The sequence below is a fragment of the Microbacterium trichothecenolyticum genome (assembly GCF_000956465.1).
GTDB classification, from domain to species: Bacteria; Actinomycetota; Actinomycetes; order Actinomycetales; family Microbacteriaceae; genus Microbacterium; species Microbacterium trichothecenolyticum.
This window is the reverse complement of sequence record NZ_JYJA01000026.1, coordinates 1-56,878: the sequence shown is the minus strand read 5'-3', so window position 1 is coordinate 56,878 and position 56,878 is coordinate 1. Positions and strand designations below refer to the sequence as shown.

Here is a 56,878-nt window from a genome sequence, read left to right as displayed (position 1 = left end):
AGGCGACCTCCTTCGTGTTGATCGCGAGCATCGTCGGCACGATGAGCACCAGCGCGAGCGACGTCATGACGATGTACATGCGGCGGCGGCCGAACTTGTCGCCGAGCCAGCCCACGAACGGGATGGTCCCGAAACCGATGAGCGACGAGACGATGACGATCTCGGGGCCGACACCCTTCTGCACCGCGAGGGTGATCGTGATGAACGAGATCAGGTACGTCTGGATGAGACCCGAGTTGCCGGCCTGCCCGAAACGCAGGAAGAACGAGACGAGCGTCGCCTTGATCGGCTTGCGCTTCAGCGACTCGAGCGTGCGGATGTCGTTGGTCTGCGTCGCAAGGTCGACCATCTCGTCGCGCGACAGCGCCTGACCGTCGACGACGTCGGTGCGCTCCTCGAAGACCGGGCTCTCCTTGAGGTTCAGTCGCACCCAGACGGCGAACACCATGATCACGGCGGAGGCGATGAACGGGATGCGCCAGCCCCAGGCCAGGACGTCCTCTTCGACCATCACGGCCAGCAGGATCGCCCAGATCGCGGAGGCGAAGAGCGTCCCGCAGTTGGTGCCGAGCGCGACGAGCGACGCGATGATGCCGCGGCGCTTGGCCGGCGCGTACTCGGCGAGCATGACGCCCGCACCCGAGATCTCCGCGCCGGCGCCGAAGCCCTGGGCGAGGCGCAGCAGCACCAGCATGATCGGGGCGATGAGGCCGGCCTGCTCGTAGGTGGGAAGGAAGCCGATGAGCGTGGTCGCCAGGCCCATGAGCAGGATCGTGTAGAAGAGCACCTTGCGGCGGCCGATCTTGTCGCCCATGCGCCCGAAGTACCACGCGCCGAGCGGCCGGGCGAGGTAGCCGACGCCGTAGGTGGCCATGGCGAGCACGACGGCCATGCCGGGCTCCTCGCCGGCGAAGAACAACTGGCTGAAAACCAGGGCTGCGGCCAGCGAGTACAGCTGGAAGTCCATGAACTCCAGCGCGGTGCCGAGCCAGCCGGAGACGGCGGCGCGGACGAGGTCGCCCGTCGAGCGGGTGACGGTGGGCGGCGGCGCGGGTGCGTCGACGCCGGGGACCTGGGGGGTGCTCATGAGTACTCCTTCGTAGATGAGTGAGCGGTGAGGGGGTGAGAAGTCAGAGTTCGAGCAGGACCTTCGCCGAGGCGGACGAGTCGCGCGCGACCGTGAACGCCTCGACGGCGCGGGATGCCTCGATCGTGTGCGAGACGACGGCATCGAGTGCGTCGGATTCGGCGAGCATCGCCACGGCGTCGTCGATCTCGGTCGAGAAGCGGAACGCCCCGCGCAGGGTGAGCTCCTTCGCGAGCATCGGCGCCAGGTTCACGCCGATCTCGGCGTTCGCGAGCATTCCGACCTGCACGATCGTCCCGGTGCGGCGCGCGGCACGCACCGACTGCGTCAGCGAGACGGCGACGCCGGAGCACTCGAACACGACGTCGTACGATTCGTCGGCGATCGTGTCGCGGCCGACGAGCACCAGCTCGCTCGCCCCGAGGGCTGCGGCGCGGGCGAGCGGCTCGGTGCGCACGTCGCTCGCGCCGACGACCGCGGCACCGGCGTGCGCGGCCGCGGCGACGACGAGAAGCCCGATCGGCCCCGCGCCGATGACGAGCACGCGCTTGCCGGTGATGTCGCCGGCGAGGTTCACGGCGTGCAGCGCCACCGCGAGGGGTTCGGCGAGCGCCGCCCGCTCGAGCGGGAGCGTCTCGGGGAGCACGCGGATCATGTGCTCTTCGACGACGAGGTACTCCGCGGCACCGCCCTGACGATGCGGCGTGGTCGCGGCGCTGCCGAAGTAGTCGCCGCCGGGCCGCAGGTGCGGGTGGTCCTCGAGTCCCGGGACCGGCGCGCCGTAGCGGGCGGGATGCACGGTGACCGGGGTACCGGGCTCCAGTCGCCCGGACGGGTCGAGGTCGACCACGGCCGACAGCTCGTGGCCCGGGGTGAGCGGCTCCGTGATCGCGTACTCACCGTTGACGCCGTGGAAGTAGTAGTGCAGGTCGGACCCGCAGATGCCGACGAACCGGACGCGCAGGCGCACCTCGCCCTCACCGGGCTCGGGAAGCGGGCGGTCTTCCCAGCGGATGTCTTCCTTGCCGTGGATCGCGAGCGCCTTCATGGCGCCTCCTTCCTGCTGGTGTGCCGCGGTCATGCCGAGACCTCGTGACGGATGCCGGGTGCTTCGGCCCGCGCGGCGGCCACGCTGTCGGCCACCGCCGCCTCCACGCCGCCGCCTGTGATCGTGTCGATGAGCTCGCCGACCCGGGTGATGAATGCCGGACGACCCGCGAGCTCCTCGCCGAACAGCTGCAGCCCCGAGATCGCGGCGTCGGCGATGCCCGCGCCGTTGCGCGCGCCCGCAGCGGCCTCGGCGAGACGCGGGCGCGCGGCATCCGTCATCGCATCGGCGAACCGACCCGGCTGGAAGCCCGGAAGCGGGGCGAGGCACGACAGGTACGACGCGACCGTGAGCGCGATCAGGTGCGGCATCGCGCCGTTGTCGAGGGCCAGCACTGCGGGCTCGGGAATGCGCTGGCGCAGCTTCACCGATCCATCGGTGCCGACCTGCGTCGTGCGGTGGCCGAGCGCGGTGTTGCCCCAGCGCTCGAACAGCTCGCGCCGGTACTCGTCGAAGTCGACGCCCGACGGCATCTCGATCGACGGCGCGTACTCGTCCGCGAGGACGATCCGGGCGGCGGCGTCGATGTCCGCGAGGCCGATCGCCTCGGGGATGGTCTCGACCCCGCGGAGCGCGCCGAGGTAGGCGATGAGCGAGTGGGTGCCGTTGAGCAGCCGCACCTTCATCTGTTCGTACCGGCCGACCTCCTCGGTGAACACGGCTCCCCCGGCCTCCCACGCCGGGCGGCCGGCGCGGAAGTCGTCCTCGATCGCCCACATCGTGAAGGGTTCCGCGGGGACGGGGATGTCATCGCGCGCGCCCAGCAGCTCGGACGCGCGGGCCCGCAGCTCGGGAGTCGTGGACGGCACGATGCGGTCGACCATGCTCGACGGGAACGACACGCGCTCGTCGAGGAACGCCAGCGCCTCGGCACCTTCGGCTCCCGGGAGGCTCTGCAGGAACTCGCGCACGAGCCGGCGGGTGTGCGATCCGTTCGCCGCCAGGTTGTCGCAGCTGAGCACCGTGAGAGGAGCACCGGATGCCGCGGCCCGACGCTGGATGCCGCGTGCGAGCTGACCGATCGTCGAGGCCGGGCTGCCGCCTTGCAGGTCGGCCGCGATGACCGGGGAGGCGACGTCGAGGTGGCCGGTCGCGGGCGAGTAGCTGTAGCCGTTCTCGGTCACGGTGAGGGTGACGATGCGGATCGCCGGATCGGCGATGGCGCGCACGACCCGGTCCGGCTCATCCGCGGCGACGAACGCGTCGGTGTGGACGGCGGGAACGGCGAGTCGGGTTCCCGCCGGCGAGATCTCGGCGACGGAGTAGAGCATGTCCTGCGCGCGCATCGCGTCGACGACCGAGCGGGATCGCGACGCGACTCCCACGATCCCCCAGTCATCGCCGCTTCCTGCGGCGAGCGCAGCAGCGGTGTAGACGGCCTGGTGCGCGCGGTGGAAGCTGCCGAGACCGAGGTGGAGGATTCCCGCCGAGCGCGGCGCGTCGGCAACGGCGACCGTCGTGGCGACGCTCCGGCCGAGCCGGGCGGCGGTCATGCCGTCGCTCCTGCGTGTGCGCTCGTCCGTCGAGTCGAGGGATCCTCGGTGATCGTCATGGAAAAGAGTGTGCAGGGTTTGTACAATGTTTGTCAAGGCGTTGCATCACATCGGCATGAGCCATGATGGGAACGCTGGCTGGGCTCGAGATCGGAACGCGGGATGACGGCGACATTGACCGACGTGGCTCGGCGCGCGGGGGTTTCTGTCGCGACGGCCTCGCGCGCATTCGGGGAGCCCGACCGCCTCGCGGTCGCGACGCGGGAACGTGTGCTCCGCGCCGCGAGCGACCTCGGGTACGCGACTCCGCAGGCCGCGACGACCACGCGCACGATCGGCGTCATCGTCCCCGACGTGGCGAACCCCGTGTACGCCACCCTCCTCAAGGCGATCGAGGGTCAGGCCTGGCACGGCCGCCATCGGATCGTGCTCTTCGACGCGGACGAGGACCTCCGGCGCGAGCGGGAGCAGATCGAGCGCGCGCGCAAGCTCGACGGCATGCTGCTGTGCTCCCCGCGCCTGCCCGACGAAGACGTGCTGGCCCTCGTCGGCGAGACGCCGTACGTCGTGATCAACCGGCTGCTCGAGGGCGCTCCGTGCGTGCTGATGGACGCCGAGCACGGGCCCCGGCAGGCGGTGGAACATCTGGCCGCACTCGGCCACCGGCACATCGCCTACGCCGCCGGGCCTCTCGGCTCGTGGGCAGACAGCCGCCGATCGGACACGGTCGCGCGGGCGTGCGAGAGCTTCGGCATCCGTCTCACCCGGCTCAGCCACCACGCCGCATCCATCCAGGGCGGACGCGCTGCGGCGGCACCTGCGGCCGCGAGCGGCGCCACCGCGGTGATCGCGTACAACGACCTCGTGGCGCTCGGAGTCGAAGCAGGCATGTCGGACCTCGGCCGGTCGTGCCCCGACGACATCAGCATCGTCGGCATCGACGACATCGAGATGGCAGGTGCCGTGACGCCGGGACTGACCACGGTGCGGATGCCGATCGGCAGAAGCGGGGCCCTCGCCGTCGACCTCCTCCTGCAGACGATGGCCGGCACCCCGCCGGAGGAGGCGGTGGTTCTCAACTCGCAGCTGATCGTTCGCGGCTCGACGGCAGCCCCGGCCGCGTGAGGCCGGCCTCCGCGGGAGCGTAGCGCATCCGTCGTGATCCACCGCTGCCACCGCCTGGCCCGCTGACCTCCCGCCCCGCGCCGCACAGAATCGGAGCGTCGGTGCGACGCGCCGACCCGGCCCATCCGTCACCGGCGTGTCGCCGAAAGACTCCGATCCTGTGCCCCCCGACAGCGGCGGCCAGACGTCGCCGTGCGCGATCGCCCGACCACGCCGAGCACACGCGAGAGGGCAGGTTCCCGCACGCCGTGGCGTGCAGGAGCCTGCCCTCTCGCGATACCCGCGAGCCGGGGACGGATGCTGCGCCCCGGCGCCGGCGTCAGGCCGGCTGCTTCTCGTCCAGCACGTAGCCCGTCTCGCCGTGCTCGGCGAGGTCGAGGCCGGCGACCTCGTCCTCGCTCTTGACGCGGAACCCGAGGGTCTTGTCGATCGCGAAGCCGATGACGAGGGTGAGGATCAGCGAGTAGCCCAGCACCGCGAACGCGGCGATCGCCTGGACGATGAGCTGCGTGCCGTCACCGCCCATGAAGAGACCTGTGCCGGTGGCGAAGAAGCCGAGGTATAGCGTGCCGATGAGGCCACCGACGAGGTGGATGCCCACCACGTCGAGCGAGTCGTCGAAGCCCCACTTGTACTTGAGCTCGATCGCCAGGGCGCAGAGCGCGCCGGCGACGAGGCCGAGCACGATCGCCCAGATCGGCGTGAGCGCGGCGCACGCGGGGGTGATCGCGACGAGACCCGCGACGGCGCCCGACGCGGCGCCGACCGACGTCGGCTTGCCGTCCTTGAGCTTCTCGACGACGAGCCAGGCCAGGAGTGCTGCGGCCGTCGCGGCGATCGTGTTGACGTAGACGAGGGCGGCGGTGCCGTCGGCGGCGAGCTCCGAACCGCCGTTGAAGCCGAACCAGCCGAACCACAGCAGACCTGCGCCGAGGAGCACGAACGGCGGGTTGTGGGGCACGTGGACGCCCTTCTTGAACCCGACGCGCTTGCCGAGCACGAGCGCGAGGGCGAGCGCCGCCGCACCGGCGTTGATGTGCACCGCGGTGCCACCGGCGAAGTCGATCACGCCGACCCCGAAGACCTCCTGGAGTCCATACGTGATCCAGCCGCCGTAGGCGAAGCTGCCGTCCTCGGCGAGACCGAAGTTGAACACCCAGCTGGCGACCGGGAAGTACACGACCGTCGCCCACACGCCGGCGAACAGCATCCATGATCCGAACTTCGCGCGGTCGGCGATCGCTCCGGAGATCAGGGCGACGGTGATGATCGCGAACGTCGCCTGGAAGGCGACGAACGCCATGGGCGGGTAGGCCGCGCCCTCGGGCACCTCGATGAGGCTCTCGAGCCCGACTGCCGACCAGTCGATCGCCCACGGCGCGACGAGTCCGTCAGAGCCGGGGAAGGCGATCGCGTAGCCGTAGATCACCCACAAGACGCCGATGAGCCCGGCCGCGCCGAACGTCATCATCATCATGCTGATGACGCTCTTCGCTTTGACGAGACCTCCGTAGAAGAAGGCCAGACCGGGCGCCATCAGCAGCACGAGTGCTGCCGACAGCAGGATGAATGTGGTGTTTCCCTGATCCATGACGCGAGCCTCTCTGCAGGCGGCCGCGGGAGGGACCGCCGGGTTGCGGTGCACCTGTGATCTGCGCCTGCCGGCAGACCACTGCCGTGCAACCCATTTTCACCACGCGCAACTCAGCGGCGATTTCTACCTCATGAACCTTGCGTGACATCGAGCGAGGCCGGTTTTACGTGCCGGAAACATCGATGACACCTGCAGTGCGCGGGCTAGTTGTTACTCTCAATCAACAAACTTCACCAACAGTCAACTCGACCCGAGGAGAACCGCCATGACCCTTCCCGCCTTCGCCGGGGGTGACGTCGTCACCCTCCCCGCCGCACCGCAGTCGCTGCGCGCTCGCGCGCTGGCGGACGATGTCCGCTTCATCCTCGCCGTGTTCGTCGACCTGAACGGCAAGCCCTGCGCCAAGCTCGTCCCCGTCTCCGCCGCCGACGAGCTCGAGGGCGGCGAGCTCGGCTTCGCGGGCTTCGCCGCGGGTCTCATCGGCCAGCGCCCGCACGACGCCGACCTCATCGCGGTCCCCGACCTCGACTCGTACGCGCCGATCCCGTTCGTGCGCGAGGGGCTCGCGATCGTGCACTGCGACCCGTACGTCGACGGCGAACCGTGGCCGTACGCGCCGCGGGTGATCCTCAAGCGTGCGCTCGCACGACTGGCCGAGCGGGGCCTGTCGGCCAAGGTCGGCGCCGAGGTCGAGTACTTCCTCGTCGACCGCTCCGAAGACGGCACGCTGACGGCGGCCGACTCCAAGGACGAGGGCCTGCGCTCCTGCTACGACGCCCGCGGCGTCACCCGCATGTACGACCACCTCGCTGCCGTCAGCGACGCGATGAACGCGCTCGGCTGGGGCAACTACGCCAACGACCATGAAGACGCGCCGGGCCAGTTCGAGCAGAACTTCAGATACGACGAGGCCCTCGTGACGGCCGACCGCGTCATCACGCTGCGCTACCTCATCGGCATGCTCGCCGAGCAGCGCGGCATGACCGCGACGTTCATGCCGAAGCCGTTCAGCGACCGCGCCGGCAACGGACTGCACTTCCACCTGTCGCTGTGGAACGACGACGACGCACCGGTGTTCCCCTCCCCGGCGGACGAGCGCGGCCTCGGGCTCTCGGAAGTGGCGTACTCCTTCGTCGCGGGCATGCTCGACCACGCACCGGGGCTGCAGCTGTTCCTCGCGCCGAGCGTCAACTCCTACAAGCGCCGGGGTGCGACGACGAGCGCGTCGGGCGCGACCTGGTCGCCCAAGCACGCGACCTACGGCGGAAACGACCGCACGCACTTCATCCGCGTGCCCGATGCGAACCGCATCGAACTGCGCGCTGCTGACGGCTCGGCCAACCCGTACCTCGCGCTGGCGGCCGTGGTGCACGCCGGTCTCGACGGCATCGAGCGCGCGGCCGACCCCGGCGACCCGTGCGGACCGGGCGAGTTCCGCGAGAACTCGGCCGTGCTCCCCCGCACCCTCCTCCACGCCGTGCAGTCGCTCCGCGACGACGCCGTGCTGCGCGAAGCGATCGACGAGGGCGGCCACGGGGTCGGCGACTACTTCGCCGACGCCAAGGAGGACGAATTCCTCGGCTGGCACAACACCGTCACCGAGTGGGAGCTCGACCGCTACCTCACGGCGTACTGAGCGCCGCGGCATCCGTTACGAACGAAAGGAACCACCCATGTGCGGAATCGCTGCACTGCAGATTCGCAACCCCGCGCTGCGCGGCGAGCTCGGCGGCCTCATGCACGGCATGCTGTGCGAGATCGTCGAGCGGGGGCCCGACTCGGCGGGCCTCGCCCTGTACGGCTCGGATCGGCTGACTCCCGAAGGATCGTCGGCGATCACCGTGATCACGGATGCCGACCCCGCCGCCCTCGCGGCGGACCTCCGCGCGAGCCTGCCGGACGGAGCGGAGCCGACGGTGGTGGCGTACGCCGAGTCCGTGCTCGTGAATGCCGGGGCCCCGGCATCCGTGTTGGAGGCAGCCGTGCGCGCCGCACTTCCCGGGGAGAGCATCATCGGGCGCGGCTCGAACGTGGCGGTGCTGAAGGGCGTCGGCCACCCCGTCGAGCTCGCCGACGTGTACCGGCTCACCGAGATCAGCGGCACCCAGGCGCTGTCGCACACCCGCATGGCCACAGAGTCGGCGGTCACCGCCGTGGGCGCGCACCCGTTCACCGTCGCCGAGGACCTCTGCCTCGTGCACAACGGCTCGTTCAGCAACCACGCCTCGATCCGCCGCCGGCTGCGCGCCGAGGGCGTCGAGTTCGACAGCGAGAACGACTCCGAGGTCGCGGCCCGCTTCATCGCCTGGCGTATGGGCCAGGGCGACGACCTCGAGACCGCTCTCAAGGCACTGCAGGGCGTGTTCGACGGGTTCTACACGCTGGTCGTCACCACCGCCGACAGCATGGCGGTCGTCCGCGACCCCATCGCCTGCAAGCCGGCGATCATCGCCGAGACCGACGACTGGATCGCGATGGCGTCGGAGTACCGCGCCCTCGCGGGCCTGCCGGGCATCGAGGATGCCCGCATCTTCGAGCCGTCGCCCGGCGTCGTCTACACCTGGGCGCTCGCGCCCGTCCTGGAAGGAGCAGCCCGATGACCCTCATCGCCCCCGCCGTCGCCACGACCACGATCGACCTCGCCGACTCGAGCGTGCGCGAGCTGAACCAGCTGCTGCATGACGCCGCCGACGGCACCTCGTGGGTCGTCGAATCCCCGGTCGGCAGCCACAACATCGCCGTCGGCATCAGCGCCGACATCGACGTGACCGTCGAGGGCAACGTCGGCTACTACTTCGCCGGCATGCACCAGACCGGGACCGCGACCGTGCACGGCAGCGCCGGCGTCGGACTCGCCGAGAACATCATGTCGGGCGTCGTGCACGTCACCGGGGATGCCTCGCAGTCGACCGCTGCGACCGGGCACGGCGGTCTCGTGATCGTCGACGGCAACACCGGCGCCCGCTGCGGCATCTCGATGAAGGGCGTCGACATCGTCGTGGGAGGCAGCATCGGCCACGCGTCCGCCTTCATGGCGCAGGCCGGCCGACTCGTCGTGTGCGGCGACGCCGGCGAGGCGCTCGGCGACTCGATCTACGAGGCGCGCATCTACGTGCGCGGCGAGGTCGCCTCCCTCGGCGCCGACTGCGTCGAGAAGCAGGTGCGGCCCGAGCACCTCGCCGAGCTGGCCGAGCTGCTCGAACGTGCCGGGCGCAGCGAGCGCCCCGAGGAGTTCCGCCGCTACGGCTCGGCGCGAAACCTCTACCACTTCAAGGTCGACAACGCCGGCTCGTACTGACCCATCGCCACACCTGGAGCACCCACCATGAACCAAGATCTCGCCGCGCTCGGCCTCCGCGAATCCGCGACCTTCGACCGTGCCACCATCGCCGACATCCAGCGCGCCGCCGACACCGGCATCTACGACATCCGCGGGTGGGGCGCGAAGCGCGCACTCCCCCACTTCGACGACCTGCTGTTCCTCGGGGCGAGCATGTCCCGCTACCCCCTCGAGGGCTACCGCGAGAAGTGCGCGACCGATGTGACCCTCGGCGCCCGCAACGCGCTCGAGCCGATCCACCTCGACATCCCGGTGACGATCGCCGGCATGAGCTTCGGCGCCCTTTCGGCCAACGCGAAGGAGGCCCTCGGCCGGGGCGCGAGCGAGGCCGGCACCTCGACGACCACCGGCGACGGCGGCATGACGCCCGAGGAGCGCGGCCAGTCCAAGACGCTCGTCTACCAGTACCTGCCGTCGCGCTACGGCATGAACCCCGACGACCTCCGCAAGGCCGACGCGATCGAGATCGTGCTCGGCCAGGGCGCGAAGCCCGGCGGCGGCGGAATGCTGCTCGGCCAGAAGATCACCGAGCGGGTGGCCGGCATGCGCACGCTCCCGGTCGGGATCGACCAGCGCTCCGCGAGCCGCCACCCCGACTGGACCGGGCCCGACGACCTCACCATCAAGATCGCCGAGATCCGCGAGATCACCGACTGGCGCAAGCCCATCTACGTCAAGATCGGCGCCTCGCGGCCCTACTACGACACCGCCCTCGCGGTGAAGGCGGGCGCCGACGTCGTCGTGCTCGACGGCATGCAGGGCGGCACCGCCGCGACGCAGCAGGTGTTCATCGAGCACGTCGGCATCCCGACGCTCGCGGCGATCGGACCCGCCGTCCAGGCGCTGCAGGAGCTCGGCGTGCACCGCACCGGCGTCCAGCTGATCGTGTCGGGCGGTATCCGCACGGGTGCCGACGTGGCGAAGGCGCTGGCGCTGGGAGCGGATGCCGTCGCCATCGGCACCGCCGCGCTGATCGCCCTCGGCGACAACGACCCCCGCTACGCCGACGAGTACGCGAAGCTCGGCTCGGCCGCGGGCTTCTACGACGACTTCCAGGACGGACGCGATCCCGCCGGCATCTCCACGCAGGATCCGGAGCTGTCGTCGCGTCTCGACCCGGTCGCGGCCGGCCGGCGGCTGGCGAACTACCTCCGCGTGCTCACGCTCGAGGCGCAGACGATCGCTCGCGCGTGCGGCAAGTCGCACGTGCGCAACCTCGAGCCCGAGGACCTGGTCGCGCTGACCGTCGAGTCGGCAGCGATGGCAGGGGTGCCCCTGGCCGGCACGTCCTGGATCCCCGGACGCAGCTGACGCCATGTCCCCCGACCTGGGCGCACTGGCTGGTCTTGCCGGCTTGGCCGACCTGGATGTCGTCACCCCCGCCGACGCCTCGCCGGAGTCGTGGGCGAACGGCCTCGGCGTCACGCGGGTGCTCGCGAAGCGCCTCGCGTGGCGGCTGAGCATCGCGGAGCTGCGGGGACGGATGCCGTTCTCGGCGTTCCCCGGCGTCGACCGCGTGCTCATACCACTGAGTGCGCCGACGGTCACCCTGGTGGTCGACGGCGTCGAGCGACGGGTGACGCGGGAACGCGGCATCCGTTTCCGTGGTGAAGCCCGCGTCGTGGCGACCGCGGATCGCGGCGGCGTCTCGGTCGTGAACCTCATGGTCAAGCGCGGGCTCGCTGCACCCGCGTACCGCGTCGAACTGCACCGCGGCACGGTGCTCGTCGATCCGGCGGCGACCCTCACCGTGCTGCTGGCGGGAGCGGCGACGGTCGACGACCTTCCGCTCCCGCCCGGCAGTGCGCTGCTGCAGAGCCCGCGCGAGCGCCGCATCCGCTGCGAGTCCGCGCTCATCGCGCGATTCGATCTCACCCCGTCCGGCGACGAGCCGCACACCTGAAAGGCCTTGAATGTCCACTCACCCGATCGCGATCATCGGCGCCGGCCTGGCGGGCGCCGCCACGGCGTGGCAGCTCGCCCGTCGCGGGCATGAGGTCGTCATCCTCGAGCGCAGCGTTCCCGCCGGCGAATGGGGCAGCTCCCACGGCTCGGCGCGCATCCTGCGGTACACGTACCCGGACCCGTTCTACACGGGGCTCATGATCGAGGCACGGCGCGGCTGGGACGAGCTCGAAGACCTCCGCGGCGAGCGCCTCATCACCCCGACCGGCTCGCTGGACTACGGCGCGACGCGTGATCCGGCGGCGCTCGCGGCGGTGCTCGCGGACGCGGACATCCCGCATGAGCTGCTCACCGCTGCCGGGGCCTCGGCGCGCTGGACGGGGTTGGCGTTCGACGGTCCGGTGCTGTGGCACGAGAGCGCGGGCGTCATCGACGCCGAGGAGGCGGTGAGAGCGATGGTCGGTCTCGCGGTCGCCGCAGGGGCCGAACTGCGGCAGGACTGGGCCGCCGCCCGCGTGCTCCCCCACGGCGACGACTACCTCGTCGAGTCGGAGGCGGGCGACGTCGTCATGGCGTCGCAGGTCGTCGTGGCGGCAGGCGGCTGGCTGCCGGCACTGCTCGGCGGTCTGGGCCTGCCGCAGGAGGCGCTCGACGCGTTCCCGAGGCTCGAGGTGCGGCAGGAGCAGGCGCTGCACTTCCCCCACCGCGACCCGGAGGCGGCGTGGCCGACCTTCATCAACAAGCGCGCCGACATCCAGGTATACGGACTGCCGGGCGGACGCGACGCCGACTTCCGCGGGCAGAAGGTCGCCGAGTACAACGGCGGCCGCGTCATCGGCTCGGCGCTCGAGCACGACCGCATCGTCGATCCGGCGCGGCGCGAGAGGCTCGTCTCGTACGTCGCCGAGGCGCTGCCCGGCCTCGTGCCCGAGCCGTACGCCGAGACGACGTGCCTGTTCACGAACGCACCGGCCGACGAGTTCATCATCGACCGCGTCGGCGGCGTGACCATCCTCTCGCCCTGCTCCGGCCACGGCGCCAAGTTCGCGCCGCTGCTCGGTGAGCTCGCCGCGCGCCTCGTCACGGGCTCCGACTCGGGGGTCGCGCGGTTCCGCCCGCTCGCCGCCCTGGCCGGCGCATGAGCGCGCCCGCGGTCCCCACCCCGGACTCCCCCGATGCTCCGCAGTCGCTTTCGGCGCGTGCCCTGAGGGCCCGAGCGCCAAAGGTGACTGCGGAGCAGCGATATGGCGCCGCGGGCGGGCGCGGGAGCGTCGCGGGGATGCTGCGCGAGATCGCGGCCGTCGGCGCGGATCCGGCGCGGGGCGGCTTCAGTCGTGCCGGATACTCGGATGCCGACCGCGAGCTCCGCGAGTGGTTCACCGGCCACGCGGAGGCCCGGGGACTCGACGTCGAGCGCGACTGCAACGGCACGATGTGGGGGTGGTGGAACCCGGGCGGCAGCACCGCAGACGCCGTGATCACGGGCAGCCATCTCGACTCGGTACCCGGCGGGGGCGGTTACGACGGACCGCTGGGCGTGGCATCCGCTCTCGCCGCCGTCGATCTGCTGCGCGAGCGCTCGGTCGTTCCCGACCGCCCGATCGGCATCGCCGTCTTCCCCGAGGAGGAGGGGTCGCGGTTCGGCGTCGCATGCCTGGGCTCGCGTCTGATGGCCGGGGCCATCAGCCCCGAGCGCGCGCTGGCGCTCACCGACCGCGAGGGCGACACCTTCGCCGAGGTCGCGCGGCGCGACGGTCTCGACCCGGCGCACATCGGCCCCGATCCCGGGCGGCTCGCGCGGATATCGTCCTTCGTCGAGCTCCACGTCGAGCAGGGGCGAGGCCTCATCGACCTCGACCGTCCCGTCGCGATCGCCTCATCGATCCTCGGGCACGGCCGATGGCGGGTGACCGTCGACGGCCAGGGCAACCACGCCGGCACGACCCTCATGGACGACCGGCGCGACCCGATGGTCGCCGCCGCCCGCATGATCGTCGAGATCCGCGACCTCGCCCGTCGCACGCCCGACGCCCGGGCGACGATCGGCCGGCTCGAGCCGGTGCCGGGCGGCACGAACGTCATCGCGTCGCAGGTCCGGTTCTGGATCGACATCCGACACCCCGACGATCTCGTCACCGCCGCGCTCGTGTCCCAGGCCCGCGACCGCGTCCTCGCGGCCGCCGCCGACGAGGGCTGCCGCGCCGAGGTCCGCGAGGAGTCCCTGAGCCCGACCGTCGACTTCGACCTCGGCCTGCGCGAGGCGCTGCGAACCGCGCTCGTCGACGCCCCCGAGCTCGGCACCGGTGCCGGCCACGACGCGGGTGTCCTCGCGGCATCCGTCCCCACCGCGATGCTGTTCGTCCGCAACCCGACCGGCATCTCGCACTCCCCCGAGGAGCTGGTGGAGGACGCGGATGCCGAAGTCGGCGCTGTCGCACTGGCCGATGTGCTGCAGGGCCTCGCTGCGCCGGGCGCCGAGGCCGCCGCCGCAGACACCCGCCATATGATGGCGAGGTGAGTGCCGCGACCCCCGGAGCAGACGGCGCGGGTGGCGTGCTCGAGCCGATCATCGCCCAGCAGGTGCGGCGCTACCGCGCCGAGCAGGGCATCTCGGCTGCCGATCTCGCGGCGCGCACCGGCCTGTCGAAGGCGATGATCTCGAAGATCGAGTCGGCGACGACCTCGTGCTCGCTCACGACGCTGCAGCGACTGGCCGACGGGTTCGGCATCCCGGTCACCGCGCTGTTCCGCGGGTCTGCGAGCGATCGCGAGGCGTCGTTCACCAAGGCCGGCGCGGGCAGCGTCAGCGTCCGCAGCGGCACGCAGCACGGTCACCTGTATCGCATGCTCGGAGTGCTGAAAGACACCCCGAACGCGCTCGAGCCCACGCTCGTGACGCTCACCGACGCGTCGAACGTGTTCCCGCTCTTCCAGCACCCGGGCACCGAGTTCCTCTACATGCTCGAGGGGCGCATGACCTACGGGCACGGCGGCTACGAGTACGAGATGGAGCCCGGCGATGCGCTGCTCCTCGACGGCGAGGCCGCGCACGGCCCCGTCGAACTCATCGAGGTGCCGATCCGGTTCCTCGCGATCCGGTCGCGCTGAGCCGGCGAGGGCTCACACGATGTCGAAGGGGTCGTCGACCATGCGCGCGGGCGGCGGCGCCACGATGAGACGCGTGCGCTCCTGCATGTAGCCGACGGCTGCGTCGTTCTTCGGAGCGTCGAGAGAATTCCGGGTGGTCTGCGTGACCAGCTCGGTGTTCGGGTTCAGCAGGAACGTCGCGTCGACCTCGTTCCCGTCCACGCCGATCACGCGCAGCGAGATCGAATCGGTCATCCCGGCCACGCCCAGTGCGCGCGCGTACTCCATGAGCCAGTCGGCGGACTCGTCATCGAGGAAGAGCGCCTTGTCTGCGTACGTCACGTGCTTCATGCACCGAGGGTGCGCTTCGCTCGCCCCTCCCGCCCATGTGGTTGACACCGATGCCGATGCATGCATGAGATGCGGAAGACGGATGCTGCGCCCCTGTCGCATGTCGGACGCCCGTGGTTGGCTGACGCCCATGAAGACCGTGACCTCCGCAGACGGAACCCCCATCGCCTACGACGGGACCGGGGAGGGCCCGACCGTCGTCATCGTGAATGGCGCCATGTCGACGGCCGCCGACGCTGCGGGACTGGCCGGGGCTCTGGCTGATGCCGGCTTCCGAGCCGTCACATGGGACCGTCGCGCGCGCGGCTCGAGCGGAGACGCGCGAGATTCCACGCCGGAGCGGGAGGTCGAAGACCTGGCGGCCGTGATCGCGGCGGTCGGCGGCGATGCGGCCGTGCTCGGGCACTCGTCGGGCGCGATGCTGGCGCTGTTCGCGGCGTCGCGCGGCGTCGCGGTGCGGGCGCTGTTCCTGTCGGAGCCGCCGCTGCGCTTCGGCGTCGACGAGCCGGCCGACGACCTCGCCGACCGTTTGCAGGCGCTCGTCGACGCAGGTCGGTCCGACGAGGCGATCGTGACGTTCCAGCTCGAGGGCGTCGGCCTTCCGCGCGAGATGGTCGAGGGCATCCGCGCGAGCGACCAGTTCGCGACGCTGGTCCCCCTGGCCCAGTCCACGGTGTACGACACCAACCTGGTGCGCGTGGCGTCGAGCCCGAGCGCCGAGATGCTCTCGGTCGCCGCTCCGGTCACCGTGCTGCGCGGAGCCCAGACCTTTCCGATGCTGATCACCGCCGCCGACCGCCTGTCCGACGAGATCGACGGCGCCGGACTCGTCGTCGTGCCGGAGTCCGTCATGCATCGCCCCGACCCCGCAGCGACGGCACGCGTGGTGCGCGAGCGCCTCGTGTAGATGCCGCTGCGGGTCCTGGTTTTGCTCGTTGAGCGAGCGGGGAACGCGGTCGAAGAGCGAGCTTCCGAGTCGAAACGCAGAGACGAGACGCCCCGAGCGCCCCGCACGCCTCGGCCCCGCACGCCTCGGCCGCGGACGCCTCGGCCCCGCAGACCTTCCCGTCAGGCCGCGAGGCGGCGGCGCTCGGCCAGGCTCTGGATCGCCAGTCGATACTCGTCGACCATCCGGCCGCGCGACAGCCTCGGGCGGGCAGCGAGCGCCGCTTCGCGGTAACCGGCCCGATCGTGCAACACAGCCTCCCAGGCGGCTGCGATGGCGTCGGGATCGCGCGGCGTCACGAGCCCGAGTCCTTGGATGCTCCGCGCCGCATCGCCGACGTCGGTGGTCACCGGCGTCGCACCCGACGCCGCCCCCTCGAGCAGGCACAGCGGCGATGCCTCCCCGAACGCACTGGTGAGAGCGACGATGTCGGCGATCCGGTAGAGCGCCGCCATGTCGCTGCGGATACCCAGAGCGTGCACGCGATCGGCCGAGGTCGCGGCATCCATCAGCGAAGCGAAGCCCGCGTTGTCCTGGGTCATGCCCGCTCCGCACAGCACGTAGTGCGCATCCGGCCGCGCTGCGGCGTGCCGTGCGGCCGCGTCGAGGAACAGCCCCGGGTCCTTCATCGCATCGAACCGGGCGGCCAGGAGCACCACGGGAGCGTCGAGCGGAATGCCCAGGCTCGCGCGCAGCGCCGCATTCACGACGTCGTCCGCGTTCGGAGCGAACACGTCGGTGTCGATGCCGTTCGGCACGACCCGCCGATCGAGGCCGAACGGGAGGTGCTGTGCATATGCCTCGTCGGTCGAGCGCGCGCACGAGATCGTGGCGGTGAGCAGTCCGGTCTCGGCCGCCTCGCGGAGCCACCCGAGCGCGGGTCCCGAGTGGGTCGGATCCGAGCGGTGCAGGCAGGCTGCGACGGGCACCGACGGCATCATCCCGTGGGCACGCAGCGCCAGCAGCAGACCGAGCGGCTGCTCCTTGAGCGAGAGCACGACGTCAGCCTGTGCGACCGCGTCGGCGGCGCGGTGCAGGTCGAGCTCGCGGAACGACGACGGATGCATCGGATCCGCGCCGGCCGTGCCGCCGAGCGCCGTGATCTCGACCCCCGCCGCGGCGAGCCGCCGGTAGCGCGGGTCGTCGTGGGCGAACTGGACGGTGGCGTCCCGGTGCGCCTGCGCCGACAGCGAGAGCACCGCGTGGGACTGCTCGCCACCGGCATGGAGCCCGGCGACGACATCGGAGTGAAGGATCCTCGCCCCGCCGGCGAAGAAGCCTTCGTACAGGGACAGCACGCGAAGGGTCAAGTGACACCTCTCGGGTGGAGGGACGGGGGACGGATCGGACGCCGGAACCTCTGTTCCGGCCGGTCACTGTCGGCGCCGGTGCCGGTCGATCCATCGTCGGGGCCCGCGGGGTTCGATGTCGATGAACGGCCGGGGTGGATCCGGTGAACGCTCGACACAGGCGGGGTCTTCGAGTTGCGCGTCCGTGCGCTCCACCTCGTCCATATCGCGTGTTCTCACCGAGATCACGAGATCCGAACGCGAATAACGCGTGCTCTCGGTGAGAGCACGCGATGTGAACGCTTGGCGCGGCGGCCCGGCGCAGCGCGGCGGCCCGGCGCGGGCGGCTCAGCGCAGGCGGCTCAGCGCAGGCGGCTCGACCGGCGCCGCCTCAGCGCGGGCGGCTCGCCGCCATCCGGCCGTCAGGGTCGAGCCGGGCGAGCACGGCGGCGGTGATCTCCCGCAGCTGCTCCGCCTGCTCGGGCGTGATCACGTCGAGCAGAAGAGAGCGCACGGTCTCGACATGGCCCGGGGTCGCCTGGAGCACCTTGCGGCGGCCGTCGGCGGTGATGACGGCGTCGGTCGCGCGCGCGTCGGAGGCGTTGCGCTCCCGGTGCACGAGGCCGCGCGCCTCGAGCCGCGAGATCACATGCGACAGGCGCGGGAGCGTCGCATTCGTCATCGACGCGAGCTCCTTCATCTGGAGGCGGTGGTCGTCGGAGTTCGACAGCATCGACAGCGCGAAGTAGTCGAAGTGCGTGAGGTCCTCGTCACGCAGGAGCTGTGCGTCGAGTTCGCGTGGGAGCAGTTCGAGGAGTGCGGCGAACGGCACCCAGGTGTCCTGCTCGTCGCCCGTGTAGAACCGCGGCCTGTTCATTCTCCGATTCTAGGAATAGTTGTGGCGACAAGCGAGTTGTCCTCTCTCAGATGCTTGAAGCTACAAGCAATTCGTCCGACAGGAGAAAACAGCCATGACCACGATCACGATCTTCGGAAACGGCAACATGGGCCAGGCCATCAGCGGTGTGCTCGCCCGCGGCGGCGCCGACATCCAGCACATCGGCAGCGCGGACACCGCCGCCGTCGTCAACGGCGACATCGTCGTGCTGGCAGTGCCCTACGCGGCGCTCGCGCAGATCGCCGCCGCCTACGGCCCGCAGCTCGCCGGCAAGACGGTCGTCGACCTCACGAACCCGCTCGACTTCTCGACCTTCGACGCGCTCGTCGTCCCCGCCGGCAGCTCGGCGGCCGCGGAGCTGCAGTCCTCGCTCCCCGAGGCGAAGGTGGTCAAGGCCTTCAACACGAACTTCGCCGCGACGCTCGTGAGCGGCCGCGAGGGCGACGCCACCACCACGGTGCTCGTCGCGGGCGACGACGCCGATGCCAAGGCCGGCCTCATCGCCGCGATCACCGCGGGCGGGCTCGCCGCCGTCGACGCGGGCGCGCTCGCCCGCGCGCACGAGCTCGAGTCGATCGGGTTCCTTCAGCTGACCCTCGCCGTGGGCGAGCAGATCGGCTGGACCGGCGGCCTCGCCCTCGTGCGCTGAGTCCGGTCCACCGGACGCGGGGGTCAGCCCCCGCAGCCCCGTCCTACGCGATGCGCGTCCCCGCCGGCAGGCGACCGGCGGGGGTGCGCGTCCGCGCCCACGCCCACCACATCAGACCCGCCGCGAGCAGCAGCTGCAGCGTCATGCCGACGAACCAGCTCGGCGTCGACTGCTCGATGACCTCAGCCGGTGTGGGTCGTTCGTCTTCGAGCGGAGGCGCGCAGTCGTCCCAGCGCTGCTCGAGCTCCGGCGGCTGCTGAGCCGCGCGCACGCCGAACTTGATCTGGCCGAACAGGTCGTTCGGGTTGCCGTACTCGTCGTACTGCGTCGGCGTCGCGTCGGCGAGGATCACGAACGGGTTCGCCGCGAGCAGCCACCACACCTGGTCGAACCGCGGCTGGTCGTAGGTCGACGTCTGCCACGGGCCGCACCGCACCTCGATGTCGTCGTCGCAGGGGTACTCGTCGCTCGGCGTCTCCCCGGGCATGCAGGGGAAGCTGTCGCCGGAGTACTGTTCGTACTCGATCGAGCGGTAATGGCTGGTCACCTCGGACCGCATCGTCATGCCGACGAGGGCGAACGCGATGAGCGTGCCGACGACGAGCGCCGCGACGACCAGGTACGTCGTGGCGACCGAGAACAGCGGACGCGACAGGATGCCGCTGAGGGCCACGCCGATGGCCGAGATGATGCCGACCTCGAACACGAGCACCAGCAGCGACACCGTGATCGTCGCCGGCGCTCCCCCGCCCCCGAGCGTCGCGAGCACGAGGAACGGCACCGACACCGCGACGAACGCGAGGCCCGTGACCCACGCGGCGAGGAACTTGCCGATCAGGATCTCGAGGGTCGTCGCCAGCGTGACCTGAACGGGTGCGAGGGTCGCGGCATCCCGGTCGCCGTTGATCGCGTTCCCGCTCAGCGTGGGCGAGACGAGCACCACCAGCAGGAGCGTGATGTAGACGATCGTGGAGTAGATCGCCCCGCCCGGCCGATCCGCCGACCCCCACGCGAGGAACGAGAGCCCGGTCACGATCGCGAGCAGCACGGCGAAGACGCCGAGCAGCACGTACCAGGCGACGCTCCGCGTGCGCTGCGTCAGCTCGAGGCCGACGATGGTGCCGAGCCGCTGACCGCTCACGACGTCGCCTCGCTCTCGTCCTCACCCGGTGCCGGGAGCTCGGATGGCGGTGGCGACTGGGGCGGTCGCCCGTCGCCCAGATCCAGGAACGTGCGCTCGAGCGCGCCCTGCGCCGCCGCGAACTCCACCACGTCGAGTCCGGCGGCGACCAGGTCGCGGAGCGCCACGGCCGCGGCATCCTCCGATTCGAACGACACCACGACGTCCCGGCGGTCCACGCCCAGGTTCTCGACGGGGATCCGCAGGGCGCCGGCCACCTGCTCGACGGCGACGGATGCCTCGGCCCCCGCCAGCCGCACTCGCCAGGGCCGCGCGCGGCGCGAGGCCGCCTCGACGCGGGCGGGGTCCACGGTTGCGCCGGCCATGAGGAACACGGCGTCGTCGACGACCTCTTCGAGCTCGGACAGGATGTGGCTCGACACCAGCACGGTGCGCCCCTCGGCGGCGAACCGCCGCAGCAGCAGCCGAAGGTCGATGCGGGCCTGCGGGTCCAGACCCGAGGCCGGCTCGTCGAGCAGCAGCACGCGCGGGTCGTGCACGAGGGCTCTCGCGAGTCCGAGCCGCTGCTTCTGACCCCGCGACAGCACGCGCGCGGGGGCATCGGCGAGGTCTACCAGGCCGACTTCGCCGAGGAGGGCATCGGCGCGGACGGATGCCTCGGCCCGCGGCATCCCGTACAGCCTCGCCGTGACCGCCAGCGTCTCGCGCGACGTCAGCGAGTTCCAGGCGCCGAGCGCGTCGGGCATCCAGCCGAGCAGCGCCCTGGCCGCCTGCGGGTCGGTGACGGGGTCGACGCCGTCGATGCGGATCGATCCGGCGTCGGGTGCCAGGAGGGAGGCGAGCATCAGCAGGAGCGTGGTCTTGCCCGAGCCGTTCGGGCCGACGAGTCCGGTCACCCGGCCCGCGTGAGCCCTCAGCGTCACGTTGCGGACGGCCTGCACCTCGCCGAACGAGCGCCGCACGCCCTGGACGACGATGCCGGGCTCGGCGGGGATTCCGGGGGCCCGAGGGGCCGGACTCGGCATGCTCACGGGCCCACCCTAGCGACACGGCACCCGGCATTCGGGCCTTGAAGAGACGGGGAGTGTCAAGCCACCCGTGTTCCCGGCCACGATCCCCGGCGTATCGCGCCACCGGAACCGGCGACGAGCTCAGGCGCGGAAGAACTCCACGCCGAGATCAGGGTGATCGACGAAGACGCCGTCGACGCCGGCCTCGCGGATCACCGCCCACTCGGATTCCCAGTCGCCGAACGACGCCGGGCCGCCGCGAGTGCGGAACTGACCGATCAGGAACCTGTTCTCGGGACGGCACGTCCACGTGAAGACGCGCAACCCGCGGTCGTGCGCGTCGGCCACCACGCGCGAGGGTCCCGCGGTGCGCCCGAGCCGGTCGGGGCGGAGGATGGTCCGCTTGTCGACGCTGATCCCGTCCACTCGCCCGACGAGCCCGTCGAGCCCCTCGGGTGCGGCGGTCTGCCGGTACGTCAACGACGCCTTGCCGTGTGCGCTGAAGAGGTCGAACGGACGCCCCGCGTCTTCCAGCAGGTACACGTAGGACCCACGGATGCCCCGTTCCTGGAGCGCGAACAGCACCGTCGACTCGAACGACTCGACGGTGAGCGGCAGCTCGCCCGACGCCCATCCCGCCTCGCGGAGCTCCGCGTCGACGAGCGCGGCGACGTCCCACCCGATGGACGCGAAGTACGTCGCGTGCTTGATCTCGAGCACGACGCCGATCTCGCGGCCGAACTCGAGGGAGGCGTCGCGCGCCGCGTCGAGCACGTCACGCAGCCGCAGCACGGGCTGCTCGTCGTCGAAGCTCGCGCTCGCGGGCCGCACGTCCGAGATCCGCTCGCGACAGCGCAGCGTCGACAGCTCGTCCCACGTGAAGTCCTCGGTGAACCAGCCGGTCAGCTCGGCGCCGTCCACGTACTTCGTCGCGTGACGGTCGGCGAACTCGGACCGGGTCGCCACATCGGTCGTTCCCGAGATCTCGTTCTCGTGCCGCACGACGAGCACGCCGTCCTTGGACACCACGACGTCGGGTTCGACAGCGTCGACGCCCATCTCGAAGGCGAGCGCGTAGGACGAGCGCGAGTGCTCGGGCCGATACCCGGGCGCACCGCGGTGTCCGATCACGAGGGGATGACGACGGGGCACCGTTTCAGCGTAACCACGAGCACCCGAGGTGCCGGGGGCCACAGCAGCCGTTCATAGTCAGCTCACAGCGCCGACCCGTGCCCGGTCACGGCCGGTCGGATAGTGTTGATCAACAGCATCGTGCTGGGATTCCCTTGACATTGGAGTGTGAGAGCAGTGGCCCTCAACAACCCCGCGTTCAACAACCCGGCCTTCCAGGACCCGAAGGCCGTTCAGACCTACCCCGGCGGTTCGCAGGCGGCGAGCCTGGGCGGGCAGACGCAGTTCACGACGGCGCAGCGTGCCGGAACGGATGCTGCGGCTCAGGCGCAGCTCGAAGGCATGTACGCGGCACCGTCCGCGGGTGCCGTCGAGACCGGCCGCATGTCGTACGAAGACACCATCTGGAAGACCGTCGGCCTCTTCGCCATCCTCCTCGTCACCGCGGCCGTCGGCTGGGTGTGGACGATGGCGGGTGTCACCCCGACGAACCCCGAGCCTTCGATCCTTCCCTGGATGATCGGCGCGCTCGGCGGCTTCGTGCTGGCGATGGTCGTGATCTTCACGTCGCGCAAGAAGATCCGTCCGGCGCTCATCTTCGCCTACGCCGCCTTCGAGGGTCTCTTCGTCGGTGCGATCTCGGCGTTCTTCGAGTTCCTGTGGCCGGGCATCGTCGTGCAGGCGACGCTCGCGACGCTCGCCGTCGTCGGCGTGACCCTCGCCCTGTTCGCCAGCGGCAAGATCCGCGCGTCGAAGCGCGCCACCAAGGTCTTCATGATCGCGATGGTCGGCTACCTCGTCTTCTCGCTCGTCAACATCTTCCTGATGCTCTTCAACGTCCCGATCGCGGGCGGCGCGTTCGGCCTCGGCAGCAACCCGAGCCCCCTGTTCGGCATCCCGTGGGGCGTGCTCATCGGCGTTTTCGTCGTGATCATGGCCGCGTACTCGCTGGTGCTCGACTTCGACAACATCCAGCAGGGCGTGCGCAACGGCGCTCCCCGTCAGTTCGGCTGGCTCGGCGCGTTCGGCATCATGGTGACGGTCGTCTGGCTGTACCTCGAGATCCTGCGCATCCTCGCGATCGCGCGCGGCAACAACTGACGCCCAGCGCTTCGCTTTCGAACGGCCGCCCGGTTCTCCGGGCGGCCGTTCTGTTCCGTCGCCGTCGCGCCTAGGCTGAAGCCGATTCGAGGGAGCGGCATGGCCAGACGTCGTACGGCCTTCTGCACGGTGGCGCTGCTGCTCGTCTGCCTCACCGGATGCGGAGGAGCCCCCATGACCGAGCCCACGCCGCTCGAGCCGGCCCCCGCCCAGCCGACACCGACGCGCACGCCCTTCGAGACGACCACGCGTGGCCCGATCGCACCGACCGGAGAACCCGTCGCGGTGCCACCCGCGCGCTGGGACGCGATCGTCGCCGACCTCGCCGAGCGCGGCGTCACCGGTGCACCCGAACTCGTGTCCGCTCACGCGGTGACGTGGAACAACGGCGCCCTCGGCTGCCCGTCGCCGGGCGTCTCCTACACTCAGGCGATCGTCGACGGCATGCGGGTCGTCGTCACCGTCGACGGCACGACCTACGACTACCGGTTCGGCACGACGGACACTCCGAAGCTCTGCACTCGCTGAACCGGAGACGGTTCCGCCGCCCACCCCGGCAACGATGGCGTGTCGGCGGGAGCCTCCGGGAACGTGAGCCCAGCTGCGGCCCCGGGGCAGCAGCATCCGTTTCCCGTTCACGCAACGAGGTGGCGCCCCGCCATGCGACGGGACGCCACCTCGTGTCGTGCGGTGTGCTTACTTGGCCTTCACCAGGAGCGCTTCGCCCGGGCCCGCCGCATTGTCCATCACGACGACCATGACACCGAGCGGCTTCTGCGCACTGAACGCGGCGCCGTTCACGGTGACGGGCACGTCGACCTTGCCGCCGACCGCGACCGACTCGAACTGCCCGTTCGTCAGCGCGGGCGCCCACGGGTCGTAGGTCGCCGTGCCGTCGATCGCGTCCGAGCCGTCATTGACCGACGAGAAGCTCTCCACGGTGTAGCTGAACGCGCCCGACGTGATGCCGAGGTCGCTCGCGACCACCGGCAGCAGGATCGTGCTGCTGTCGGTGGGGGCCGAGGCGTTGAATCCGGCCGCGGACACCTCGCCCGTCGCGATCTCGTATACGAACACCTGCGAGATGCCGTTGGCGTCTCCGGCGGTCACGAGGCCGCCGTCGGCCGAGAACACGATCCAGTCGGGCTCTCCGTCGCCGTTCGTGTCGATGACGACGTCGAACTCGTTCGCCGCGGCGTTGGACCAGCGGTTGTGCGTGTTCACGGCGAAGACGAGCAGCTGATCGCCGGCGTCGTCCCAGGGGAACGACTGCACACCGGCGGCGCGGAGGTCGTACCCGGTGTCGGTGAACGACTTGGGCGCGTCCTTCCGGTCTTCGAGGCCCCACGTGTAGAAGTCCGCGTCGCCCGCGAAGGCACCCCGGTTGTTCTTCAGAGTGAGCGACACGTCGCCGTCGACCGGCTTGTTCTTCTTCGTCACCTTGAGGTCGCCCGACGCCGAGACATCCGTCGTGGCGCGCGGCACCAGCAGGTACGGGACCCGCAGCGTGTCGCTCGCCGACGTCAGGACGACGTCGCCGGAGAACTCGTAGAAGGCGAACCCGCCGGCGCCGGAACTGCCCACCGCCGTTGCCGGAGCGGTGAGATCGACAGTGACCTTCTCGGAGCGACCGGGCTTCACCGTGACCTGAGCCGGGCTCGCCGTGACCGTCGCGGCCTCCGACTGCGCGGTTGCCTCCGTGCCGACGCTGTACGTCACGGGCTGGCTGCCGTAGTTCGTCAGCGTCACCGTCTTCTTGCCCTGGAAGGTCTTCGCGGTCTCCTGGAAGCCGAAGCTGAGCGCGCTCTCTCGCAGCTTGCCGTCGTCCGTCCGGAACGAGTCGCCCGTCGCGGTGACCTGCTGCGACACGGCCTGCGCCGTATCGACCAGGCCGACGCCGCCGCGCACGAGGTTCTGGCCCACGACCTTGTCGGGGTCGGCGGTCGACACGAGCACCGACGCGACCTCCGCCGCCGACCAGGCCGGGTGAGCCTCGACGGCGAGCGCCGCGACGCCCGCCACGTGCGGAGCGGCCATCGACGTTCCCGAGATGGTCGCCGGGCCGTTGCCGGTGCCGACGCCGGTCGAGACGATCGAGACACCCGGCGCCGCGACGTCCACGCCGAGGGCGCTGTCACCGCTGCGGGGTCCGCTCGAGCTGAACGACGCGTACCCGCGGAAGGCGGGGTTCTCCAGCGGTGCCGGAGCCACGGTCGCCTCCGCATCGTCGACGAGCTTGGCGCCGTCAGACATACGCACGCCGAGGAACGGGATGGTGACCGTGTAGTCGTCACCGGTGTCGGGGTTCTCGGTGATCTCGCCCTCGAACGGCGGGTAGTCGTTCGAGGTGTTGATCATGACCGCTGCCGCCGCACCCGCCTGCTGGGCGAAGATCGCCTTCGCGACGCGTGCGCACACCCCGCGCGTCGAGACGGCGAGCTGGTTGCCTCCGACGGTGACTCCGGCGTAGTTGTACGCCGCCACCGAACAGCCGAGCGCCTCATTCTCGTCCGGTGTCGCCGGATTGTCGGTGAGCCGCACGACCGTCATGGCGGGAAGGCCGGTCAGGACCGCGCCGTTCGCGTTGATGGCCGGCACCGCCACACCGTCCACGGTGATCAGCGCGCCCGGGAACGTCGCCGTGCTGTCGACGGCGGCGACCGAGACCACACCGTTGCCGTTGCCGGCGAGATACGGGCTCGGGCCCTCGTTGCCTGCGGACTTCACGACGACGACTCCCGCGCCGATCGCGTTCGACGCGGCGACCTCGTCGGGGTCGCCGCCGCGGCCGAAGGGCGAGCCGAGCGACATGTTGATGACATCCATGCCGTTGTCGACCGCCCAGTCGATGGCCGGAACGACGATGTCCGTCGAGCCGCCGCAGCCGAAGACGCGGAGCGCGTAGAGGTCTGCCTGCGGTGCGACTCCCGGGCCGATCGTCCACTCGGCGGACGCCGTGGACTCGTCGTACGGGCCCGCGTAGGTCTCGCCGTCGGCAGTGACGCCGCTGCCCGCGGCGGTGCCGGCGACATGGCTGCCGTGCCCGTTGCAGTCGAGCGGGTTGGCGTCAGGCTTCGGAACCGGGTCGTAGTCGTCCGAGGCGGGGTCGGCGTTGTAGGCATCGCCGACGAAGTCCCAGCCGCCCTTGATGCGCGGGGCGTCCGGACCGAACTGCGCCGGGTCGGCCGGCTGCGCTTCGGCCGCGTTCGCCGCGGCGTACGCCTCTGGCGTGCCGACGCCGCCGAAGTTCGCGTGGGTGTAGTCGATACCGGTGTCGATCACCGCCACCTTGATGTTCTCACCCGTGAATCCGGTGTTCGCCCACACCTGCGGCACCCCGAGGAAGGGCACCGACACGGCGTTGTCCAGCGTGTACGTCTTCACCGCGTGCACCGCGACGACGTTGGGCAGAGCCGCCACGGCGTCGACCTGGTCGGCGGGGATGTTCATCTGGATGCCGTTGTAGGCGGACTGCATCGTCGCCTCGATCCGGCCGTCCTTGGCCTTGATCGTGCCGGTGATGGCGTCCTGGTTCTTCTTCAGGGAGCTCTTGATGGCCTTTCGCTCGGCGGCGCTGAGATCGCTGCCCTTCTTCGCCTGGGCGACGGCGACCGGATCGCCCGCCATCTCGACGATGACGGTGACCCGTCCATCGGCGCCGACGCTCAGCGGACGCGCGGTCGTGCCGACCGGTCCCTTGGTGTCGGATTTCTCGAAGCGCGACGACGGGTCGTCGTCGGGAGCGGCGGCCATCGCCGCCGTGGGGGTTGCGATCGCGAGCGCGAGCGCGCTCACCACCGCCAGGGAACGTCGCAACAAGGGGGCCTGCCTTCTCGTGTGTGTGGGAACAGCGAGGGGTACGGCGGCACGCTATGCGCGAACGCTCAAAAGATCAACAGAGCTCTCCCAGGTTGAGCAAACCGCCCAATTCACCGCCCTCAGCCATCGGCGTTTCGTGCATCACGCACATCCGGCCACCCGACGCGCACAACGTGCACAGCACCCCGTCGAGGAGCGATCGCATTCTGCTCAGAGCGGAACCGTCTCGGCTTCAGGTGCGCTCGCGCTCTATCGTGAGCGCATGGCCGAGATCATCCCGCTGCCGACGAAGGCACCGCGTCCGTCCCGCGAGCCCGAGCCGCTCTGGCGCGAGGCGCTGGGCGAGCGCTTGCGCACTCTGCGCCATGAACGCGGCGAGCGCCTCGCCGACACGGCTGACCGCGCCGGGGTCTCACCGCAGTACCTGTCCGAGATGGAGCGAGGACTCAAGGAGCCGTCGAGCGAGATGATCGCCGCCGTCGCCGGTGCCCTCGAAGTGACGCTGATCGAGCTGACCGCGGGCGTCGTCGACGACCTCCGCTCGCGCGCGACCGAGCGGGCGGCGGTCGGATGCCGCGCCACCTACTCCCTCGCCGCGTGACTTCTCTCCTCTGGTCGATGTCCTGGGCCGTCGCTAGCCTGGCCGAGTGACGCCCGCGAAGTCGGAAGCCGAGATCCTCGAGATCGACGGGCACGAGGTGCGCATCTCGAGCCCGACGAAGATCGTGTTCCCCCAGCCCGGGATCACCAAGCTCGACGTCGTCCGCTACTACCTCGCGGTCGCCGACGGCGCGCTGCGCGGCGCGGGCGGCCGCCCCATGGTGCTCAAGCGGTTCCCGCGGGGCATCGACCAGGAGCCGTTCTTCCAGAAGCGCGTCCCCGAGAACCACCCCGAGTTCATCGACACGGCGACTCTGCAGTACGCGCGCGGCACGTCGGCCGAAGAGGCGGTGATCCGGGATGCCGCGGGCCTCGCATGGGTCGTCAACCTCGGGTGTCTCGACCTGAACCCGCATCCCGTCCGTGCCGAAGACCTCGACCACCCCGACGAGCTGCGCATCGACCTCGACCCGATGCCGGGTGTCGACTGGTCGCAGATCGTCGACGTCGCCTTCGTCGCCCGCGAGGTGCTCGACGACGTCGGGCTCGTCGGCTGGCCCAAGACCAGCGGCTCACGCGGCATGCACATCCTGGTGCGCATCGCTGCGCACCACGACTACAAGCAGGTGCGCCTCGCCGCCGAGACGCTCGCTCGCGAGGTCGAGAACCGCGCACCCGGGCTCGCGACCGCCCGCTGGTGGAAGGAGGAGCGCGGCGAGAGCGTGTTCGTCGACTTCAACCAGAACGCCAAGGACCGCACGGTGGCGTCTGCCTACTCGATTCGCCCGCTGCCCGACGCGCGCGTCTCCACCCCCCTCGACTGGGGCGAGGTGCGCGATCGGCGTCCGGCCGAGTTCACGGTGCTCACCGTGCCCGGCCGCTACGCCGAGATCGGCGACCCCCACGTCGGCATCGACGACGCGGTCGGCACCCTCGATGGGCTGCTCCGCCTCGCCGAGGAACTGGGACCAGCCGAGAAGCCCCCGCGCGGCGGCGACGGGTCTGGCCGGCGGCAGTCGACGATGCCGCTCATCGAGATCGCGCGGACGAAGACCAAGCCCGAGGCGGTCCAGGCCCTCGAGGCGTGGAGGAGCACGCACGCGTCCGTGGCGGAGCAGCTGCATCCCGCCGACGTGCTCATCGACGGGATGCGCGGCTCGAGCTCGCTCTGGTACCGCGTTCGCGTCAACCTCCAGCACGTGCCCGAGGCCGACCGGCCGCCCCAGGAAGAGCTTCTCGCCGACTACGACCCGTGGGAGGGCAAGACCTGGCCCGGCCCGCTCCTCGACCGCTGATCCCGGGCGCCAGAGCGACCTCCGCTCAGCGAACGGGGGCCGATGCCCGTGCAAGGACGGCGTCGGCGAGGCCGTAGGCGACCGCGTCGGCGGCGGTGAAGACGCGGTCGCGGTCGGTGTCGGCACGCAGCTTCGCAGCATCCTGTCCCGTATGCCTCGCGAGGATCTCCTCCACCTCGCCGCGGACGCGCACGAGCTCGTCGGCCTGCAGGATCAGGTCGGGGATCGCGCCCCTCCCCTGGCCCGCCGGCTGATGCAGCACGATGCGCGCGTGCGGCAGCACCGAGCGCTTCCCCGTCGCGCCGGCGGCGAGCATCACGGCGCCGACGCCGATCGCCTGTCCCACGACGGTCGTGGCGACGTCGGGTCGGACGTGCTGCATCGTGTCGTACACCGCGAGCATCGCCGAGGGATCGCCGCCCTCGCAGTTGATGTAGAGCTGGATGTCGCGGTCAGGACTGTCGGCGTCGAGGTGCAGCAGCTGCGCGATGAGCGCGTTCGCCACGCCCGCGTCGATGCCGGTGCCGAGGTACACGACGCGCTCGGCGAGCAGGTGCGAGTACACGTCCATGATGCGATCGCCGCGCGGATGCTGCGCCACCACGTTGGGGATCGTGTACGAGCTCATGCCGCCACCTCCGCTGGCCCGAGTCCGAGTCCTGCGGGCCGTCGCCGCCGGGGCACCACCTGTGCGAACGAATCGACGATCCCGTCGACGAAGCCGTAGTCCCGCGCCTCGGCGGCGGTGTACCAGCGGTCGTGCAGCGAGTCCTCGAAGATGCGCTCGACGCTCTGTCCGGTGTCTGCCGCGATGAGGCCGAGCACGGTGTCGCGCATGTGGCGCAGGTCGTCGGCCTGCACCTCGACCTCGACCGCCGACCCGCCGATACCCGCTGAGCCCTGGTGCATGAGGATGCGCGCGTGCGGCAGCGCGCGGCGCTTGCCCCGCGCTCCCGCCGACAGCAGGAACTGCCCCGCGCTGCACGCGAGGCCGAGCGCGAGGGTCGCGACGTCGTTGGGGATGAGGTTCATGACGTCGCGGATCGCGAGCATCGAGGGCACCGATCCGCCGGGTGAGTGGATCCAGAGGGCGATGTCGGATGCCTCGTCCTCAGCCGCGAGCGCCAGCAGCTGCGTCGCGATCAGGGTGCCGTTGTCGTCGTCGAGCGGGCCGTCGAGCACGAGCACGCGCTGGTGGAACAGCTCGCGTCGCGCCTCGGTCCCGAAGTGGGGAATCCGGATGTCTTCAGCCATGCCCCCAGCCTGCGCGCCCGCCGAGGGCGCAGCATCCGTTTCCGCTTCCGGCGGCTCTGCCCACGGCGGAACGAGCAGGTCAGTCTGCCCCGATTCTGGCGCCTCGCCAGGCAACGTCAATCAGCGCGACCGGCGGGAGGGGCTCTCGACGACGGCGCGGAGCGCAGCGACGAGGGCGGGGCGCACCGCGTCGGATGTGAAGGCCGCTGCGGCCGACCGTGCACGCGATGACAGCTCGGCGCGGCGATGGTCGTCGCGCAGCAGCTCGATGATCGCGTCGGCGAAGGCGTCGACGTCGCCCGGCGGCACGACGATGCCCGCGTCCGCGATGGCCTCGCGCGGGCCATACCGGGCGTCGAACGAGACCACCGGCAGTCCGCGCGCAAGCGCCTCGGCGATGGACAGCCCCTGGCCCTCGAAGGCCGTGGACGTGACGAAGAGCGCGGCACGGTCGAAGATCGCGTCGCGATCGGCGGTGGCACCGTGGAGAGTGACGGATGCTGCCACCCCGAGCTGGTCGATCAGCTCCTGCAGCTCGTGCCGAAGCGGGCCGTCGCCGTACACGTCGAGCCGCGCCTCGGGCACCTCCCGGACCACCCGCTCCCACGCGCGGATCGCGAGGTCGATGCGCTTCTGCGGGGCGAGGCGGTTCAGCATGACGACGCTGTGCGGATCGCGGGACGCCGCATCCGGCGGCGCGGTGCCGAGGTCGATCGTGTTCGGCACCACGTGGAACGTTCCCGGGTCGCCGAAGCGCTCCGCGACCTCGTCGCGCTGCGCCGCGGTCGGCCAGAGCACCGCGTCGTACCGATCGACGGACGACAGCCACCGCTGCCACATGCCGGCCACCGGGGCGGCGGGGTCGTCGTAGGGCTCCGGGAGGTGCGAGTTGTGCACAGTGTGGACGAGCCGCACACGGGGGTCGTCCCAGGCGACGAGCGTCTCGCCGATCTGGCGCGACTCGAAGATCACCACGAGCACGCGATCGGGGTCTCCGGTCGTGGCGCGGCGCTCATCCGCGAGGTGCGTGAGCCACGCCGCGTACAGACTGCGGAAGCCGCGGAGCACCCGGTCGCCACTGGGGGCGTGCACGACGATGGGGGCGTCGGTGAGGTGCCATGTCGGGTCGTCGCGGAACACCGGAAGCGACACGATCGGCCTGCCCGCATCCGGGCCGACGTCGCCGGAGGGCCCGCCCGCCGCGCCGGCGGCGAGTGGAGGGGTCGTGGGGACCGTGATCACGCGCTGCTCGCCCTCGAACGAGCCGTCCGTGTGCGGCTCGCCGGCCGAGAAGAGCCACGACGGATCCGCGACGATGTCGTCGAAGAGGTTGCGTGCCGAGGCGGTGCTGTCGAGCAGACCGGCGTCGACGAATGCCTGCCGCTGCGCGGCGTGGTCTTGGAGCGACCCGCCGTCGACGCTCAGCTGCAGCGGGTCGACAGCTCCCGCCGAGGCGAGCAGGCGTAGGCGCGTCGGCACCGCCACCGCGAACCCGCCGTCGAGTCCGAGAGCCACGCGGCTGCCCAGCAGCACGTAGTCGGCGTCGGGCAGCGAAGGTGCGGGGTCCGTCGTCACCCGTCCATCCTCACCCATCCGTGCACTGCCCCGGCCCGCCGAGGCGCCGGAAGACGACGGATGCCCCGGCATCGCCGAGGCACCCGTCACAAACTCACTCCCACTCGATGGTCCCCGGGGGCTTCGACGTGACGTCGAGCACGACCCGGTTGACCTCGCGCACCTCGTTGGTGATGCGGTTGGAGATCTTCGAGAGCACGTCGTAGGGCAGGCGCGTCCAGTCGGCGGTCATCGCGTCTTCGCTCGAGACGGGGCGCAGCACGATGGGGTGGCCGTAGGTGCGGCCGTCGCCCTGCACGCCCACCGAGCGCACGTCGGCCAGCAGCACGACCGGGCACTGCCAGATCTCGCCGTCGAGGCCGGCCCTTGTCAGCTCTTCGCGGGCGATCGCGTCGGCATCGCGCAGAATCTGGAGGCGGTCAGCGGTGACCTCACCCACGATCCGGATGCCGAGGCCGGGGCCCGGAAACGGCTGGCGGCCGACGATGACCTCGGGAAGGCCGAGTTCGCGGCCGATCGCGCGCACCTCGTCCTTGAACAGGGTGCGCAGCGGCTCCACGAGCTCGAACTGCAGGTCTTCGGGGAGGCCTCCCACGTTGTGGTGCGACTTGATGTTCGCGGTGCCCGTGCCGCCGCCCGACTCGACGACGTCGGGGTAGAGCGTGCCCTGCACGAGGAAGCGGATGGGCTCGCCGTCGGCCTCGGCTTCCGCGACGAGCGCGGCCTCGGCCTGCTCGAAGGTGCGGATGAACTCGCGGCCGATGATCTTGCGCTTCTGCTCGGGGTCGCTCACGCCCGCGAGTGCGTTCAGGAACTGCTCGCGTGCGTCGACCGTGACCAGGCGCACGCCGGTCGAGGCGACGTAGTCCTGCTCGACCTGCTCGCGCTCGTCCTTGCGGAGGAGTCCGTGGTCGACGAAGATGCACACGAGCTGGTCGCCGACGGCCCTGTGCACGAGGGCTGCGGCCACGGCGGAGTCGACGCCGCCCGACAGACCGCAGATGACGCGGCCGGACCCGACCTGCGCCTGGATCTTCGCGACCTGCTCGGCGATGACGTTGCCGCTGTTCCAGTCGGCGGGAAGACCCGCCGCCTTGTGGAGGAAGTTCTCGATGACCTGCTGGCCGTGGTCGGAGTGCTTGACCTCGGGGTGCCACTGCACGCCGTAGAGGCGGCGCTCGTCGCTGCCGAACGCGGCGACCGGGGTCGCGCCCGTGGAAGCGAGGACGTCGAAGCCCTCGGGAGCACGCGAGACCTGGTCGCCGTGGCTCATCCACACGTTCTGCTCGGCCGGCTGACCGCCCAGCAGCACGCCGCCGTCGCCTGTGACCGCGGCATCCGTCGCTCCGTACTCACGGAGTCCGGTGTTGGCCACCTCGCCGCCGAGCGCCTGCGCCATGACCTGGAAGCCGTAGCAGATGCCGAGCGTCGGCACGCCGAGGTCGAAGACACCGGGGTCGAGTGCAGGGGCGCCCTCTTCATAGACCGACGACGGGCCGCCCGACAGGATGATGCCGACCGGGTTCTTCGCCGCGATGTCGGAAGCCGTCGCCGTGTGCGGCACGATCTCGCTGTACACGCCGGCCTCGCGCACGCGGCGCGCGATCAGCTGCGCATACTGGGCGCCGAAGTCGACGACGAGGACGGGACGCTGGGAGGTCTCGGTCTGTGCGGTCAACGCTTGTTCTCCGTCGGGATCGCGTGGGTGAGGGACGAGTGCTCGGCCTGGGAGTGCAGCTCGGCTGCCTCACGCTCGGCCAGGTAGGTCTTCACGTCGCGGGCGACGCGCGCCTCCATGAAGAACGACAGGAGGGGCACGATACCGCCGGCGGCGAGCATGCCCAGGCGCAGGAGGTTCCAGCGCATGAGGCTCCACACGCGGAAGCACGAGATCAGGTAGACGACGTAGAACCAGCCGTGGGCGACGAGGATGCCGAGCGACAGGTTGAACCCGTCACCGGTCGACTCGAGGCCCGAGGCCGTCTCGACGACCGGTGCGAACCACAGGAACCCGCCGGAACCACCGAGGAACAGCTCGTAGCCGACCACGTACTTGACGATCATCTCGGCGACGAGCAGCAGCAGCATCGTGCCCGTGATGATCGAGCAGACCTGGTAGAACTTCAGGGCTCCGCGGATCGCCGGAAACGAAGCGAGCTTGGGGGCGCGGGGCATGACCCCAGTCTACCCGCGGCATTCCGGGGCGTTTCCCGTTCAGGATGTCGCGGGCTCGGGGTCGCCTTCGGGCTCGCGGCGGTCGTCTTCGAAGTCCTCGACTTCCTTCTCCCACGCATCCTTCGCGAGGCGGTACCAGAGGTAGAACGCGAAGCCGGCGAACACGGCCCACTCGACCGCGTAGAAGATGTTGAGCCAGTTGATGCCCGAGCCTTCCACCGGTGCCGGCGAGGAGATGGCATCGAGTCCGGCGACCGGGTCCACGGAGGCGATGTACGGGCGGTACACGAAGAGGGCGTCGGTGTCGTGCCACTGGCCGAGCAGGGCCGCGGGCGACATGCGGGTCAGCGTCTGCGGGTCCGCACCACGGGGCGGGAGCAGCGGCCCCTCGTCCGAGATCAGGCGTCCGGTCACCTCGACCGTTTCGCCGGCGGATGCCTCTTCCTCGAGCTGCTCGATGGCAGCACGTGCGTCCTCTTCGGTGGCGGCCCATCCGAGCGCCACCGCGACCGAGGTCGGGCCGACCGTCGCGCTCACGTCGGGGTCGATGCGTAGCTGTCCGGTCACCCAGTAGCCCTCAGCGCCGTCGTTGTAGCGCGACGCGACGACGATGAAGTCCTCGGGAACCCAGGTTCCGCGCGTCTGCACGCGCTGGCCGACGAGCGGCTCCGGCAGGTACTCGCCCGACAGGGCGACGCCGGCCAGGGGCTGGACCTCTTCGGTCGCCCCCGGGGGCACCGGGTTCGTCTGCACCGCACGACCCAGCTGCCACTGCCCGAGCCACGCGAACACACCCGCGACGACGAGGCAGAGCAGCAGCATCCCGATCCATCGCGGGCGCAGCATCACCTCGCGCAGGGTCGGCGGGAAGGCCTCGGGTGCGAGGTCAGCCGCTCCCGTCGAGTCGGGGCCGGTCATGGCACCCGTCATCCCGCGGCGTACGGCGCGACGACGACCTCGACCCGCTGGAACTCCTTGAGGTCGGAGTACCCGGTGGTCGCCATCGACTTGCGCAGGGCCCCGATGAGGTTCGCGGTGCCGTCGGCGACCGGTGCGGGGCCGTAGAGGATCGCCTCGAGCGACGCGACCTGGTCGACTTTCACGCGGCGGCCGCGCGGAAGCTTGGCGTGGTGCGCCTCGGGTCCCCAGTGGAAGCCCTGGCCCGGAGCATCCGTCGCGCGCGCGAGCGCCACGCCGAGCATGACGGCGTCGGCGCCCATCGCGATGGCCTTGACGATGTCGCCCGACGTGCCCACGCCGCCGTCCGCGATGACGTGCACGTAGCGGCCGCCCGACTCGTCCAGATAGTCGCGGCGCGCGCCGGCGACGTCGGCGACCGCGGTCGCCATCGGGGCGTGGAGGCCGAGGGTGGCACGCGTCGTCGACGCCGCTCCCCCGCCGAAGCCGACGAGCACGCCGGCCGCACCGGTGCGCATGAGGTGCAGGGCTGCGGTGTACGTCGAGGCGCCACCGACGATGACGGGGACGTCGAGGTCGTAGATGAACTTCTTGAGGTTCAGCGGCTGGTCGACGCTCGAGACGTGCTCGGCCGAGACCGTCGTGCCGCGGATCACGAAGAGGTCGACGCCGGCAGCGACGACCGTCTCGTACAGCTCCTGGGTGCGCTGCGGAGTGAGGGAGCCGGCGACCGTCACGCCGCCGGCGCGGATCTCGGCGAGGCGATCGCGCACGAGCTCGGGCTTGATGGGCTCGGCGTAGAGCTCCTGCATGCGGCGGGTCGCGGCGGCCTTCTCGAGGCCGGCGATCTCGGCGAGCAGCGGCTCGGGGTCGTCGTAGCGAGTCCAGAGGCCCTCGAGATCGAGGACGCCGAGCCCGCCGAGCTGGCCCAGCATGATGGCCGTGCGGGGGCTCACGACCGAATCCATCGGGGCGCCCAGCACCGGGATGTCGAAGCTGAAGGCGTCGATCGTCCACGTGGTCGAGACGTCCTCGGGGTTGCGCGTGCGCCGCGACGGCACCACCGCGATGTCGTCGAACGTGTAGGCGCGACGCGCCCGCTTGGCCCGGCCGAGTTCGATGTCCATACTCACGCGACCAGCCTACCCGGCGGGCCCCGCGGCGCCGGATTCCGCCCGGCCGGCCACCCCCGGAGTTCACGCGACAGCCGTCCCCAAGCCGTCACGAGCCCGATGAGCTTCCTCCGCGCCGGCAGTCCTGGGGATAAGGACGCCAACCGGTGTCCTTATCCCCAGGACTCCCCGAGCGCAGCTTCGCGAGCCGGTGCGAACGGCCTCGGGACGTGACGCACCGTCGAGGCGACGATCCGGTCATCCTCACCGGGTGCGAGCCACCCGTGTCTCGTCCCAGACCGGCTCGTTCGACTCGAAGACGCGGCCGTCCGAGCCGAAGACGATGAAGCGGTCGAAGGACTTCGCGAGCCAGCGGTCGTGCGTGACGGCGAGCACCGTTCCCTCGAAGCGGGCGAGGGCGTCCTGCAGCGCCTCGGCCGAGACGAGGTCGAGGTTGTCGGTCGGCTCATCGAGAAGGAGGAGCGTCGCACCCGAGAGCTCGAGCAGGAGGATCTGGAACCGCGCCTGCTGACCACCGGACAGGCTGTCGAACGTCTGCTCGGCCTGCGCGACGAGTCCGTAGCGATCGAGAGCGCTCGACGCGGCCTCGCGCGGCAGTCCGGAGCGGGCGTCCTCGCCGCGATGGAGGATGTCGAGCAGCGTCTTGCCGTCGAACTCCGGGTGGCGGTGGGTCTGCGCGAACCACCCGGGCACGACTCGGGCGCCGAGGATCCCGCGACCGGTGTGCGCCACGGGCTCGAGCCCCGCGCCGGTCGTGGTCAGGTGCCCGAGGCGCCCATCGGGGTCGGTGCCGCCACGGGCGAGCAGCCGAAGGAAGTGCGACTTGCCCGACCCGTTCGAGCCGAGCACCGCGACCCGGTCGCCGAACCACACCTCGAGGTCGAACGGCTTCATGAGCCCGGTGAGCTCGAGCTGCTCGGCGACGACCGCGCGCCGGCCGGTGCGCGCGCCGCGCAGGCGCACGTCGAGATCCTGCTCCTTCGGGCGCTCCTGCGGCGGACCCGCCTCCTCGAACTTGCGCAGCCGCGTCTGGGCGGCGCGGTACCGGGAGGTGAATGTGTCGTTGGCCGTGGCCTTCACCTTGAGCGTGGCGACGAGCTCTTTGAGCTTGGCGTGCTGCTCGTCCCAGCGGCGGCGCAGCTCGTCGAGGCGCAGCATCCGGTCTTCCCGTGCCCGGTGATAGGTGCCGAAGCCGCCGCCGTGCACCCACGCGGTGCTGCCTGCGCCGCCCGCCTCGAGAGTCACGATGCGGTCGGCGGCGCGAGCCAGCAGCTCGCGGTCGTGCGACACCAGCAGCACCGTCTTCTGCGTCTCGCGCAGGTGCTCTTCGAGCCAGCGCTTGCCGGGCACGTCGAGGTAGTTGTCGGGCTCGTCGAGCAGCAGCACCTGGTCGGGGCCTCGCAGCAGCGCCTCGAGCGCGAGCCGCTTCTGCTCGCCGCCCGAGAGCGTGGTGAGCTCACGGAATCGCGCGCGCGCGAAAGGGATGCCGAGCGCCGTCGTCGTGCACGTGTCCCAGACGGTCTCGTACTCATAGCCGCCGGCCTCGGCGTAGTCGGCGAGCGCCCCGGCGTACCGCATCTGCGTGTCGAGGTCGTCGTGCTCGATGATCGCAGCCTCGGAGTCCTCGAGCTCGCGCGCAGCGCGACGCACACGGTCGGGGGCGACGGCGATCAGGAGATCGTGGACGGTCTGCCCGGCCTCGCCGTGGCCGACGAACTGGTCCATCACCCCGAGGCCGCCGTCGATGGAGACCACGCCCGAAAGTGCCGGCGTCTCACCCCGGATGATGCGCAGCAGCGTCGTCTTGCCGGCGCCGTTCTGACCGATGAGCGCCGTCGTCGACCCTTCGCCCACGCGGAACGAGACCTCGTCGAGCAGCGGACGGCCGTCCGGCAGCGCGTACGAGACGGCGGCGATGTCGATGTACCCCACGGTGTTCCCTGTCTGCTCCGCGGGACGGGTTCGTGCGATGGGGAGCCGACCAGACTACCCCAGAGCTCAGGCGGCCGGTGCGGCGTACCTGCCCGAGCGGATCGCGCGCTCGCGCGCCTTGGCGGCCTCGACCTCGCGGTTCTTCGGCGGCGTCACCGCGACGAGGTCGTCGAGCAGGTGCTGCGTGATGTGCGCGATCTCGTGCACGGCGTGGTCGAAGGCCTCCTGATTCGCCTTCGAGGGCTTGGTCGTGCCCGCGATCTTGCGCACGTACTGGAGCGCGGCCGCGTGGACCTCGGCAGACGATGCTGCGGGCTCGAAGTTGTGGAGCGTGTGGATGTTCCGGCACATGCCCCCGACCCTACGCCGCACCCCAGACGCGGGCCAGGCGCAGCATCCGCACCAGCCCCCGCTACCAGCGGTCGGTGCCGCGCGGGAGGACCTCGAGCACGTGGGGCAGCTCGGTCGGGAAGCAGGAGCGGAAGAGCTCGGTGATCTGCGGGTCGGAGCCGTAGTCGTCCACGATGCGCAGGCCGATCATCGTCGAGATGAGCATGCCCTCGGCCATGAACGCGCGCGACTCGTCGGCGTCGAGACCCATCTCGTCGCGGAAGAACCGCCAGACCTTCGCGAAGCCCTGGCGCGCGGCCGCGCCGATCACGGGGTGACTCCCGAGCAGGTAGGCGTGCGCGAGCGTCTGGTGGAGGCCGCGCACCGCGATGAGGTCGACGTAGGCCTGTCCGATGCGCTTGGCCGCCGCCTTCTCGGGCGTGATGTCGGGATCGTGCGGGGAATCGTCGGCGAGGGCCGCACGGAAGCCCGCGAGCATACGCGCCAGGGCGTCTTCGATCGCGGCGAGGAAGAGGTTCTCCTTCGAGCCGAACAGCCGCACCACGTACGGCTGGCTGACGCCGGCGGCGCGGGCCACCTCGTCGGTGGTCGCCCCCTCGTAGCCGCGGGCGCCGAACACGGCGAGCGCGGCCACCAGGATCTGGCGGCGCCGCTCCGCGGACGACAGGCGCTTGCCCGTGCCGGCCGGCTCGTCGACGGTGACGGCGCCGCTCGGGGCTGGAGGTGTCATGCCGAAAGGTTATCAGCGAATGACTTGACTTTGTAATCAGTCGATTACTACATTGTGGTAATCATTCGATTACAACCGGAGTCTCCCATGACCGAATCACCCCTCACCGCGACCCCTCGCCGCGCTCGGCCGTTCGCGCTCGTGGTGGCCGCGGCATCCCTTCCGATGTTCATGGCCACGCTCGACAACCTCGTCATGACGAACGCGCTCCCGGTGCTGCACCGCGAGATGGGCGCGAGCGTCGAAGAGCTGCAGTGGTTCGTCAACGCGTACACGCTGGCGTTCGCCGGTGCGATCCTCATCGCCTCGGCGCTCGGCGACCGGTTCGGCCGCCGCACCCTGTTCGCGATCGGCATCGCCGTGTTCGGCGTGGGCTCGGTGCTCGCCGCGCTCAGCACCGACCCAGGTCAGCTCATCGCCGCCCGTGCGGTGCAGGGTCTGGGCGCCGCAGGCGTCATGCCCCTCTCCCTCGCGCTGCTGAGCGGGGCGGTGCCGCCGGCGCGACGCGCACTCGCGATCGGCATCTGGGGCGGCGTCTCGGGGCTCGGCGTCGCGGTCGGCCCGCTCGTCGGCGGGGCCATCATGGAGGGCTGGGACTGGCAGGCGATCTTCTGGATCAACGTGCCCGTCGCGATCATCGCGATCCCCCTCGCGCTCGTCGTGCTGAACAACGACTTCGGCGCCCGCGCCCGCATCGACGTTCCGGGGGCGCTGCTCGCGGCGGCCGGTGTGCTCGCCCTCGTCCACGCGATCGTGCGCGGCAACGACGACGGCTGGGACTCGATCGGGGTCATCGCGGAGATCGTGCTCGGCACGCTGCTCATCGCCGCGTTCCTCTGGTGGCAGACCCGCGCGCAGGCGCCCCTCATGCCGCTGCGCCTCTTCCGCGACCGCTCGTTCTCGATCACCAACATCGTCGGATTCGCGTTCAGCTTCGGCACGTTCGGGGCGGTGTTCATCCTGATCCAGTACCTGCAGGTCGTCCAGGGATCCACGCCCCTCGAGGCCGCCGTGCAGACCACCCCGTGGACGCTCGCGCCCATGATCGTCGCCCCCATCGCCGGCATCCTGGCTCCGCGTGTCGGCACGCGCATCCTGCTCGTGCTCGGCCTCGCCCTGCAGGGCGTCGCGCTCACGTGGATCGCCGCCGTCATGTCGACCGACCTCGACTACCCGACGCTGATCGCGCCGTTCATCATGGCGGGCGTCGGCATGGCGCTCGTGTTCGCCCCGTCCGCGACCGCGCTGCTCGCGACACTCGGACTCATCGACCACGCCAAGGCGTCCGGCGTGAACTCCACCGTCCGTGAGCTGGGCGTCGCCCTGGGCACCGCCGTGATGACCGCGATCTTCGTGAGCGCCGGCGGCGAGCTCCTGCCCGACATGTACGTCGACGCCGCCCGCCCCGCGGTCTTCACCGGTGCGGCCGTCCTGTTCGCCGCGACGATCGTGGCGCTATGGCTCCCCTCCGGCAAGGGGACGACGGCTGCCGTGCCCGCCGTGCCTGCCGAGGCGGAACTCACCCCCGCTCGATAGGCCGCCGACGAGGCGGCTCAGTCGCCCTTGCCGCGCAAGGCGCGCGTGAGCGGGCCGTCCACGAAGAACAGCAGGAACGCAGCGGAGCCGATCCAGGGGGCCAGCGCAACGACCGCCGCGGAGATGAAGAGGGCGCTGAGCGAGCCGCGGCCGTAGGCCACAGCATCCGCTCGAGTCATGTCGGGGAGCATGACGTCACGTCGGCGCACGGCCCAGCCCCACTGCAGCCAGCTGAACAGGATCGCCAGGAAGAACGCCAGAGGCATCGCGAGACGGCCGGCGAGGAAGTCCGAGTACTCGGTGGTGAGGTTCGTCGCGAACGGCACCAGCACGATGAACAGCAGGCGGGCGTTGTTGAGCCACACCATCGTGGCGTCGACGCGCGCGATGTGCTCGAACTGGTGGACGTGCACCATCCACATCAGGCACAGCAGCCCGAAGCTCAGCACGAAGTTCAGGAAGAGCTCGCCCATGCCGCCGAGGGCGGCCCACATGTCGGCGTCGGAGTCGACCTTGCCGGGTGAGTACTGCGTCAGGTCGAGCACGAGCAGCGTCGCCGCGATCGCGAACACCCCGTCGGTGAACGCCTCGAGACGCGTCGTGCGCTGCGTCGCCGCCGGATGCCGCCGCTGCCTGATCATGGCGCCAGGGTAGCGACACTCGCGACGGGCGGTGCGCAGCGCCCGCCGTCACACGGGGTCACCGCATCTCCGCGGCAGCGTGCGCTGGGGTTGGATGGAGGTGGAGACGGATGCCGCGCCCCTCTGCATCCGAGACCTGGGAGGCCAGCGTGACCGAGCATGTTCCGTACGTCGTGGTCGGCGCGGGTGCCATGGGGCTCGCGACGACGTGGCAGCTCGCGCGCCGCGGCCGCCGCGTGGTCGCCCTCGAACGGTTCGAACGGGGTCACACGCGCGGAGCCTCGCACGGCGCGACCCGCAACTTCAACAACGCCTACGGCGCCGCCCACTACCTCGACCTGCTCACGCTTGCGCGCGCCGAGTGGGACGAGCTCTCGCGCGCGACCGGCGAACCGCTGCTGCGCCTGCACGGCCTCGTGACCCACGGCGACGACGCCGTCGTCGCCGACGTGCATCGCGCGCTCGTCGCCCGCGGCGAGCGCGCCGAGGTGCTCGCCGCGCACGAGGCGGCACGGCGCTGGAGCGGCATGCGCTTCACCGACGACGTGCTGTTCACTCCCGACGCCGGGGTGGTCCGCGCGTCCGCCGCCCTCGACGCGCTCGAGCACGGCGCGCGCAGCCACGGAGCCGACGTCCGCTTCGGGCACCGCGTGGTCTCGCTCGACGAGCGCGCCGACGGCGTCGCGCTGACGGTCGACGTCGACGGCGAGCGCCACGATCTCGTGGCCGAAACCGTGGTGGTGACCTCAGGAGCCTGGACCCCCGGCATCCTTCCGGCGTCCTTCCCGCTCCCGCGGCTGACCGTGACCGAGGAGAGCCCGGCGCACTTCACCCCGACCGCGCCGGATGCGCGGTGGCCCTCGTTCAACCATCTCCTGTCGCCGCAGCGGTACCCCGCGAACGTCTACGGCATGCCGACGCCGGGCGAGGGCGTGAAGGTGGGCTTCCACCTCGTCGGCCCCGTGGTCGACCCCGACGCCCGCTCCTTCCGTCCGGTGCCCGCGCAGGCCGCGCAGCTGCGGGATTACGTCGCCGAGTGGTTCCCGGGTCTCGACGCCGACTCGGCCGAGCCCATCAGCTGCACCTACACGTCCACGGACTCGCAGGACTTCCTCCTCGACCGCCGCGGCCGTATCGTCGTCGGCGCCGGATTCTCCGGCCACGGCTTCAAGTTCACGCCGGCTGTCGGTTCTGTCCTCGCCGACCTCGCGACCGACGACGGTTTCCGCGCCGCCGAGCCCTTCCGCCTCCCCTGAGCCGGCCCGCCGGAAACGACGGATGCCTCGACCCTGCGCGGTGCGCGGGTCGAGGCATCCGTCTGTGAAGCGGGCTACTTCTTGTAGTTGGGGGCCTCGACGACGATCTGGACGTCGTGAGGGTGGGACTCCTTGAGGCCGGCCGCCGTGATGCGGACGAACTTGCCCTTGGCCTTGAGCTCGTCGATCGTGCGGGCGCCGACGTAGAACATCGACTGACGCAGGCCGCCGACGAGCTGGTAGGCGACGGCCGAGACCGGACCGCGGTACGCGACCTGGCCCTCGATGCCCTCGGGGATCAGCTTGTCGTCGGTGGGGACGTCGGCCTGGAAGTAGCGGTCCTTCGAGTACGACGTCTTCTTGCCGCGGGTCTGCATCGCACCGAGCGACCCCATGCCGCGATACTGCTTGAACTGCTTGCCGCCCTGGAAGACGATCTCACCCGGCGACTCGTCGGTGCCGGCGAGGAGCGAGCCGAGCATGACGGTGTCGGCGCCGGCGACCAGCGCCTTGGCGATGTCTCCCGAGTACTGGAGTCCGCCGTCGGCGATCACGGGGATGTCCGCTTCGCGCGCGGCCAGGTAGGCCTCATACACCGCGGTCACCTGCGGCACGCCGACGCCTGCGACGACGCGGGTGGTGCAGATCGAGCCTGGACCGACGCCGACCTTGACGGCGTCGACGCCGGCGTCGATGAGCGCCTGCGCGCCCTCGCGCGTCGCGACGTTGCCGCCGATCACGTCGATGTGGTCGAAGCTCGCGTCGGCCTTGAGGCGGCGGACGATGTCGATGACACCCTGCGACTGCCCGTTGGCGGTGTCGACGACGATGACGTCCACCCCCGCGTCGCGCAGGGCTTCGGCGCGCTGCCAGGCGTCGCCGAAGAAGCCGATGGCGGCACCGACGCGGAGGCGGCCCTGCTCGTCCTTGGTGGCGAGGGGGTACTTCTCGCTCTTGTCGAAGTCCTTGATGGTGATGAGACCCGCGAGCTTGCCGTGCTCGTCGATGAGCGGGAGCTTCTCGACGCGGTGCTGCGCGAAGAGCGCGATGACCTCGCCGGCGCTGATGCCCACGCGACCGGTGACCAGGCCGTCGGTCGTCATGACGTCGCGCACCTTGGTGGTCTGACGCTCGAAGCCCGAGACGAAGCGCATGTCGCGGTTCGTGACGATGCCCACGAGGTGGTTCTCATCGTCGACGACCGGGAGGCCCGAGATGCGGTACTGCGAGCAGAGCGAGTCGACCTCTTCGATCGTGGCATCGGGCGTGGTCGTGATCGGGTCGGTGATCATGCCCGACTCGCTCCGCTTGACGCGGTCGACCATCGAGGCCTGATCCTCGATCGCAAGGTTGCGGTGGATGATCCCGAGACCGCCTTCGCGGGCGATCGCGATCGCCATGCGCGACTCCGTCACCGTGTCCATCGCGCTCGAGATGAGCGGGGTCGCGACGGTGATGCGTCGCGTCACCCGGGACGAGGTGTCGGCTTCGCTGGGGATCACGTCGGTGTGGCCGGGCAGCAGCAGCACATCGTCGTAGGTCAGTCCGACGAAGCCGAAGGGGTCGTTGTGCTCCATGGGGGTCTCCTCGCGCGGGCGCGCGCGTGCTCTGGGGGTGGACAGCGGCGGCCGGTGCGCTCGTGACGCTCCGTACTCGATTCTAAGCGCGCACAGGCCCCGTTTGTTCCCGGGATAACGGCACGCGCGAGCGCGCGCGAGCCGGTGAACGCTGTCCGGTTGCGATCGGATCACTTATCCACAAGGAACCTTGGGCGAAACAGCGACGACACATTACAGTCGTAGCGTCGTCATCACGGCCGATGCGACCCGAGCTTCGGTGTCCGCGTGGTGTGCCGAACTGGAGGTTCTGTGGGTCCTACGACTGTGACCACGATCAGCAGCCGCCGCTGGATCCTCGTGATCTTCGGCCTGCTCTTGGCCGCGGGAATGGTGTTCCTGTCCGCACCCACCGGTGCGCGCGCAGACGCCCCCGACACCCCCGGCGGCGACCAGGAGCAGACCGACTTCTACTTCGGCGGCGTGATCAAGTACGACGACCAGCCCGTCGAGGGCGTCACGATGTCGATCGAAGGCAACGGCTTCAAGGCCGAGACCGTGACGGATGCCGAGGGCAAATGGCGTCTGTACGTGCCGGAGAAGGAGGAGTACGTCCTCACCGTCGACGAGGACACGCTGCCCGAGGGCGTGATCGTCGACCCGGCGCAGCTGCCGGAGGGCATCCAGCCCAAGCAGGGGACGACGGCGTCGTTCGACGTGAGCTTCGGCCTCACCGGGTCGAAGATCGTCAACCTCTTCCTCGGCGAGGGCGAACGCGTCACCACGTCGTTCTGGGACCAGCTCATCGAGCGACTCATGAACGGCATCAACTTCGGCCTGCTGCTCGCGCTCGCGGCCGTCGGCGTCTCGCTCATCTTCGGCACGACGGGCCTCAGCAACTTCGCCCACGGCGAGATGCTGACGTACGGCGCCGTCATGGCGCTGATCTTCGGCGTGTGGCTCAAGGTGCCGATGTACATCACGATCCCGATCGTCATCGTGCTGGGCGCGGTCCTCGGCTGGGCCCTCGACACCGGACTCTGGCGGCCACTGCGGCGCCGGGGCCTCGGGCTCGTGCAGCTCATGATCGTGAGCATCGGCCTCTCGCTGGCCGGCAGATACGTCTTCCAGTTCTTCATCGGCGGAGGCACCTACCAGCTGCCCGGCGCGGGAGCGCCGCGCGACATCGTCATCGGGCCGATCAAGCTGTCGTGGATCGACGTCACGTCGATGGCGATCAGCATCGTGCTCCTCGTCGCCGTGGCGTACTGGCTGCTGCGCACCCGCATCGGCAAGGCGACACGTGCGATCAGCGACAACCCGGGTCTCGCCGCCGCCTCCGGCATCAACGTCGACCGGGTGATCCGGATCGTGTGGATCCTGGCCGCGGCGCTCGCCGCGATCGCCGGCGTGTTGTGGGCCTACTTCCGCCCCGGCGTCAAGTGGGACATGGGAGTGCAGGTGCTGCTGCTGATCTTCGCCGCGGTGACGCTCGGCGGACTCGGCACCGCGTTCGGCGCCCTCATCGGCTCGCTCATCGTCGGCATCCTGGTCGAGATCTCGACACTGTGGATTCCGCCGGACATGAAGTACGTCGGCGCGCTCGCCGTGCTGATCATCATCCTGCTGGTGAGACCCCAGGGCATCTTGGGCCGGAAAGAGAGGCTCGGTTAGTCATGGACTGGGGACAGATCTTCAACAACACCGCCTACTGGGTCTTCAGCCCGGAGACCATCGCCTATGCACTCGCGGCAACCGGCCTCGCCGTCCAGTTCGGATTCGGTGGCCTGCTGAACTTCGGTATGGCCGGCTTCATGGCCCTCGGCGCCTACGGGTATGCGATCTCGATCCTGAGCTTCGGTTGGCCCTGGTGGGCGGGCATCCTCGTCGGCTGCGTCGCCGCTGTGATCTTCGCGCTCATCCTGGGTATCCCGACGCTGCGCCTTCGAGCCGACTACCTCGCCATCGTGACGATCGCCGCTGCTGAGATCGTGCGCCTGCTGCTCACGACCCAGCTGTTCGACGAGTGGACGAACTCCGCCGACGGGCTCGGCGGCTACCATGCCGGTTTCCGCGGGGCGAATCCGTTCCCGAAGACCGGCGCGGACGGCGAGCCCATCATCTATGGCTTCGGACCGTGGCAGTGGACCGCCGACCAGCTCTGGGTGCGCGTGTTCGGCATCATCCTGCTCGCGATCGCCGTGTACCTCGTGTGGGCGATCATGCGCAGCCCGTGGGGTCGCGTGCTCAAGGGCATCCGCGAGGACGAGGACGCCGTCCGCTCCCTGGGCAAGAACGTCTTCTCCTACAAGATGCAGGCGCTCATGATCGGTGGCGTCTTCGGAGCGCTCGGCGGCGTGGTTTTCGCACTGCCCTCAGCGGTCGTCCCGGCGACGTACACGACGAGCCTCACGTTCTTCATCTGGACGATCCTGCTGCTCGGCGGCGCGGCCACCGTGTTCGGTCCGGTCGTCGGCTCGGTCATCTTCTGGGTGATCATGGGCTTCCTCGACAACGTGCTCCCCGTGCTTGCGCAGTCCGACATCCCGATCCTGTCGCTGCTGACCGCGCAGCAGGCCGCGACCCTCCGGTTCATCCTCGTGGGCGTCGCGCTCATGCTGATCGTCATCTTCCGCCCGCAGGGCATCTTCGGAAACAAGAGGGAGCTGACCTTTGTCAAGTAACCCGCCCAGCAACCCGCCCACTGACGAGCCGGTGGTCCCCGTCACGACCGCGACCGGCAGCATCCGTCGCCCGAAGACCACCGGTCTCGCGAAGGGCGAAGGCGTCCCCGGCGTCGCCAAGAACGACCCGATCCTCGTGATCGACAACGTCACCCGCCGCTTCGGCGGTCTGACCGCCGTGGACGTCGAGCACCTCGAGGTCCCCCGGAACGCGATCACAGCCCTCATCGGCCCGAACGGTGCCGGCAAGACGACGCTCTTCAACCTGCTGTGCGGCTTCGACAAGCCCAACAGCGGAACGTGGAGCTTCGACGGGCAGAATCTCTCGGGCATCCCGTCGTTCAAGGTCGCCCGCATGGGTCAGGTCCGCACCTTCCAGCTGACCAAGGCGCTGTCGCTGCTCACCGTGCTCGAGAACATGAAGCTCGGGGCCACCGGCCAGCGCGGCGAGAGCCTGTGGGCGAGCATCGTCCCGGCCATGTGGCGCAAACAGGACAACGACATCGAAGACAAGGCGATGGACCTGCTCACGCGGTTCAAGCTCGACGCCAAGTCCGATGACTATGCGGCCTCCCTCTCGGGCGGCCAGCGCAAGCTCCTCGAGATGGCTCGCGCCCTCATGAGCGACCCGACGCTGGTGATGCTCGACGAGCCCATGGCCGGCGTCAACCCGGCGCTCACCGAGTCGCTGCTCGACCACATCCTCGACCTCAAGGACCTCGGCATGACCGTGCTCTTCGTCGAGCACGACATGCACATGGTCCGGCACATCGCCGACTGGGTCGTCGTCATGGCCGAGGGCAAGGTCGTGGCCGAAGGCCCACCCGACACCGTCATGCAGGACCCGGCGGTGATCGACGCCTACCTCGGCAGCCACCAGGACGTCGACCTCGGCGTCGTGACCGGACGCGTGGCCGGCGAACTCGACGCGTCCGCGGAGGAGCTGCTCGAGGAGATCAAAGAGGCCGAAGAGGCCTCGATCGCCGAGGCTGAGGAGGAGAAGAAGTGAGCGACGCCTCGACGAACCCCCGCACTCCGGGATCTGCCATCCCCGATCCCGGGGCGGCTCGCGTGGAGGGCATGAAGACCGGGACGGTCGTCGTGGAGGTCAAGGACCTCACCGCGGGGTACCTGCCCGGAATCAACATCATCAACGGCGCCAACCTCGTCGCCCGCAAGGGCGAGCTGATCGGCATCATCGGACCCAACGGCGCCGGAAAGTCGACGCTGCTGAAGTCGATCTTCGGCATGGTCAAGGTCCGTGGCGGCGAGATCACGGTCGACGGCACGAACGTCGTCGGGCTCAAGTCCGACAAGCTCGTGCAGCGCGGGGTCGGATTCGTGCCGCAGACGAACAACGTGTTCCCCTCGCTCACGATCGAGGAGAACCTGCAGATGGGGCTCTACCAGCGCCCCAAGGCCTACGCCGAGCGGCTCGACTTCGTCACGGGGATCTTCGCCGAGCTCGGCAAGCGACTCAAGCAGCGCGCCGGTTCGCTGTCGGGCGGAGAGCGCCAGATGGTCGCGATGTCGCGCGCGCTCATGATGAACCCGTCCGTCCTGCTCCTCGACGAGCCCTCGGCCGGTCTATCGCCCGTCCGTCAGGACGACGCCTTCATCCGCGTCTCCGACATCAACAAGGCCGGCGTGACCACGATCATGGTCGAGCAGAACGCCCGCCGCTGTCTGCAGATCTGCGACCGCGGCTACGTCCTCGACCAGGGCCGCGACGCGTACGAGGGCACCGGCCGCGAGCTGCTCAGCGACCCCAAGGTCATCGGCCTGTACCTGGGCAGCCTCGGCGCCGACGGGGTCTGACCTGACACACCACATAGAGAAGGAGGGGACCGGATGCTGCGGCATCCGGTCCCCTCCTCTTATCTGTGCACGCGCTGTCCGAGCGCGCGTTCTCCTCATAACTGCTTCATCGCTGCGGCCGTCCTCCATACGTGTGCGGGCGTCCTGCTTGTGACACCGCGTACGGAGCACGCCTGGCCGGCGCCGCGAAGGCAGAGCACAGGCCGAGCAAGCAACAGGGCCCCGGATCGCTCCGGGGCCCTGTTGCGTCGGTCTGGTTTACAGGTCGATGCGGGTGTAGAGGTTGTCGGCACCGTACTGGAAGACACCGATGGTGGCCTCGGTCGGGTCGCCGTTCTCATCGAACGTGATCGGACCGGAGAAGCCGTCGTAGTCCGCTACGCCGCCGCCGAGGATGATGTCGGCGCAGTCGGCGAAGGTGTCGCACTTCTCTCCGTCACCCGAGCCGCCCGAGACTTCCTGCAGCTTGCCGGCGATGTCGGCCGGATCGGTGGAGTTCGCGGCCAGCGACGCGAGCGCGAGCAGCACGACGGCGTCGTACGCCTCGTTGGCGTACGAGAAGTCGGTCAGCTCGGGGTTGCCCTCGCCGGTCCACCACTCGTTGAGGCGTCCCTGGAAGTCGGTGTCGGGAGCGGGACCCGCGGGGGTCGTGCCCTTCGCCCCCTCCATGCTCACTCCGGCCGGCCACTTCTCGTCCGAACCGAAGTTCTTCAGGTTGCCGTCGACGAGGTACAGGTCCTCGGCGGGGTAGCCCGCGGCGATGAGCGCCGGGCCGATCGTGTAGATCTCGTCGAACGTGATCAGCGCGATGGCGTCGGGGTTGGAGGCGAGGATCGCGGAGATCTGCGCGTCGAAGTTCGTGTCACCGGTGTTGTAGGACTGCTCGGCGACGATCTCGCCGCCCGAACTCGTGAAGGTGTCCTGGAACACCTTGTTGAGGCCCGTGCCGTACGAGTCGTTCTGGTACAGGACTGCGACGTTCTCGTGACCGTCCTCGGCGACGAGGTTGCCGAGGACCTCGCCCTGGAGCGTGTCGGCCGGAGCCGTGCGCCAGTAGAGGTTGTTGTCGTCCCACGTGGTGAAGTCCAGCGACGTGTTCGCCGGGGAGAACGTGATGATTCCGGCCGCGACCGCGTCGTCGAGGAAGAGCTTCGTCACACCCGAGGACGCGGCGCCGATCGCAGCCGAGACCTTCTCGGAGATCAGCTTCTGGATGGTGGTGGCATACGCCTTGTTGTCGGTGTCGCCGGAGTCGCCCCAGACGATGTCGGGGATCGTGACGCCCTTGGCGGCGTCATTGATGTCGGCGGCCGCCAGGCCGACGCCGGCCTCCTCGGGCGGGCCGAGGAATGCGAGCGTTCCCGTCTGGGGCAGGATCGTGCCGATCTTCAGGGTGAGGTCGCGCTCCTCCGTGGGCGGAGTGGTCTCGCTGCTCCCACCGCCGCCGCCGGAACAACCGGCGAGGACGAGGGCGCTGGCGCCGATGAGCGCGATGCCACCGAGGACGGTGGTCGTGCGCGAGCGGGTGAAGACGCTCATGTTGCTCCTTGCTGTGCGATTACAACGGGAACGGCTCGGGCGCCGACCCAGTGCACTAAACCTAATCGTCGTCAAGCGTCGCCAATGTTGCCTTTCGTTAACGATCTGTAACAGCTTGAAAACCGTGATCGGACCGTAATTCCAGACGCTCTCCGGGTCCCTCCGCTGTGGATAACTCGCAGGCCCGTTCGCGCGCACCGCCGGAACCGATTCCGCTGCCGGCGCCGGCCTCCCATACCCCTTGCGGGTATACACTGGACCGAGCGGGTACCCCTGAGGGGTATCCCCCATGACCCAGAGGAGAAATCATGGCTGAGGCCGAGTACACGGTGACGGGAATGAGCTGCGGGCACTGCGAGGCGTCCGTGCGCGGCGAGGTGTCCAAGCTCGAGGGCGTCCAGGACGTCCAGGTGAGCGCGGCCGCCGGCACGCTGAAGATCGTCTCCGCCGCCGAGCTCGCTGACGACGCCGTCATCGCGGCCGTCGACGAGGCCGGCTACAGCGCCGTCCGCGCATGAGCGAGCCCTCGATCCCTGCCGCCCGGTTCGAACTCGAGATCGGCGGGATGACGTGCGCGTCGTGCGCCGCGCGGATCGAGAAGCGGCTGAACCGGATCGACGGGGTCGAGGCATCCGTCAACTACGCCACCGAGAAGGCGTTCGTCACCGCTCCCGCAGAACTCGACCCGCAGGCGCTCATCCAGGAGGTCGAGAAGACCGGGTACACGGCTGCGCTGCCCGCACCGCCGGCGACCGAGCTCTCCGCTGAAGAGGCCGCAGACCCCGAGCTCACCAGCCTGCGGCAACGGCTCATCGGATCGATCGTGCTGTCGGCGCCGGTGATCCTCCTGGCGATGATCCCGGCGCTGCAGTTCACCTACTGGCAGTGGGCGTCGCTGGCGCTCGCGGCGCCGGTGGTCGTGTGGGGCGCGTGGCCGTTCCACCGCGCCGCCTGGATCAACCTGCGCCACGGTGCGGCCACGATGGACACGCTGATCTCGCTCGGCGTCTCTGCGGCGTTCCTGTGGTCGCTGTACGCGCTGTTCTTCGGGCACGCGGGCATGCCGGGGATGACGCACACCTTCGAGTGGTCGGCCACCCCGCAGGGCGGCGCGGGCGACATCTACCTCGAAGTCGCCTCCGGCGTCACGACGTTCGTGCTCGCGGGCCGGTACTTCGAGCAGCGGTCGAAGCGCCGCGCGGGAGCTGCGCTGAGGGCCCTGCTCGAGATCGGCGCGAAGGACGTCGCCGTCCTGCGCCCCTCGGGCGACGGTGCCGCCGAGGTGCGCGTGCCGGTCGCCGACCTCCGCGTCGGCGAGGAGTTCGTCGTGCGGCCCGGCGAGAAGATCGCCACCGACGGCGTCGTGACCTCCGGGACCTCCGCCGTCGACGCCTCGATGGTGACGGGCGAATCGGTCCCCGTGGAGGTCTCCCCCGGCGATGCGGTCGTCGGCGCCACCGTCAACGCGGGCGGCCGTCTCGTGGTGCGCGCGACGCGCGTGGGCGAGGACACTCAGCTCGCGCAGATGGCGCGGCTCGTCGAGGACGCCCAGTCGGGCAAGGCCCAGGTGCAGCGCCTGGCCGATCGCATCTCCGGCGTGTTCGTCCCGATCGTGCTGCTGATCTCCCTCGGCACGCTGGTGGCCTGGCTCCTCATCGGCGCCCCGGCTTCCATGGCCTTCACCGCGGCCGTCGCCGTGCTCATCATCGCCTGCCCGTGCGCGCTGGGGCTCGCGACCCCCACCGCGCTGCTCGTCGGCACCGGCCGCGGCGCGCAGCTCGGCATCCTCATCAAGGGTCCCGAGGTGCTCGAGTCCACGCGCACGGTCGACACGGTCGTGCTCGACAAGACCGGCACCGTCACCACCGGACGCATGTCGCTCATCGACGTCGTGATCACCGGATCCGCCGACCCGCACACGAACCAGGCGTCCGCGGCCCGCGCCGAGCTGCTGCGTCTCGCGGGTGCCCTGGAGCACGCCTCCGAGCACCCCATCGCGCAGGCGATCGCCCGTGCCGCGACCGCCGAGGCCGGAGACCTCCCCCACGTCGAGTCGTTCCAGAACGTTCCCGGCAAGGGCGTCACGGGCGTCGTCGAGGGGCACGCGGTGCTCGTCGGCCGCGACGCCCTGGTCGCCGACTGGGCGCTGACCCTCCCCGACGACCTCGCCGTCGCGAAAGCCGCGGCCGAGGCGCTCGGCCGAACCCCGGTGCTCGCCGCGTGGGACGGCGCGGTGCACGGCCTCCTCGTCGTCGCCGACCAGGTCAAGCCCACCAGCCGCGAGGCGGTGAGGCAGCTCAAGGCCCTCGGCCTCGTGCCGGTGCTCCTCACCGGCGACAACGCCGCCGTGGCACAGGCCGTCGCCGACGAGGTCGGCATCGAGCGCGTGATCGCCGAAGTGCTCCCGCAGGACAAGGTCGCCGTCGTCACCGAGCTCCAGGGCGAGGGCCGCGCCGTCGCGATGGTCGGCGACGGCGTGAACGACGCCGCCGCCCTCGCGCAGGCCGACCTCGGCCTCGCGATGGGAACCGGGACGGATGCTGCGATCGAGGCCTCCGACATCACCCTGGTCCGCGGCGATCTGCGCAGCGCTTCCGACGCGATCCGCCTCTCGCGGGCCACCCTCGGCACGATCAAGGTCAACCTGTTCTGGGCCTTCGCGTACAACGTGGCCGCGATCCCGTTGGCGGCGCTGGGCCTGTTGAACCCTATGATCGCCGGAGCGGCGATGGCGTTCTCGAGCGTCTTCGTGGTGGGCAACAGCCTGCGCCTGCGCCGCTTCCGCAGCCTCTCGACCGCTCACCGTTGAAGGAGCCCGACATGACCGACACCACCCTCGAGCACGCGCACTCCGACTCCTCCGAGCACTCCCACCACGGCTACATCACCGACAAGGACAAGTACCTCAATCGCCTCAAGCGCATCGAGGGGCAGGCGCGCGGCATCCACAAGATGGTCGAGGACGAGAAGTACTGCATCGACATCCTCACGCAGATCAGCGCGCTGACCTCCGCGCTGGAAGCCGTCGCCGTGGGTCTGCTGGATGACCACCTGCGCCACTGCGTGGTGGATGCCGCGCGCCTGGGCGGCGCCGAGGCCGACGCGAAGATCACCGAGGCCACGCAGGCCATCGCCCGCCTGGTGCGCTGAGCGCTAGGCCGCGACGCGGCTGCGGCGGGCGTGGATCAGCGAATCGACCGTGAGGACGACGAGCGCCACCCACACGAGACCGAAGCCGATCCAGCGCTCGAGGGGCATCGGCTCGCCGAGCAGGAGCCAGCCCACGAGGAACTGCAGGACCGGCGCGACGAACTGCAGCAGCCCGATGGTCGTGAGCGAGACGCGGCGCGCGCCCGCGGCGAAGAGCAGCAGCGGCACCGCGGTGATGACACCCGTCAGGCTGAGCAGCACGGTGTGCTGCCAGCCGTCCGCCCCCATCGTGAGCCCCTCGGTCGCGCCGACGATCACGAGCACCACCACCGCGATCGGGGTGAGCCACAGCGTCTCGAGAGTCAGGCCGCTCACGGCGTCGACCGACGGCCCGACCTTCTTCTTCACGAGGCCGTAGACGCCGAAGGATGCCGCGAGCGTGAGCGCGATCCACGGGAAGGCGCCATACCCGATCACGATCACGGCGACCGCCGCCGCCGCGATGCCGATGGCGACCCACTGCGTCGGCCGCAGGCGCTCGCGCAGCACGAGCACGGCGAGCAGCACCGTCGCGATCGGGTTGATGAAGTAGCCCAGGCTGGTCTCGATCACGTGGCCGTTCAAGGCCCCGTAGATGAACACCTGCCAGTTGACGTAGATCAGCAAGCCCGCGATCACGGTGAGGCCGAGCACCCTCGGCTGCCGGAAGATCGCCGCAAGCCGCGGCCACGTGCGGGTCACCGTGAGCAGCAGCGCGCAGAAGACGAGCGACAGCAGGATGCGCCACGCCACGATCTCCCACGGACCGGTGGGCGCCAGGAGCAGGAAGTACAGCGGGAGGAAGCCCCACAGCAGGTACGCGGAGAACGTGAAGACCCCGCCGAGCCGGCGTTCCCGGGCTTCGACGGTGTCGGACACGACCCTGCGGGTGCCGGTGGTGACGCCCAGGTCGAGCGCCGTCGAATCGTCGAGCCCGTCCACCACGTCGCGACCGGGAAGCGAAGACTGCTCGTGACTCACTGCGTCAGCCTACGCCCGGCCCACCGGGGCGCGCTCCGCAGCCGAAGGGTCCCAGCATCCGTTCTCCGTCATCCGTGGTGTCATTCCTGCCACCGTCGGACGACCCGCTCCTCCCCTCCCCTCGCATCGCCTCGCTGCTCCGCAGTCACTTCTGGTGCGTTGCGGGCCATCGGCTCCCACCCTTCGTGACCGCGGAGCACATCGTGTCGTGCACGCAGACGACGAAAGAGCCGGATGCCGAAGCATCCGACCCTTTCGGGGTGCGCGTGGTGCGCGAGAACTCAGCGAACGACGACCGCGAGGACGTCGCGAGCCGACAGGACGAGGAACTCGTCGCCGCCGAACTTGACCTCGGTCCCGCCGTACTTGCTGTAGATCACGCGGTCGCCGACGGCGACGTCGAGCGGGATGCGGTTGCCGTTGTCGTCGATACGACCCGGGCCCACCGCCACGACCTCGCCCTCCTGGGGCTTCTCCTTGGCGGTGTCGGGGATGACCAGACCGCTGGACGTGGTCTGCTCGGCCTCGACCTGCTTGATGACGATGCGGTCCTCGAGCGGCTTGATGGAAACCGACACGGTCTACCTCTTCTTTCTTGAGACTAAGACTCGTTAGCACTCTGACGTTGAGAGTGCTTACGTCAGTCTAGGCAACCGGCTGGCACTCATGCAACGTGAGTGCCAATGCATGTCATGCACGCTCCGCCTGAGCCCGAGCGCGACCGGACAGATCCGACCCCGATGTATCAGCCCGCCCACCCGGCGGCTCCTGGAGACATGGCCACGGAACGCAACCCCCTCTCGCAAAACGTGAGTCTTGGTGGTAGACCTGACGTCATCGGGGGTTGTGTCCTGAACCTGGGGATTTTCGGGCGATGACGAAGAGTTTCACGCTCGCTGTGGACATCGGCACCAGTAGGACTGCCGCATCCACAGCGATGACAGATGCAGAAGGAAACGTCGAGACGGCGCGGTTCGCGCTGGGGCGACAAGCGGACAGCGCGCCGACGGCGGTGTTCGTCGCCGACGACACCCTGCTGTACGGCGAGGCTGCTGAGAGACGCGGGCTCGCACAGCCCGAACGGCTCGTGCGCGAGTTCAAGCGCCGGATCGGCGACGACGTGCCGGTGGTGGTCGCCGGCCGCCGGCTCGCGACCGAAGAGCTGTTCGCAGGCATGGTGGCGTGGGTGGTCGAGGCCGTCGCCGAACGCGAAGGGCGCCACCCCGACGCGATCGTCGCCACCGTCCCGGTGACGTGGGGCGACTACCGCCGCAGCCTCGTCGTGGCCGCCCTGGCCGCCGAGGTGTCGTGCCCGGTGACGCTCGTCGCCGAGCCGGTCGCGGCGGCGTGGCACTACCACGCCACGTCCGCGCTCGACGGCGACCGCGTGCTGGCGGTGTACGACCTGGGCGGCGGCACCTTCGATGCGGCGCTGGTGGGCGCCGCGCCGGACGGCACGCTGCAGATCATCGGATCGCCGGCGGGCATCCCCGACTTCGGGGGCGCGGACTTCGACGATCTCGTGGTGCGCCATACGATCGCCGCCGCCGGCCTCTCGACGGCGGACCTCGCTGCCGATCCCGAGGCGCGCGTCGCGCTCGCGGCGCTGCGACGCGAGTGCGTCGAAGCAAAGGAGGCGCTCTCGTTCGACTCCGAGGCCGCCATCCCGGTCTTCCTGGGTGGCGCGGGAACGACCGTGCGCATCACGCGAGCCGAGTTCGAGGCTCTCATCGAACCGGGGATCGAGCGCACCATCGACGTGCTGCATTCGCTGCTCGAGACCAACGACATCGGCGCGCGCCTGGACGCGATCCTGCTCACCGGCGGCTCCTCGCGCATCCCGCGCGTCGCGCAGCTGCTGTCGGACCGCCTCGATGCCCCGATCGCGGTGGATGCCGATCCCAAAGCCATCGTGGCGCTCGGCGCCGCCCGCATCGTCGCCGGCGGGCACGCTCACCGTGCGCCCGCCGGGACTGCGGCGGTGTTCGGCGCGGGAGTGGCTGCTGCCGCGGTCACCGCGCCGGCCGATGCCCTCGGCCTCTCACCGGCCACCGACGCGGAAGTCGCGGCATCCGGGTTCCCGGACGAGCGCACCCGCGCCGGCCGCCGGCGTTGGATCCGGCGTGTGCCTACCGCGGCGGCTCTGGCCGGCGGGTCGATCGTGCTCGCGAGCGGCATCGTGCTGGCCAGCGCCACCGGGCTCGGCAACGGCACGCTCCCGGCCGACGAGGCGCAGACGGCGTCATTCGGCGAGTGGCTGGGCGTGGCCCTCGGCGAAGCGCCGGCCGCGGCGGCCGAATCGGGGCCCGCTCCCCCGACAGCGACTCCCGTCCCGCCCGACAAGAAGGCTGCGCCGCCGCCCAGCGTGACACCCAACCCGCGGCTTCGCGTGGCGGAGCGGGCGACCGAGGCTCGCCGGGCGGAGACCGCGGCACCGGAGTCGGCGTCGCCGAAGACGGATTCGACCGGCACGCCGTCCAAGCCCTCGACACAGACGGGGAGCGACACGGCGACGGACCCGCAGACCGATCCGGCGGCGGATCCCACCACGGATCCGCTCGAGAACGCCATCGCCGCTCCGGCGATCATAGGGTTCAACAGGCCCAGCGCCGCCAACGGGATCGCGGCCACGTTGTACGCG

The 56,878-nt window shown here is 70.4% G+C and carries 50 protein-coding genes and 1 pseudogene (1 of these 51 cut by a window edge); 25 read left to right on the top strand and 26 right to left on the bottom strand.

Annotation, left to right across the window (positions count from 1 at the left end; translation table 11 throughout):
- The 3 genes in view from RS82_RS04115 to RS82_RS04105 are tightly spaced (at most 43 nt apart) and all read right to left on the bottom strand, a layout consistent with a single transcriptional unit that may run on beyond the window.
- Positions 1-1,087: the 5' portion of an MFS transporter gene (locus tag RS82_RS04115; RefSeq protein WP_045297105.1), read on the bottom strand. It extends 314 nt beyond the left edge of the window; the window shows 1,087 of its 1,401 coding nt (coding positions 1-1,087); it begins with the start codon at positions 1,085-1,087; its stop codon lies beyond the left edge, outside the window.
- Between the two features lie 43 nt (positions 1,088-1,130).
- Entirely contained in the window at positions 1,131-2,135 is a 1,005-nt protein-coding gene (locus tag RS82_RS04110; RefSeq protein ID WP_045297103.1) for an L-idonate 5-dehydrogenase, read from the bottom strand.
- A gap of 29 nt (positions 2,136-2,164) precedes the next feature.
- Positions 2,165-3,688: a mannitol dehydrogenase family protein gene (locus tag RS82_RS04105; protein WP_045297102.1), complete on the bottom strand. Its 1,524-nt coding sequence runs from the start codon at positions 3,686-3,688 to the stop codon at positions 2,165-2,167.
- A gap of 162 nt (positions 3,689-3,850) precedes the next feature.
- Between RS82_RS04105 and RS82_RS04100 the strand changes: the two genes are divergently transcribed.
- Positions 3,851-4,813 carry a LacI family DNA-binding transcriptional regulator gene (locus RS82_RS04100; RefSeq protein WP_045297101.1) on the top strand — a complete coding sequence of 321 codons (963 nt, stop codon included), beginning with the start codon at positions 3,851-3,853 and terminating at the stop codon, positions 4,811-4,813.
- A gap of 319 nt (positions 4,814-5,132) precedes the next feature.
- On the opposite strand, the gene RS82_RS04095 is transcribed toward RS82_RS04100, so the two are convergent.
- Positions 5,133-6,404 carry an ammonium transporter gene (locus tag RS82_RS04095; RefSeq protein ID WP_045297100.1) on the bottom strand — a complete coding sequence of 424 codons (1,272 nt, stop codon included), beginning with the start codon at positions 6,402-6,404 and terminating at the stop codon, positions 5,133-5,135.
- Positions 6,405-6,672: 268 nt separating this feature from the next.
- Between RS82_RS04095 and glnT the strand changes: the two genes are divergently transcribed.
- From glnT to RS82_RS04055, 8 genes are all read left to right on the top strand, one after another.
- Positions 6,673-8,043, top strand: a complete 1,371-nt coding sequence (gene glnT, locus RS82_RS04090) for a type III glutamate--ammonia ligase (RefSeq protein WP_045297098.1) — start codon at positions 6,673-6,675, stop codon at positions 8,041-8,043.
- A 37-nt stretch (positions 8,044-8,080) separates the two neighbouring features.
- Positions 8,081-9,007, top strand: a complete 927-nt coding sequence (locus RS82_RS04085; protein WP_045297096.1) for a class II glutamine amidotransferase domain-containing protein — start codon at positions 8,081-8,083, stop codon at positions 9,005-9,007.
- Entirely contained in the window at positions 9,004-9,705 is a 702-nt protein-coding gene (locus RS82_RS04080; RefSeq protein WP_045297094.1) for a GltB/FmdC/FwdC-like GXGXG domain-containing protein, read from the top strand. Before RS82_RS04085 ends, RS82_RS04080 begins: the two co-directional genes overlap by 4 nt.
- 27 nt (positions 9,706-9,732) lie before the next feature.
- Positions 9,733-11,058, top strand: a complete 1,326-nt coding sequence (locus RS82_RS04075; protein ID WP_045297093.1) for an FMN-binding glutamate synthase family protein — start codon at positions 9,733-9,735, stop codon at positions 11,056-11,058.
- Between the two features lie 4 nt (positions 11,059-11,062).
- The gene (locus RS82_RS20595) at positions 11,063-11,650 is read left to right on the top strand and encodes a HutD family protein (protein WP_052676684.1); all 588 of its coding nucleotides are present in this window, start codon (positions 11,063-11,065) and stop codon (positions 11,648-11,650) included.
- Between the two features lie 10 nt (positions 11,651-11,660).
- Entirely contained in the window at positions 11,661-12,794 is a 1,134-nt protein-coding gene (locus tag RS82_RS04065) for an FAD-dependent oxidoreductase (RefSeq protein ID WP_045297091.1), read from the top strand.
- Between the two features lie 137 nt (positions 12,795-12,931).
- Positions 12,932-14,170 (top strand): allantoate amidohydrolase, encoded by a 1,239-nt coding sequence (locus RS82_RS04060; RefSeq protein ID WP_045297090.1) that lies wholly within the window; start codon positions 12,932-12,934, stop codon positions 14,168-14,170.
- Positions 14,167-14,760 (top strand): helix-turn-helix domain-containing protein, encoded by a 594-nt coding sequence (locus RS82_RS04055; protein ID WP_045297089.1) that lies wholly within the window; start codon positions 14,167-14,169, stop codon positions 14,758-14,760. The genes RS82_RS04060 and RS82_RS04055 overlap by 4 nt, the downstream gene beginning before the upstream one ends.
- A gap of 12 nt (positions 14,761-14,772) precedes the next feature.
- On the opposite strand, the gene RS82_RS04050 is transcribed toward RS82_RS04055, so the two are convergent.
- Positions 14,773-15,090, bottom strand: coding sequence for a hypothetical protein (locus RS82_RS04050; protein ID WP_052676683.1), 318 nt, complete (start codon positions 15,088-15,090; stop codon positions 14,773-14,775).
- Positions 15,091-15,220: 130 nt separating this feature from the next.
- Here RS82_RS04050 and RS82_RS04045 point away from each other — a divergent pair, with 130 nt between their 5' ends.
- Positions 15,221-15,997, top strand: a complete 777-nt coding sequence (locus RS82_RS04045; protein WP_045297088.1) for an alpha/beta fold hydrolase — start codon at positions 15,221-15,223, stop codon at positions 15,995-15,997.
- A 161-nt stretch (positions 15,998-16,158) separates the two neighbouring features.
- Here RS82_RS04045 and RS82_RS04040 read toward each other — a convergent pair whose 3' ends face one another.
- Together RS82_RS04040 and RS82_RS04035 are read right to left on the bottom strand one after the other, a co-directional pair.
- Entirely contained in the window at positions 16,159-17,346 is a 1,188-nt protein-coding gene (locus RS82_RS04040) for a glycosyltransferase (protein ID WP_052676682.1), read from the bottom strand.
- Positions 17,347-17,716: 370 nt separating this feature from the next.
- The gene (locus RS82_RS04035) at positions 17,717-18,202 is read right to left on the bottom strand and encodes a MarR family winged helix-turn-helix transcriptional regulator (protein WP_045297087.1); all 486 of its coding nucleotides are present in this window, start codon (positions 18,200-18,202) and stop codon (positions 17,717-17,719) included.
- Positions 18,203-18,296: 94 nt separating this feature from the next.
- Between RS82_RS04035 and RS82_RS04030 the strand changes: the two genes are divergently transcribed.
- Entirely contained in the window at positions 18,297-18,872 is a 576-nt protein-coding gene (locus RS82_RS04030; protein ID WP_045297086.1) for an NADPH-dependent F420 reductase, read from the top strand.
- A gap of 43 nt (positions 18,873-18,915) precedes the next feature.
- On the opposite strand, the gene RS82_RS04025 is transcribed toward RS82_RS04030, so the two are convergent.
- The 3 genes from RS82_RS04025 to RS82_RS04015 all read right to left on the bottom strand — a co-directional run bounded on the left by RS82_RS04025 (position 18,916) and on the right by RS82_RS04015 (position 22,175).
- Positions 18,916-20,013 (bottom strand): ABC transporter permease, encoded by a 1,098-nt coding sequence (locus RS82_RS04025; RefSeq protein WP_045297085.1) that lies wholly within the window; start codon positions 20,011-20,013, stop codon positions 18,916-18,918.
- Positions 20,010-21,038 carry an ABC transporter ATP-binding protein gene (locus RS82_RS04020; protein WP_045297174.1) on the bottom strand — a complete coding sequence of 343 codons (1,029 nt, stop codon included), beginning with the start codon at positions 21,036-21,038 and terminating at the stop codon, positions 20,010-20,012. The genes RS82_RS04025 and RS82_RS04020 overlap by 4 nt, the downstream gene beginning before the upstream one ends.
- A gap of 126 nt (positions 21,039-21,164) precedes the next feature.
- Positions 21,165-22,175: a glycerophosphodiester phosphodiesterase family protein gene (locus tag RS82_RS04015; protein ID WP_045297083.1), complete on the bottom strand. Its 1,011-nt coding sequence runs from the start codon at positions 22,173-22,175 to the stop codon at positions 21,165-21,167.
- Positions 22,176-22,331: 156 nt separating this feature from the next.
- On the opposite strand from RS82_RS04015, the gene RS82_RS04010 reads away from it, so the two are divergent.
- A complete protein-coding gene (locus tag RS82_RS04010; RefSeq protein WP_045297082.1) occupies positions 22,332-23,255 on the top strand; it encodes a Bax inhibitor-1/YccA family protein in 924 nt (307 codons plus the stop codon).
- A 174-nt stretch (positions 23,256-23,429) separates the two neighbouring features.
- A complete protein-coding gene (locus RS82_RS04005; RefSeq protein WP_245619504.1) occupies positions 23,430-23,783 on the top strand; it encodes a hypothetical protein in 354 nt (117 codons plus the stop codon).
- 168 nt (positions 23,784-23,951) lie between these two features.
- Here the strand turns inward: RS82_RS04005 and RS82_RS04000 are convergent, their stop codons facing one another.
- Positions 23,952-27,050 carry a S8 family peptidase gene (locus RS82_RS04000; protein ID WP_245619503.1) on the bottom strand — a complete coding sequence of 1,033 codons (3,099 nt, stop codon included), beginning with the start codon at positions 27,048-27,050 and terminating at the stop codon, positions 23,952-23,954.
- Positions 27,051-27,336: 286 nt separating this feature from the next.
- On the opposite strand from RS82_RS04000, the gene RS82_RS03995 reads away from it, so the two are divergent.
- Entirely contained in the window at positions 27,337-27,675 is a 339-nt protein-coding gene (locus RS82_RS03995; protein ID WP_045297080.1) for a helix-turn-helix domain-containing protein, read from the top strand.
- A 46-nt stretch (positions 27,676-27,721) separates the two neighbouring features.
- Positions 27,722-28,969: a non-homologous end-joining DNA ligase gene (ligD, locus tag RS82_RS03990; protein WP_045297079.1), complete on the top strand. Its 1,248-nt coding sequence runs from the start codon at positions 27,722-27,724 to the stop codon at positions 28,967-28,969.
- Positions 28,970-28,994: 25 nt separating this feature from the next.
- Here the strand turns inward: ligD and RS82_RS03985 are convergent, their stop codons facing one another.
- The 10 genes from RS82_RS03985 to RS82_RS03940 form a co-directional block, all read right to left on the bottom strand.
- Positions 28,995-29,597, bottom strand: coding sequence for a ClpP family protease (locus RS82_RS03985; RefSeq protein WP_045297078.1), 603 nt, complete (start codon positions 29,595-29,597; stop codon positions 28,995-28,997).
- On the bottom strand, positions 29,594-30,223 hold the full coding sequence (locus RS82_RS03980; protein WP_045297077.1) for a ClpP family protease: 630 nt from the start codon (positions 30,221-30,223) through the stop codon (positions 29,594-29,596). The genes RS82_RS03985 and RS82_RS03980 overlap by 4 nt, the downstream gene beginning before the upstream one ends.
- Positions 30,224-30,343: 120 nt before the next feature.
- The gene (locus RS82_RS03975; RefSeq protein ID WP_052676680.1) at positions 30,344-31,798 is read right to left on the bottom strand and encodes a glycosyltransferase; all 1,455 of its coding nucleotides are present in this window, start codon (positions 31,796-31,798) and stop codon (positions 30,344-30,346) included.
- A gap of 94 nt (positions 31,799-31,892) precedes the next feature.
- Positions 31,893-33,476: a glutamine-hydrolyzing GMP synthase gene (gene guaA, locus RS82_RS03970; protein WP_045297074.1), complete on the bottom strand. Its 1,584-nt coding sequence runs from the start codon at positions 33,474-33,476 to the stop codon at positions 31,893-31,895.
- The gene (locus RS82_RS03965) at positions 33,473-33,973 is read right to left on the bottom strand and encodes a DUF3817 domain-containing protein (protein WP_045297073.1); all 501 of its coding nucleotides are present in this window, start codon (positions 33,971-33,973) and stop codon (positions 33,473-33,475) included. The genes guaA and RS82_RS03965 overlap by 4 nt, the downstream gene beginning before the upstream one ends.
- A gap of 39 nt (positions 33,974-34,012) precedes the next feature.
- Positions 34,013-34,819: an SURF1 family protein gene (locus RS82_RS03960; RefSeq protein WP_084695453.1), complete on the bottom strand. Its 807-nt coding sequence runs from the start codon at positions 34,817-34,819 to the stop codon at positions 34,013-34,015.
- 80 nt (positions 34,820-34,899) lie between these two features.
- Positions 34,900-36,018 (bottom strand): GuaB3 family IMP dehydrogenase-related protein, encoded by a 1,119-nt coding sequence (locus tag RS82_RS03955; protein ID WP_045297072.1) that lies wholly within the window; start codon positions 36,016-36,018, stop codon positions 34,900-34,902.
- Between the two features lie 249 nt (positions 36,019-36,267).
- Complete coding sequence (locus tag RS82_RS03950; protein WP_045297070.1) at positions 36,268-37,956, bottom strand: ABC-F family ATP-binding cassette domain-containing protein; 1,689 nt, start codon at positions 37,954-37,956, stop codon at positions 36,268-36,270.
- Positions 37,957-38,022: 66 nt separating this feature from the next.
- Entirely contained in the window at positions 38,023-38,307 is a 285-nt protein-coding gene (locus RS82_RS03945) for a DUF2277 domain-containing protein (protein ID WP_045297069.1), read from the bottom strand.
- 61 nt (positions 38,308-38,368) lie between these two features.
- Complete coding sequence (locus tag RS82_RS03940) at positions 38,369-39,037, bottom strand: TetR/AcrR family transcriptional regulator (protein WP_045297068.1); 669 nt, start codon at positions 39,035-39,037, stop codon at positions 38,369-38,371.
- Between the two features lie 87 nt (positions 39,038-39,124).
- Between RS82_RS03940 and RS82_RS03935 the strand changes: the two genes are divergently transcribed.
- Positions 39,125-40,573, top strand: coding sequence for an MFS transporter (locus RS82_RS03935; protein WP_045297067.1), 1,449 nt, complete (start codon positions 39,125-39,127; stop codon positions 40,571-40,573).
- Between the two features lie 17 nt (positions 40,574-40,590).
- On the opposite strand, the gene RS82_RS03930 is transcribed toward RS82_RS03935, so the two are convergent.
- On the bottom strand, positions 40,591-41,214 hold the full coding sequence (locus RS82_RS03930; RefSeq protein WP_045297066.1) for a TMEM175 family protein: 624 nt from the start codon (positions 41,212-41,214) through the stop codon (positions 40,591-40,593).
- 149 nt (positions 41,215-41,363) lie between these two features.
- Between RS82_RS03930 and RS82_RS03925 the strand changes: the two genes are divergently transcribed.
- Positions 41,364-42,470 carry an FAD-dependent oxidoreductase gene (locus RS82_RS03925; protein WP_045297170.1) on the top strand — a complete coding sequence of 369 codons (1,107 nt, stop codon included), beginning with the start codon at positions 41,364-41,366 and terminating at the stop codon, positions 42,468-42,470.
- Between the two features lie 74 nt (positions 42,471-42,544).
- Here RS82_RS03925 and guaB read toward each other — a convergent pair whose 3' ends face one another.
- Positions 42,545-44,047 (bottom strand): IMP dehydrogenase, encoded by a 1,503-nt coding sequence (gene guaB / locus RS82_RS03920; protein ID WP_045297064.1) that lies wholly within the window; start codon positions 44,045-44,047, stop codon positions 42,545-42,547.
- Positions 44,048-44,416: 369 nt separating this feature from the next.
- Here guaB and RS82_RS03915 point away from each other — a divergent pair, with 369 nt between their 5' ends.
- The 4 genes from RS82_RS03915 (at position 44,417) to RS82_RS03900 (ending at position 48,528) form a co-directional block, all read left to right on the top strand.
- Positions 44,417-45,700, top strand: coding sequence for a branched-chain amino acid ABC transporter permease (locus RS82_RS03915; RefSeq protein WP_084695452.1), 1,284 nt, complete (start codon positions 44,417-44,419; stop codon positions 45,698-45,700).
- A 2-nt stretch (positions 45,701-45,702) separates the two neighbouring features.
- Complete coding sequence (locus tag RS82_RS03910) at positions 45,703-46,710, top strand: branched-chain amino acid ABC transporter permease (RefSeq protein ID WP_045297062.1); 1,008 nt, start codon at positions 45,703-45,705, stop codon at positions 46,708-46,710.
- A 31-nt stretch (positions 46,711-46,741) separates the two neighbouring features.
- Positions 46,742-47,719 carry an ABC transporter ATP-binding protein gene (locus RS82_RS03905; RefSeq protein WP_396653170.1) on the top strand — a complete coding sequence of 326 codons (978 nt, stop codon included), beginning with the start codon at positions 46,742-46,744 and terminating at the stop codon, positions 47,717-47,719.
- 71 nt (positions 47,720-47,790) lie between these two features.
- Positions 47,791-48,528 carry an ABC transporter ATP-binding protein gene (locus RS82_RS03900; RefSeq protein WP_045297167.1) on the top strand — a complete coding sequence of 246 codons (738 nt, stop codon included), beginning with the start codon at positions 47,791-47,793 and terminating at the stop codon, positions 48,526-48,528.
- Positions 48,529-48,786: 258 nt separating this feature from the next.
- Here RS82_RS03900 and RS82_RS03895 read toward each other — a convergent pair whose 3' ends face one another.
- On the bottom strand, positions 48,787-50,067 hold the full coding sequence (locus RS82_RS03895; protein WP_045297061.1) for an ABC transporter substrate-binding protein: 1,281 nt from the start codon (positions 50,065-50,067) through the stop codon (positions 48,787-48,789).
- Positions 50,068-50,375: 308 nt separating this feature from the next.
- On the opposite strand from RS82_RS03895, the gene RS82_RS03890 reads away from it, so the two are divergent.
- From RS82_RS03890 to RS82_RS03880, 3 genes are read left to right on the top strand one after another with little or no spacing between them, the layout of a single operon-like run.
- The gene (locus tag RS82_RS03890) at positions 50,376-50,585 is read left to right on the top strand and encodes a heavy-metal-associated domain-containing protein (protein ID WP_045297059.1); all 210 of its coding nucleotides are present in this window, start codon (positions 50,376-50,378) and stop codon (positions 50,583-50,585) included.
- Positions 50,582-52,876 carry a heavy metal translocating P-type ATPase gene (locus tag RS82_RS03885; RefSeq protein WP_045297057.1) on the top strand — a complete coding sequence of 765 codons (2,295 nt, stop codon included), beginning with the start codon at positions 50,582-50,584 and terminating at the stop codon, positions 52,874-52,876. Before RS82_RS03890 ends, RS82_RS03885 begins: the two co-directional genes overlap by 4 nt.
- A gap of 11 nt (positions 52,877-52,887) precedes the next feature.
- Positions 52,888-53,217, top strand: a complete 330-nt coding sequence (locus RS82_RS03880) for a metal-sensitive transcriptional regulator (protein WP_045297055.1) — start codon at positions 52,888-52,890, stop codon at positions 53,215-53,217.
- A gap of 3 nt (positions 53,218-53,220) precedes the next feature.
- On the opposite strand, the gene rarD is transcribed toward RS82_RS03880, so the two are convergent.
- Entirely contained in the window at positions 53,221-54,135 is a 915-nt protein-coding gene (gene rarD / locus RS82_RS03875) for an EamA family transporter RarD (RefSeq protein ID WP_045297166.1), read from the bottom strand.
- A gap of 383 nt (positions 54,136-54,518) precedes the next feature.
- Complete coding sequence (gene groES / locus RS82_RS03870) at positions 54,519-54,815, bottom strand: co-chaperone GroES (protein ID WP_045275440.1); 297 nt, start codon at positions 54,813-54,815, stop codon at positions 54,519-54,521.
- A gap of 296 nt (positions 54,816-55,111) precedes the next feature.
- On the opposite strand from groES, the pseudogene RS82_RS22020 reads away from it, so the two are divergent.
- A pseudogene (locus RS82_RS22020) lies at positions 55,112-56,158 on the top strand (Hsp70 family protein); the annotation flags it as partial.
- Positions 56,159-56,878 lie beyond the last annotated feature (720 nt).

Bases quoted from the DNA above. Each gene is read 5' to 3' on its own strand.
- RS82_RS03945 (WP_045297069.1), bottom strand. From the start codon at position 38,307: ATGTGCCGGAACATCCACACGCTCCACAACTTCGAGCCCGCAGCATCG.
- RS82_RS03895 (WP_045297061.1), bottom strand. From the start codon at position 50,067: ATGAGCGTCTTCACCCGCTCGCGCACGACCACCGTCCTCGGTGGCATC.
- RS82_RS04050 (WP_052676683.1), bottom strand. From the start codon at position 15,090: ATGAAGCACGTGACGTACGCAGACAAGGCGCTCTTCCTCGATGACGAG.
- RS82_RS03995 (WP_045297080.1), top strand. From the start codon at position 27,337: ATGGCCGAGATCATCCCGCTGCCGACGAAGGCACCGCGTCCGTCCCGC.
- RS82_RS04095 (WP_045297100.1), bottom strand. From the start codon at position 6,404: ATGGATCAGGGAAACACCACATTCATCCTGCTGTCGGCAGCACTCGTG.
- RS82_RS20595 (WP_052676684.1), top strand. From the start codon at position 11,063: ATGTCCCCCGACCTGGGCGCACTGGCTGGTCTTGCCGGCTTGGCCGAC.
- RS82_RS03890 (WP_045297059.1), top strand. From the start codon at position 50,376: ATGGCTGAGGCCGAGTACACGGTGACGGGAATGAGCTGCGGGCACTGC.
- RS82_RS04085 (WP_045297096.1), top strand. From the start codon at position 8,081: ATGTGCGGAATCGCTGCACTGCAGATTCGCAACCCCGCGCTGCGCGGC.
- RS82_RS03935 (WP_045297067.1), top strand. From the start codon at position 39,125: ATGACCGAATCACCCCTCACCGCGACCCCTCGCCGCGCTCGGCCGTTC.
- RS82_RS03960 (WP_084695453.1), bottom strand. From the start codon at position 34,819: ATGCTGCGCCCGCGATGGATCGGGATGCTGCTGCTCTGCCTCGTCGTC.
- RS82_RS03900 (WP_045297167.1), top strand. From the start codon at position 47,791: ATGAAGACCGGGACGGTCGTCGTGGAGGTCAAGGACCTCACCGCGGGG.
- RS82_RS03940 (WP_045297068.1), bottom strand. From the start codon at position 39,037: ATGACACCTCCAGCCCCGAGCGGCGCCGTCACCGTCGACGAGCCGGCC.
- RS82_RS03910 (WP_045297062.1), top strand. From the start codon at position 45,703: ATGGACTGGGGACAGATCTTCAACAACACCGCCTACTGGGTCTTCAGC.
- RS82_RS03955 (WP_045297072.1), bottom strand. From the start codon at position 36,018: ATGGACATCGAACTCGGCCGGGCCAAGCGGGCGCGTCGCGCCTACACG.
- guaB (WP_045297064.1), bottom strand. From the start codon at position 44,047: ATGGAGCACAACGACCCCTTCGGCTTCGTCGGACTGACCTACGACGAT.
- RS82_RS04065 (WP_045297091.1), top strand. From the start codon at position 11,661: ATGTCCACTCACCCGATCGCGATCATCGGCGCCGGCCTGGCGGGCGCC.
- RS82_RS04005 (WP_245619504.1), top strand. From the start codon at position 23,430: ATGACCGAGCCCACGCCGCTCGAGCCGGCCCCCGCCCAGCCGACACCG.
- RS82_RS03880 (WP_045297055.1), top strand. From the start codon at position 52,888: ATGACCGACACCACCCTCGAGCACGCGCACTCCGACTCCTCCGAGCAC.
- RS82_RS04080 (WP_045297094.1), top strand. From the start codon at position 9,004: ATGACCCTCATCGCCCCCGCCGTCGCCACGACCACGATCGACCTCGCC.
- RS82_RS04035 (WP_045297087.1), bottom strand. From the start codon at position 18,202: ATGAACAGGCCGCGGTTCTACACGGGCGACGAGCAGGACACCTGGGTG.
- glnT (WP_045297098.1), top strand. From the start codon at position 6,673: ATGACCCTTCCCGCCTTCGCCGGGGGTGACGTCGTCACCCTCCCCGCC.
- RS82_RS03980 (WP_045297077.1), bottom strand. From the start codon at position 30,223: ATGGCTGAAGACATCCGGATTCCCCACTTCGGGACCGAGGCGCGACGC.
- RS82_RS03985 (WP_045297078.1), bottom strand. From the start codon at position 29,597: ATGAGCTCGTACACGATCCCCAACGTGGTGGCGCAGCATCCGCGCGGC.
- RS82_RS04075 (WP_045297093.1), top strand. From the start codon at position 9,733: ATGAACCAAGATCTCGCCGCGCTCGGCCTCCGCGAATCCGCGACCTTC.
- RS82_RS03885 (WP_045297057.1), top strand. From the start codon at position 50,582: ATGAGCGAGCCCTCGATCCCTGCCGCCCGGTTCGAACTCGAGATCGGC.
- RS82_RS03930 (WP_045297066.1), bottom strand. From the start codon at position 41,214: ATGATCAGGCAGCGGCGGCATCCGGCGGCGACGCAGCGCACGACGCGT.
- RS82_RS04105 (WP_045297102.1), bottom strand. From the start codon at position 3,688: ATGACCGCCGCCCGGCTCGGCCGGAGCGTCGCCACGACGGTCGCCGTT.
- RS82_RS03915 (WP_084695452.1), top strand. From the start codon at position 44,417: ATGGTGTTCCTGTCCGCACCCACCGGTGCGCGCGCAGACGCCCCCGAC.
- RS82_RS04110 (WP_045297103.1), bottom strand. From the start codon at position 2,135: ATGAAGGCGCTCGCGATCCACGGCAAGGAAGACATCCGCTGGGAAGAC.
- RS82_RS04100 (WP_045297101.1), top strand. From the start codon at position 3,851: ATGACGGCGACATTGACCGACGTGGCTCGGCGCGCGGGGGTTTCTGTC.
- RS82_RS04020 (WP_045297174.1), bottom strand. From the start codon at position 21,038: ATGCCGAGTCCGGCCCCTCGGGCCCCCGGAATCCCCGCCGAGCCCGGC.
- RS82_RS03965 (WP_045297073.1), bottom strand. From the start codon at position 33,973: ATGCCCCGCGCCCCCAAGCTCGCTTCGTTTCCGGCGATCCGCGGAGCC.
- RS82_RS04045 (WP_045297088.1), top strand. From the start codon at position 15,221: ATGAAGACCGTGACCTCCGCAGACGGAACCCCCATCGCCTACGACGGG.
- RS82_RS04030 (WP_045297086.1), top strand. From the start codon at position 18,297: ATGACCACGATCACGATCTTCGGAAACGGCAACATGGGCCAGGCCATC.
- RS82_RS04060 (WP_045297090.1), top strand. From the start codon at position 12,932: ATGCTGCGCGAGATCGCGGCCGTCGGCGCGGATCCGGCGCGGGGCGGC.